The 57,671-nt window shown below is 75.2% G+C and carries 35 protein-coding genes (1 of these 35 running past the window's edge); 18 read left to right on the forward strand and 17 right to left on the reverse strand.

The annotated features are described in order from the left end of the window. Positions 1-554 precede the first annotated feature (554 nt). Entirely contained in the window at positions 555-860 is a 306-nt protein-coding gene (locus tag ACFY00_RS03045) for a hypothetical protein (RefSeq protein ID WP_388026599.1), read from the forward strand. Between the two features lie 537 nt (positions 861-1,397). Here the strand turns inward: ACFY00_RS03045 and ACFY00_RS03050 are convergent. From ACFY00_RS03050 to ACFY00_RS03060, 3 genes are all read right to left on the reverse strand, one after another. After that, a complete protein-coding gene (locus ACFY00_RS03050; RefSeq protein ID WP_388026601.1) occupies positions 1,398-2,009 on the reverse strand; it encodes an SMI1/KNR4 family protein in 612 nt (203 codons plus the stop codon). A gap of 72 nt (positions 2,010-2,081) precedes the next feature. Next, positions 2,082-2,465: a VOC family protein gene (locus ACFY00_RS03055; RefSeq protein WP_388026602.1), complete on the reverse strand. Its 384-nt coding sequence runs from the start codon at positions 2,463-2,465 to the stop codon at positions 2,082-2,084. 60 nt (positions 2,466-2,525) lie between these two features. After that, positions 2,526-3,368 (reverse strand): hypothetical protein, encoded by an 843-nt coding sequence (locus ACFY00_RS03060; protein ID WP_388026604.1) that lies wholly within the window; start codon positions 3,366-3,368, stop codon positions 2,526-2,528. 39 nt (positions 3,369-3,407) lie between these two features. Between ACFY00_RS03060 and ACFY00_RS03065 the strand changes: the two genes are divergently transcribed. After that, positions 3,408-4,091, forward strand: coding sequence for a hypothetical protein (locus ACFY00_RS03065; RefSeq protein WP_388026605.1), 684 nt, complete (start codon positions 3,408-3,410; stop codon positions 4,089-4,091). Positions 4,092-4,161: 70 nt separating this feature from the next. Here ACFY00_RS03065 and ACFY00_RS03070 read toward each other — a convergent pair whose 3' ends face one another. The 3 genes from ACFY00_RS03070 to ACFY00_RS03080 all read right to left on the reverse strand — a co-directional run bounded on the left by ACFY00_RS03070 (position 4,162) and on the right by ACFY00_RS03080 (position 8,937). Further along, complete coding sequence (locus tag ACFY00_RS03070) at positions 4,162-6,807, reverse strand: collagenase (protein ID WP_388026607.1); 2,646 nt, start codon at positions 6,805-6,807, stop codon at positions 4,162-4,164. A 186-nt stretch (positions 6,808-6,993) separates the two neighbouring features. After that, complete coding sequence (locus ACFY00_RS03075; protein ID WP_388026609.1) at positions 6,994-7,929, reverse strand: LysR family transcriptional regulator; 936 nt, start codon at positions 7,927-7,929, stop codon at positions 6,994-6,996. Positions 7,930-8,328: 399 nt separating this feature from the next. Further along, complete coding sequence (locus tag ACFY00_RS03080) at positions 8,329-8,937, reverse strand: TetR/AcrR family transcriptional regulator (RefSeq protein ID WP_388026610.1); 609 nt, start codon at positions 8,935-8,937, stop codon at positions 8,329-8,331. Positions 8,938-9,031: 94 nt separating this feature from the next. Here ACFY00_RS03080 and ACFY00_RS03085 point away from each other — a divergent pair, with 94 nt between their 5' ends. Beyond that, on the forward strand, positions 9,032-10,018 hold the full coding sequence (locus ACFY00_RS03085; RefSeq protein ID WP_388026612.1) for a hypothetical protein: 987 nt from the start codon (positions 9,032-9,034) through the stop codon (positions 10,016-10,018). A gap of 94 nt (positions 10,019-10,112) precedes the next feature. Then, entirely contained in the window at positions 10,113-10,922 is an 810-nt protein-coding gene (locus ACFY00_RS03090) for a DUF6159 family protein (protein WP_388026613.1), read from the forward strand. Here ACFY00_RS03090 and ACFY00_RS03095 read toward each other — a convergent pair. The 4 genes from ACFY00_RS03095 to ACFY00_RS03110 form a co-directional block, all read right to left on the reverse strand. Then, positions 10,860-11,819 carry an SAM-dependent methyltransferase gene (locus ACFY00_RS03095; RefSeq protein ID WP_388026614.1) on the reverse strand — a complete coding sequence of 320 codons (960 nt, stop codon included), beginning with the start codon at positions 11,817-11,819 and terminating at the stop codon, positions 10,860-10,862. The two genes, ACFY00_RS03090 and ACFY00_RS03095, sit on opposite strands and share 63 nt — an antisense overlap. Continuing rightward, complete coding sequence (locus ACFY00_RS03100; protein WP_388026616.1) at positions 11,816-12,454, reverse strand: cysteine hydrolase family protein; 639 nt, start codon at positions 12,452-12,454, stop codon at positions 11,816-11,818. The genes ACFY00_RS03095 and ACFY00_RS03100 overlap by 4 nt, the downstream gene beginning before the upstream one ends. A 50-nt stretch (positions 12,455-12,504) precedes the next feature. Continuing rightward, positions 12,505-13,614, reverse strand: coding sequence for an isocitrate/isopropylmalate family dehydrogenase (locus tag ACFY00_RS03105; RefSeq protein ID WP_388026617.1), 1,110 nt, complete (start codon positions 13,612-13,614; stop codon positions 12,505-12,507). Positions 13,615-13,705: 91 nt separating this feature from the next. Then, entirely contained in the window at positions 13,706-14,236 is a 531-nt protein-coding gene (locus ACFY00_RS03110; RefSeq protein ID WP_388026618.1) for an EF-hand domain-containing protein, read from the reverse strand. 423 nt (positions 14,237-14,659) lie between these two features. Here ACFY00_RS03110 and ACFY00_RS03115 point away from each other — a divergent pair, with 423 nt between their 5' ends. Then, positions 14,660-16,099, forward strand: coding sequence for a glyceraldehyde-3-phosphate dehydrogenase (locus ACFY00_RS03115; protein ID WP_388026619.1), 1,440 nt, complete (start codon positions 14,660-14,662; stop codon positions 16,097-16,099). Positions 16,100-16,185: 86 nt separating this feature from the next. Here the strand turns inward: ACFY00_RS03115 and ACFY00_RS03120 are convergent, their stop codons facing one another. After that, positions 16,186-16,800: a CGNR zinc finger domain-containing protein gene (locus ACFY00_RS03120; protein WP_388026621.1), complete on the reverse strand. Its 615-nt coding sequence runs from the start codon at positions 16,798-16,800 to the stop codon at positions 16,186-16,188. Positions 16,801-17,041: 241 nt separating this feature from the next. Between ACFY00_RS03120 and ACFY00_RS03125 the strand changes: the two genes are divergently transcribed. After that, entirely contained in the window at positions 17,042-17,779 is a 738-nt protein-coding gene (locus ACFY00_RS03125) for an MBL fold metallo-hydrolase (protein WP_388026623.1), read from the forward strand. 129 nt (positions 17,780-17,908) lie between these two features. Next, positions 17,909-20,086 (forward strand): DEAD/DEAH box helicase, encoded by a 2,178-nt coding sequence (locus ACFY00_RS03130; protein WP_388026625.1) that lies wholly within the window; start codon positions 17,909-17,911, stop codon positions 20,084-20,086. 34 nt (positions 20,087-20,120) lie between these two features. Here the strand turns inward: ACFY00_RS03130 and ACFY00_RS03135 are convergent, their stop codons facing one another. Continuing rightward, a complete protein-coding gene (locus ACFY00_RS03135) occupies positions 20,121-20,489 on the reverse strand; it encodes a winged helix-turn-helix transcriptional regulator (RefSeq protein ID WP_388026627.1) in 369 nt (122 codons plus the stop codon). Positions 20,490-20,573: 84 nt separating this feature from the next. On the opposite strand from ACFY00_RS03135, the gene ACFY00_RS03140 reads away from it, so the two are divergent. The 11 genes from ACFY00_RS03140 (at position 20,574) to ACFY00_RS03190 (ending at position 53,452) form a co-directional block, all read left to right on the forward strand. Continuing rightward, the gene (locus ACFY00_RS03140) at positions 20,574-21,485 is read left to right on the forward strand and encodes an NAD(P)-dependent oxidoreductase (RefSeq protein WP_388026629.1); all 912 of its coding nucleotides are present in this window, start codon (positions 20,574-20,576) and stop codon (positions 21,483-21,485) included. A 290-nt stretch (positions 21,486-21,775) separates the two neighbouring features. After that, positions 21,776-22,345, forward strand: coding sequence for a GNAT family N-acetyltransferase (locus ACFY00_RS03145; protein ID WP_388026630.1), 570 nt, complete (start codon positions 21,776-21,778; stop codon positions 22,343-22,345). Between the two features lie 44 nt (positions 22,346-22,389). Then, positions 22,390-24,525 (forward strand): WD40 repeat domain-containing protein, encoded by a 2,136-nt coding sequence (locus ACFY00_RS03150; RefSeq protein ID WP_388026632.1) that lies wholly within the window; start codon positions 22,390-22,392, stop codon positions 24,523-24,525. Between the two features lie 345 nt (positions 24,526-24,870). Continuing rightward, positions 24,871-25,674, forward strand: coding sequence for a hypothetical protein (locus ACFY00_RS03155; protein WP_388026634.1), 804 nt, complete (start codon positions 24,871-24,873; stop codon positions 25,672-25,674). A gap of 146 nt (positions 25,675-25,820) precedes the next feature. Next, on the forward strand, positions 25,821-28,193 hold the full coding sequence (locus tag ACFY00_RS03160; RefSeq protein ID WP_388026635.1) for a hypothetical protein: 2,373 nt from the start codon (positions 25,821-25,823) through the stop codon (positions 28,191-28,193). A gap of 41 nt (positions 28,194-28,234) precedes the next feature. Further along, complete coding sequence (locus ACFY00_RS03165; RefSeq protein WP_388026636.1) at positions 28,235-29,170, forward strand: hypothetical protein; 936 nt, start codon at positions 28,235-28,237, stop codon at positions 29,168-29,170. A gap of 3 nt (positions 29,171-29,173) precedes the next feature. Further along, a complete protein-coding gene (locus tag ACFY00_RS03170; protein WP_388026638.1) occupies positions 29,174-44,839 on the forward strand; it encodes a toxin glutamine deamidase domain-containing protein in 15,666 nt (5,221 codons plus the stop codon). A gap of 139 nt (positions 44,840-44,978) precedes the next feature. Beyond that, positions 44,979-47,753 (forward strand): BTAD domain-containing putative transcriptional regulator, encoded by a 2,775-nt coding sequence (locus tag ACFY00_RS03175; RefSeq protein WP_388026639.1) that lies wholly within the window; start codon positions 44,979-44,981, stop codon positions 47,751-47,753. A 154-nt stretch (positions 47,754-47,907) separates the two neighbouring features. Next, on the forward strand, positions 47,908-48,294 hold the full coding sequence (gene paaI, locus ACFY00_RS03180; RefSeq protein ID WP_388026641.1) for a hydroxyphenylacetyl-CoA thioesterase PaaI: 387 nt from the start codon (positions 47,908-47,910) through the stop codon (positions 48,292-48,294). Between the two features lie 196 nt (positions 48,295-48,490). Then, complete coding sequence (locus tag ACFY00_RS03185) at positions 48,491-52,543, forward strand: molybdopterin-dependent oxidoreductase (protein ID WP_388026643.1); 4,053 nt, start codon at positions 48,491-48,493, stop codon at positions 52,541-52,543. A gap of 171 nt (positions 52,544-52,714) precedes the next feature. After that, entirely contained in the window at positions 52,715-53,452 is a 738-nt protein-coding gene (locus ACFY00_RS03190; protein WP_388026645.1) for a ferritin-like domain-containing protein, read from the forward strand. Between the two features lie 3 nt (positions 53,453-53,455). On the opposite strand, the gene ACFY00_RS03195 is transcribed toward ACFY00_RS03190, so the two are convergent. The 5 genes in view from ACFY00_RS03195 to ACFY00_RS03215 are tightly spaced (at most 46 nt apart) and all read right to left on the reverse strand, a layout consistent with a single transcriptional unit that may run on beyond the window. Beyond that, on the reverse strand, positions 53,456-53,947 hold the full coding sequence (locus ACFY00_RS03195; RefSeq protein WP_388026646.1) for a DinB family protein: 492 nt from the start codon (positions 53,945-53,947) through the stop codon (positions 53,456-53,458). 46 nt (positions 53,948-53,993) lie between these two features. After that, positions 53,994-55,256, reverse strand: coding sequence for a phenylacetate--CoA ligase family protein (locus tag ACFY00_RS03200; RefSeq protein ID WP_388026648.1), 1,263 nt, complete (start codon positions 55,254-55,256; stop codon positions 53,994-53,996). 16 nt (positions 55,257-55,272) lie between these two features. Further along, a complete protein-coding gene (locus ACFY00_RS03205; protein WP_388026649.1) occupies positions 55,273-56,118 on the reverse strand; it encodes an SDR family NAD(P)-dependent oxidoreductase in 846 nt (281 codons plus the stop codon). Further along, positions 56,115-57,452, reverse strand: a complete 1,338-nt coding sequence (locus tag ACFY00_RS03210; protein ID WP_388026651.1) for an MFS transporter — start codon at positions 57,450-57,452, stop codon at positions 56,115-56,117. Before ACFY00_RS03210 ends, ACFY00_RS03205 begins: the two co-directional genes overlap by 4 nt. Next, on the reverse strand, positions 57,449-57,671 hold the final stretch of the coding sequence (locus ACFY00_RS03215) for a phenylacetate--CoA ligase family protein (RefSeq protein WP_388026652.1). 989 nt of this gene lie beyond the right edge of the window; only the last 223 of its 1,212 coding nucleotides appear in the window; its start codon lies off the right edge, out of view; its stop codon occupies positions 57,449-57,451. The genes ACFY00_RS03210 and ACFY00_RS03215 overlap by 4 nt, the downstream gene beginning before the upstream one ends.

Genomic DNA, 57,671 nt, shown 5'->3' on the forward strand with positions numbered 1-57,671 from the left:
GGGGGGGGGGGGGGGGGGGGGGGGGGGGGGGGGGGGGGGGGGGGGGGGGGGGGGGGGGGGGGGGGGGGGGGGGGGGGGCGGCCCCCCCCCCCCCACGGGTGGGCGCCGCACCACGGCCCGATCAGCCGGAACTGTTCCAACGCCAGCGCGGGTTGCCGGGACAGCAGTGCGAAGTGCGCCGGCAGGTGTCGCAGCAACGGCACCTGCTCGTCGGCGGCGGGGGCCCCGTCCGCCGCCGCCGCGACCCGGGGCAGCAGTTCCCGGTACCGGCGGCCGCCGGGCAGCCCGTCCGGGCCGTGCCGCAGTTCCAGTTCGGTGAGCGCCCGCAGGTACAGCCCGGGCAGCGGCGACCCGGCCGGGGCGCCGTGCACCGCGCGCACCGCGAAGCGCAGCATCAGGGCGTCCCCTCGGACCCTGCGGGGCCGGTAGCCGTGCAAGCTGGCCGGGATTGGACTTATGCCCCCTGGGTGGAGCCCCGAGGATGGCCGGAAGTCTTCGAGCGGGGGGAACTGATGAGGCGTCCGACAGCTGCTGTGGCCGTGGTCGGTCTACTGATGGCTCTGGCGGCCTGCCAGTCGGGGGCGGCGTCCGGCAAGCTCCGGGGCACCGACGCCGAGTTGGCCTGTGCGGCCGTGAACCGGCTGCCGGAACGGATGCCCGACACCGACGGCGGGCAGGCGTTCGACGTCGCGGTGGCCCGCCTCGCCGGCGCCGAGGAACTGGCCAGGGCGGCCGCCCTGGAGGACGCCACGTTCCAGCCGCTCGCCGACGCCCTGAGGGAGGCGCAGCAGCTGATCAACGTGACCTTCGACGCCCAGCGGGCCGAACCCGCCGTCAAGAAGGCCCGGACGTACTGCTGAGTGCCGGTTTCCGGGTCCTCGGACCCCGCGGGCCGGTGGTCGGGCCCGGACCGTCGCGGCGGCGCACAGGTCCGTCCCCGCCTCCTCCCAGGCGGTCAGCCACGCGTCGCGCTCGGCCGCGACCCGGGTCAGGAAGTCCAGCCGCGACCAGCGCTCGTCCCAGTCCGTGCCCGCCGCCGCCACGTGCGCCTCGGCGGCCCGCCAGCCGCCCGCCAGGCAGGAGTCCGCCAGCGCCTCCCACTCCTTGCGCCGCAGCAGCCGCATCGGCGGCCCGCCCCGCCGCGGGTCCAACTCCGCCGAGGGCACCAGCCCGTACGCCACCGGGTCGAACCCGGCCACCTCCACCTCCGCCGCCCCGGACCCCGGCCGGCGGCCCGGGGGCCGCCGCCGGGTCAGCAGCGCGATCGACGCGGCCAGGCCGAACACCAGAACGGGGGTCATGCCGAGAATGATCTCCCACTCCCGCCCCGGCCCCGAGGGGCGAGGGGCAGCCTCGAGCGGGACGATCGCCCCGTCGCCCCGGCCCGGCGGGAGGCGTCAACTCCCTTCCGTCTCGACCCACTCGGGACCGCCGTCCGCGTCGAAGCCGGCGACGGTGGCGGGCGGGGTGGAGCCGCCGAGGGCGCGGTGCCCGAGCAGGACGGGGGCGCCGGTCTCCAGCGCCCGGGCGACGTCGAGCAGCATCGCCGTGACGGACGGCCACCACGGCACGTCCAGCTGCCAGGTCTCGTGGTCCCAGAGCCGCACCGAGCCGTGGTCCTCGCCGGGGCGCAGGTCCACGAACAGGGTGTCCCCGCCCGGGCCGTGGGCGATCGGCAGGAACTCCGGCAGGTAGCGGGGCTCGGGCCGCCCCTCCGCGTCGAAGCTCTCGCCCTCGGCCACCTGGAGTTGGAACTCCAGGTACGCCAGCGCCTCCGGCCACGCGAGCGGGGAGAAGTCCCCGGGCAGCCAGTAGCCCACGGGCACGTCGGGCAGCAGCCACCAGGCCCGCAGGTCGGCCGGCAGCGGCCGCCTCGGCGGCGCCCCGTGGGCGTCCAGCGCGGCGGGGTCGGCGGCGGGCCGCAGTGCCCCGCCGGGGCGGGCGCCGTCTGCCAGCCGGGCCCGGACCCGGGACCAGACGGGCGGGAGTTCGCGTACGGAGTCGTTCACGGCGGGCCAGTCTGCCCCACCCTGCCGGGGCCCGTCCCGCCGGGGCCGGGACCAGGGGCGAGGGCGGGTCGGTCAGGACGGGTCGTGGCAGAGGCAGAACGGGTGCCCGGCCGGGTCGAACAGGACGCGGACGTGCTCCTGGGGCTGGTGCTCGGCGAGCACCGCGCCCAGGGCCACCGCCTCGGCCACCGCGGCGTCCAGGTCGGCGACCTGGAAGTCGAGGTGCATCATCGGGCGCTGCCGGCCCTCCTGCGGCGGCCACACCGGCGGCCGGTAGCCGTCGGCCTGCTGGAACACCAGGAACGGCCCCTGCGGGGAGGCCGCGACCACTGCGGTGCCGGGCTCCTCGTGGCCGAGGTGCCAGTCGAGCAGCGCCACGTAGAAACGGGCCAGCGCGCCGGGGTCGGGCGCTTCGACGGTGGTGCCCCACCACATGCCGGGCTTGCGTGCGTCCATCCGGTCAGGATGCACCCCGGCACCGACGCGGCGCCCGGACGGACCGCGGATCCGGGCGGTTCAGACCCCGTGACTGTCACCGGAGCTGAGGACGGAGGTGGAGACGGTGCCGAAACCGAACGCGTCGCCCTCGGAGCGGGCCACGGTCTCCCGGGCCGTCCGGCGGCCCAACAGGCCGGACAGGGCGGCGAACTGCGGTGCCAGCAGGCGCAGCGCCCGGCGCCCGTGCAGGGCGGTCAGCAGACCGGCCTCCGCCGGGTCGGTCGCCTGTGCCGCCTCCGCCCCGGGCAGCGGGTGGCGGCGGCGCAGGGTGCGCAGCAGCCGGTGCCCGGCCAGGGTCCGGGCCGGGGTGCACGGGACGGCGAGGGCGAGTGCCGCCAGCGGCAGACCGGTGGCGAGGTCGCCCCGCACCGCGAGGACCACCGCCGTCCCGCCGGAGGCCAGGGCGAGCAGCGTCGACGCGGCCAGCCGGGCCCGCCCGCAGCGCAGGCCGCGCCCGGCCAGGTCGGCCAGCAGCTCCGCCCGGGCCCGCCGCACGGCCGGGGTGACGGCGGCGTCGGTCAGCGACAGTTCGCGGCCGAGCGCCGCCCACAGCGCCCGGTGCAGCGGGGTCGCGCCGCGCCCCGGCGTGCTGTGCACCAGCCGCCGTAGCCGCCCGGAGCGTCCGACCTCGACCGTCCCCGCCCGGTGCAGCTCCACGGCGACCACCGCCAGCGCCGCCCGCGCTCCGCCCCGCACCGCCGCGACCCCGGCCGCCGACAGGCCCTCCGCCCGCCCCCGGACGGGCAGCCGGCGCAGCAGCCCCGCCCCCAGCAGCCCGACCACCGCGCACACCACGCCGACCGTTCCCATGACGCCCCCCGTCAGCGGGCCCGCCCCGGCGGCGCGGCCCGCACTGTTCACGGTAGGGGGTGTACCCACGGGAGGCGTCCGCCGCCCCTCGTGCCGTGGCTGGACTCGCGGCTGCTCGCGGTGCTGGCCGATCCGGGCGCCGCGTACGGCGAGCGTGGCGAGGCCCTGCGCGCCCTGGCCGAGCGCCCCGCTGTTCCGGTGGAACTCCTCTCGCTGGTACCGGACTTGACGGCTGACGGGCGCGACGGATTCGGCGTGCGGGCGCTGCCCGGCGTGCATCGGGCGGTGCGGCGGCTCGGCCCGCTCGCGGTCGGACCGGCCCGGGAGTGGGCCGCCGACGACCGCCACTGGTTGCAGTGGCTGGGCGTGCAGGTGCTCGCCGAACACGGCGCCGAGGACGTTCCGCGACTGGTGGCCGAGTTGGCGAGCCAGTGGGAGGAGCGCGCCTGGTGCGGGCCGAAGACCGTCTCCGACGGGCTGGCCCGGCTCGGCCCGGCCGCCGCGGAGGGCGGACCGTTGCTGGCCCGCTTCTGGCGGTGCACCCCGCACAGCTACGAACGCCCTTCCTACCTGCGGACGTTGCACGCGATCGACCCGGAGCGGACGGCCCCGATGCTGCGCGAGTCGCTCTGGGACTGCGAGTCGGACGCCCGCCTGTACGCGGTGCGGCACGTCCCGCTGGACGCTCAACTGTCGGCGAGGATAGCCGAGTTGCGCGACAGCCTGGTGGAGCGGGACGAGCTGCGGGAGGCTGCGGCCGAGCGGCTGCGCTGAGGAACACCGGGGAACGCCGAGGGCAGCCGCGGCTGGTGGCCGCGGCTGCTCCGGGTGGGGGGTCGGTGGGTCAGAACTGGGTGCTGACGGTGACGTCGGAGAAGTCGGTGACCGCGTACAGGCTCAGGTAGCGGTACCCGGCGGTGGGGGTGGTGACGGTGATGCTCTGGGTGGTGCCCGGGTTGGTGGAGGAGGCGGTGAAGGCGCCGGGGGAGGCCCAGGTGGTGTCGTTGTAGTACAGGTACGCGGTGCCGGTGCCGCCGCTCGTGGTGACCTTCAGGGTCGTCGTCCCGGCGGGCAGGTAGACGTACAGGTAGTCGGTGTTGCCCGCGGTGCGGGCGCGGCCGGTGCGTCGGCAGTTCTGGCCCATCGCGTCGGTGCGCTGGTCGGTGCAGATCGGCAGGGCGGGGCTATTGCCGTCGACGGTGGTGGTGACCGAGGCCGGGGTGGCGGTGGTGCGGCCGGTGGCGTCGGTGACGGTCAGCGCGACGGTGTAGGTGCCCGCCTTGGCGTAGGTGTGCGAGGGGTTGCGCTCGTCGGAGGAGGAGCCGTCGCCGAAGGTCCAGTGCCAACCGGTGATCTGCGCCGGGGAGTTGGTGACCACGGAGCGGTCGGTGAGGGTGACGGTGGCGCCGTTCACGGACTGGTCGAACAGCGCGGTCGGGCCGGTGGCGAAGCAGGCGCCGTTCGCGCACCGGGTCAGCCAGGCGTCGAAGTCGGCGTCGTAGGAGGTGCCGAGGCCGTTGTAGACCGCGTACCCGCCCTGGTAGTCGCCGGTGCGGAAGTGGCCGAGCACGGCGGACACGTCCGCCGGGTGCTTCTCGACCATGTAGCGGACGGCCAGGTAGCCCCACGGGTAGACCCGGGTGGAGTCCGAGTTGCCGTAGGTGTTCTGGAAGATCGTCGACAGCTTGTAGGTGTGCTTGGCCGCCTCGGCCATCGCCTGGGTGTCGGTGACGCCGCGGTAGGCGTACGACTGGTACTCGGCGACGCCCTCGATCCACCAGATGTCCGGGACGGAGGTCTCGGCGGCGAAGTTGCCCTTCATGTCGTAGACGTTGTCGAGGTAGTGGGTGTACTCGTGGTTGAGGTTCCACACGTTGCCCGGGAAGTCGTCGTTCCACGACTTCTGGTACATCACGCACACCGGCTGGTTGTTCGGGTCGGTGACGTCCATGACGGTCTGGCCGCCGTTGTCGGTGGAGTTGCCGTAGATCGCCCACGAGTAGGTCTGGTAGTCGGCGGCACTGGCGAACACCGGCATGACGACCGTCTTCCCGTACTGGTTCGGCACCGGGCCGTTGTCCTTGACCAGTGCGTGGAAGAAGGCGTCCTCGCCGCGCAGGCTGTCGCACACCGGCTGCAGCTGGGCCACCGTCAGGGCCTGCGCGCGCAGCGTCCGGTTGTCGCAGACCAGGACGTTGGGCAGCACGGCGTCGGCGAGTTTGGTCGGCAGGTCGCAGGTGCCGTAGTACGAGCACTGGCCGTGGTCGTAGCTGTTGGCGTTGTACGCCACGTGCACGTACAGCGGGCCGGTCGGGCCGAGGATCCGGGTGGTGTCCAGGATCTGCTTGACCAGCGGCTTGGCGGCGTTCTCCGCGGCGGTGGACGTCCCGGCCGTCCGGGCGAGGTCGTTGCCCGCGTTGACGTCCAGGAAGGCGTTCGAAGTGCCCAGCAGGTCGCGGTGGTCGAGGGCGAAGGTGCCGAGCGAGGTGACCAGCGAGGTGTCGGCGCCGATCGCGTTGACGAAGTCGGGGTTCCAGTTGCCGCGCCACAGCGGGGCGAACAGCACCGCGTTGACGGCGTTGACCATCTTCGGCGTCGCGTTGTAGCCGTTGTCGTAGCCGTCCAGCACCTGCCGGTAGACGTTCAGGTACTCGGCCTGGACGTTGGCGCTGTCGGTCAGGATCAGCACGTCGTACAGCACGGTGCCGTTGGCGTCGGTGACGTCCTTCCAGCGGGGGCCCGCGAAGAAGGCGTCCAGTCCGGCCCGGGTGGCGCCGGTCAGGGTGGCGCCGTAGCCGCCGACCTGGGACGGGTAGTAGGACTGCACGTAGTAGCCGGCCCGCAGGAACTGCACCAGTTGCAGGATGCCGGAGTTGTCGGTGCCGTCGTAGGTGGCCGACAGGTCCTTGAAGGCGCCCGCGACGGTGAGCATGTTGGCCTGCTTGAAGATCGCGCCCGCGTCGGTGCCGGTCACGTTGTACAGCGTGCCCACGCAGGCGGTCGTCGAGGACCTGACGAAGCTCACCAGGTCGGCGCCGGAGCGGCTGCCGAAGTCGGCGTAGGTGCAGCTCTGCGCGGCAGCGGCAGCGGCGGTGGTGGTGGCGGCAGCAGCGGTGGCGGGGGCGGTGGCGCCCGGGGCCCCGCCCGCCTTCCGCTGCGCCGGACGTGGGGCGGTCTGGACGGCGGTGCCCTTCGGCTGCCCCATCTGGAGCTGGCCGAGCAGGGCGGGCGGCAGCGGCGCGGCCACCGGGGTCGGGCTCTCGGGGGCGGCGTCGACGATCGGGCCGAGCGGCTTGGGGACGGCCCCGCCGGGGGCGTGGGCGTCCACGGCGGAGGCCGGGGCCGGGGCGGGGGCCGCCGCCGCGGCGGCCTTCGCGGACGGTCCGCCGGGGGCGGCCGCGGCCGGGGTCACCGGCAGCAGGGTGGCCGCGACGGTGCAGCCGGCCAGCAGGCCGGCCGCCAGGGTGGGGAGGGGTATGCGCAGACGCACTGCTTCTCCTGGGGGAGGGAGCTCACCGAGCACATCGGAGGGGGAGGGTGACGCGCTGAGCATCCTGGCACCGGAGGCAGCGTCAGAACAATGTCACAGGTCATATGACATTTCATGAACGCGGCATAACACGGCCGGGAAGGCCTTGGTGCAGCCCCCCAGGGGGCGGGCCCCGGGGCGGAGCGCTCAGGTGCGCGGCGGGCGGAAGGTGCGACCGGCCCAGCTGTGCAGGTGGGGGGCCTCGGCGGCGAGCTCCCGGTACGCGGCCGCGGCCGCTCCGAACAGGGTGTCGGCCAGACCCGGGCCGATCCTGGCGCGCCGCCACAGCAGCACGTACCGCAGCCACAGCGGCGCCCCCAGCAGCGGCTTGACCGCGACGCCCGGCACCGGCGCGGTGCTGCCCGGCACCAGGGCCGCGCCCAGGCCCGCGGCCACCAGGTCGAGCACCTCCCGCCGCCCGCCCGGCAGTTCGCGCACCCCGGCGGGGGCGAAGGAGGCCGCCTCGCAGGCCGCCCGCAGCAGCGCGGGCCAGGCCGCGCCGTCGGCGGCGGGCAGCAGCCAGTGCTCGCCCGCCAGGTCGGCCAGCGCCGGTTCGGCGTGGTGGCGCAGCGGGTGGCCGGTGGGCAGGGCGACGAACACCGGCTCGGTGGCGACGGCCCGCGCCGCCAGGGCGGGCGTGGCGCGCAGGCCCGAGCCGGGGCGGTCCAGCAGCAGGGCGAGGTCGAAGGAGGGCTCGGCCTCCCGGTCGCGGGCCAGGGCGAAGCGCAGCTCCGGCCTGAGCTGCCTGGTCCGGGCCAGGGTGCCGGGCAGCAGGGCGGGGCAGTCGGTGCTCAGGTGCAGTTCGCGGTGCGGGCGCCCGTCGTCCGGGGCGGCCGCCCGGCCCAGCCGGTCGACCCGGGAGAGCACCTCGCGGGCGGCGGCCAGCACCTCCGCGCCGAAGGTGGTGGGCACCACCCCGGCCGCCGTGCGGTCGAACACCGCCGCGCCCAAGTAGTGTTCGATGCGCCGCAGTTGGGTACTGGTGGCGGGCTGGGAGGCGCCGATCGCCGCCGCCGCCCGGCCCACGCTGCCGCTGTCGGCGATCGCGCAGAGCACCCGCAGATGCCGCAGTTCCAGATCCACGGGCGGGCCTCCTCGGGTGCGGGCGGCCCCGCCTCGGCGGTGGCATCGAAGAATATGCAATGTCACACGCAACATGTCAGATGGTTTCGCTACCTTCGCCCCCCGGCAGTGCCGCGTCAAGCCCCCCGGCAGGGAGGACTCCCCGGACCGCCGGGCGACCGGGTGTCGCACCGCCTCCTCCGCCGGAGCGTCCGGCGGTCGCGGCGCACCGACCCCCGATCCTGCGAGCACCGAGGCCGGCCCCGGCGCCCGGTGGGCCCCTTCGGCCCGGGCCGCGGCCACCGCGGCGGCCCGCATCCCGGCGCGCGGTGGCCGGGGGTGCGAACACGCCCGGCACGTCCGAGGGTTCTCTCTCGTCGCCACCTCTCCCGCGCCGGGCGCCGGGCGCCGTGCGGGGGCTCAGGCGGTGCCGGGCGGCGGGCAGGTGCAGAGCGGGGCGAAGGCGCGGGTGGCGGCGGCGGTGAGGTCGGCGGCGATGGTGGGGGGCGGGTCGCCGGCCAGGACGCGGCGGCGCAGTTCGCGCAGGGTGGCGCGGTGCAGGCCGGTGAGGGCGCCGGCCAGCAGGGAGGCGTCGGGGGTGCGGGGGGCGAGGGCGGCGGCGAGGGCGGCTTCGGCGCGTTCGCCGATCTCGCGTTCGCGGGCGCGCAGGGCGGGGCTGGCCTCGACGATGCGGAAGAAGGCGTCGGCGCCGGGGGCGAGGCCGAGCGCCGGGTCGGCGCGGCGCAGCGCGGCGCACAGGTCGTCGCGGACGGCGGCGGCGGGGCAGCAGGCGCCGGGCGGGAGCGGGTCGACCAGGGCGGCGAGGTGGCGTTCGACCTCGTCCTGCCGGTCGAAGAACAGGTCCTCCTTGGTCGGGAAGTAGTTGAACACCGTGTTGGTGGAGACGCCCGCGTGCCGGGCGACCTCGGCGACGGTGACCCGGTCGAAGCCGTGCGCCAGGAAGAGCGGCAGTGCGGTGTCCGCGATGGCGGTGCGGGTCCGCTGCTTCTTGGTCTCGCGAAGGCCCATGCGCCCATTGTACGGAATGGTAGGGTCACTTAAAAATTGGTGTCACGCCAAGTCTTGCCCGGCGAGTGATCCGATGAGTGGCGAGGAGAGCGAAATGGCCCGACAGCGGCAGGGGTTCACGTTCGGGATCTACCCGGGCGGGCTGCTCGGCGACGAGCACGGCCTGCTCCACCCCGTCCGGCCCGACGACCCGGTCCGGATCGCCGAGGCGCTCGACCTGCTGCAGGGCGACGAGCCCGGCTTCCGGGTGCGGATCTACCGTTCCTTCGCCGCCACCGCCCCCGCGCTGCCCCAGACCCCCGAGGGCTGGGAGGCGTACCTGGGGCGGGCCGGGCGGAAGGTCGACCTCGTCCTGCAGTTCCGCGAGCCGACCGGCAGCCTGGCGGGCTGGGCGGCGTACGTGCGGACGCAGGTGCGCGAACTCGGCGGACGGCTCGGCTCGGTGCAGGTGTGCGAGGAGCCGAACGCCGACCTGCCGGTGCTGGACGGCAGCGTCCCGGGCGTGCTGGAGGCGCTGGTGGAAGGGGTGGTCGCGGCCGCGGACGAGGTGCGCGCGCTCGGACTGGACGCCACGGTCGGCTTCAACGCCGTGCCCTCCTTCGACCCCGACGCGCCCTTCTGGCCCGCGCTGGGGAAGCTCGCCGACCGGCCCTTCCTGGACGCGCTCGACTACGTCGGCCTGGACTTCTTCCCGGACGTCTTCCACCCCGTTCCCGCCGAGCGCCTCGCCGAGGCCGCCGCCTGGGTGCTGCACGCCTTCCGGCACACCGACCTGCCGAAGGCGGGCATCCCGGCCGACGTCCCGATCCGGATCTGCGAGAACGGCTGGCCGACCGGCCCCGACCGACCCGAGGACGCCCAGGCGCGGGTGCTGGAGACAGTGCTCCGCACCGTCGCCGACCGGGCCGGGGAACTCGGCATCGACGGCTACACGCTGTTCGCGCTGCGCGACGCGGACAGCTCCGGCGGCAGCCTGTTCCACCGCTTCGGCCTGCTGCGCGACGACCACACACCCAAGCCCGCCTTCGACGCCTACCGCCGCCTGATCGCCGAACTCGGGCCGAAGCTCAGGGAGTCGTAGGGGCGGCGGGAGCGGGGCGGGGAGGCGGCGGTGGGTGTCGGCCGGTTCGTGTACCGTGCCGCCCACCCGTTCGCCCGTCGCCCGAGAGGCCCGCATGACCCCCGGAATCATCCGCACGGCCGCCCGTGTGCTGCGGCGCCGCCCCGCCCTGCTCGGTTTCCCCGCCCTCGGGCTGCTGGCCGTCGCCGTGGTGCCCGCGGTCGCCTGGCTCCCGCTGCTCCGGGGGGTCTGGCACCGGGTCGAGGACGGCGGCGCCCCGAGCCCGGCCCAGTGGGGAGCGGTCGCGCTGGTGCTGTGGACCGCCTCCGCGCTCAGCGGGCTCTGCACCGCCGCCCTGCTGCACTCCGTCCACGAACTCCTCGACGGTCGGCGCCCGCCGCTGCGCGCCTCGCTGGCGGCGACCGGGCGGCGCCTGCCGACGCTGCTGTCCTGGGGCCTGCTCTCGCTGCTCCTCGGCTCGGTGCTGCGGACCGGGGAATCGCTCGCCGGGCTCGCCACCCTCTTCGACCTGCTGGGCTTCTCCTGGTCGTTGCTGACCTTCTTCGTCCTGCCCGTCATCGTGGTCGAGGGGGCGGGCCTGCCGGCCAGCCTGCGCCGGTCGCTCGCGCTCGGCCGCCACGTGCTGGGCCGCTGGGTCGTCGGCGGCCTGAGGCTCTTCCTCGTCACCGCGCTGGTCGCGCTCGGGACGCTCGCCGCGCTGATCCTCGCGGTGGAGTCGGACAGCACCTCCGTCCTCTTCGCGAGCCTCGCCGCGGTCGCGGCCGTCCTGCTGCTGGTGGCCGTGGTCAGGTCCGCCGCGTCCGGCATCTACCGGATGTCGCTCTACCGCGAGGCCGTCGCCTCAGCGACTCTCGCGGAGGCCGCCCGCGTGGCCGCCCCCGCCGCCGGGCGGAGCGGCCGGTGAGCGGTCGCCGGGGCGCCGCTTGACGCAGGTCACCCAGCGGTTGGCGGCCAGGGCGTCGTGGGGTTCGGGGCGGAGCGTGCCGGGGGAGTGCTCGAAGGGGGTGCGGACGGTGGCGGTCCAGCCGAGGGCGGTCAGGGCGGCGGCGGTGTCGGGGCGGGGGCCGGGGGCGAACAGGGCGAGCAGGTCGATGCCGAGCCGACGGCGGGCCGCCGCGTAGACGGGGGCGGCCCGGACGGCCGGGGACTCGGGGGCGGCCTTGACCTCGTACGCGAGGGTGGAGCCGGGGGCGCCGAGCCCGTCCAGGGCGGTGGCGACGGCGAGTTCGGCGGCGGCCGGCAGGTACAGGAACAGGCCCTCGGCCAGCCAGGCCACCGGCCGGGACGGGTCCAGTCCGGCGGCGGTCAGCGCGGTCGTCCAGTCCTCGCGCAGGTCGGCCGGGACGGTGCGGCGGCGGGCGAGCGGGGCGGCGTCCAGCCCGTCCAAGACGCGCTGCTTGAAGTCGAGCACCTCGGGACGGTCCAGCTCCCACACGGTGGTGCCGGGCGGCCAGGGCAGCCGGTGCGCCCGGCTGTCCAGGCCCGCGCCCAGCAGCACCACCTGCCGGGTGCCGGAGCCGGTCGCGGCGAGCAGGTGTTCGTCCAGCACCTTCGTCCGCAGCGCGAAGTACCGGGCCAGCCGCCCCCACAGCGGGTCGTCGGGGTCGACCCGGGCGGGGTCGTCCGGCCAGTCGGCGCAGCCCGGCGAGGCGCGGACGAAGTGCTCGGCGAACGGGTCGACGGCCAGGGCCCCGCTCCGCCGGGCCTCCAGGGCCCGGGCGTTGGCGACCAGCAGGGCGGTCCGGCCGACGCCGCCCGCCACCCCGGCGTCGGGGTGGGGAGCGGCCTCCGGCGCGGTCACCGCCGTCCCGCCGGGGTCGCGGCGGCGTCGAACCCGGGGGAGGCGAAGGGGAGTTGCTCCAGGTCGGTGATCCGGGCGCCGTACACCCGGGCCATGAAGCGCAGGATGTCGGCGTCCGCCAGGTGCAGCGCGGTGGTGCAGTCGCGCAGCACGGTCAGGTGGAAGCCGCGCTGGAAGGCGGTGCGGGCGGTGGAGTCCACGCAGACGTCGGTGAACAGGCCCGCCAGGACGAGGTGCCCGATGCCGCGACGGCGCAGGTGGGGCTCGAAGTCCGGGTCCTGGAAGGCGTCGAAGCAGGCGCGCTTGGTGAACACCGCCTCGTCCGGCCGCGGCCGGACGCCGTGGAACTCGGCGCCCCAGCTGCCCTCCAGGCACTTGGGGCGCTTGCCGAGCAGGGCGTCCCGCCGCCGCCAGGCCGGGCCCTGGTGGGCCCGGTCGCCCAGGAAGCGGACGAACAGCACCTCCGTCCCCGCCGCCCGGGCCGACTCCACCGCGCGGACGCTGTGGGCGGCGGCCCGGGCGAGCAGGGCCGGGTCGCCGGGGAAGCGCGCGGTGGCGACCTCGCCCGCGCAGAAGTCGTTCTGCAGGTCGACCACGACCAGCGCGCTCCGTCCTTCGGTCGAGTCCGGGCCCACCGGGCCCACCGGGCCCACCGGGCCCACCGGGCCCACCGGGCCCACCGGGCTCATCGGGCCCCCGCCCGGGCGGTCGGGTCCTGGGCGGGGACGGGGACGGGGCCGGGGACGGGCCCGCCGGTGAGGGCGTCGAGCACGGCGTCCGTCACCTCGGTGGTGCCGGCCGTCCCGCCGAGGTCGGGGGTGCGGGCCCCGCGGGCCAGGGCGGCGGCGATCGCGGCCTCCACGGCGGCCTCCGCACCGGGGCAGTCGGCGTGCCGCTCGGCGATCCGGGCGGCGGCCCGGATGGTGGCGACCGGGTTGACCAGGTCGCGTCCGGCCAGGTCGTCGGCCGAGCCGTGCACGGTCTGGTACTCGGTGAGCCCGGCCAGCGCCGGGTGCAGGTGGACGTTCTCGGTGCAGCGGTTCTCCTGCCGCTCGGAGCCGTAGCGGTCGAGCAGGACGACGTGCATGATGTCGGCCCACTCGTTCCCGGCGACCAGCAGCGTGCGGTCCTCGGGGCCGTGCGCGATCAGGTTGCGGTTCACCGTGTCGGGCTGGAACAGGGCGACGTCCAGGCCGAGTTCGGCGGACAGCTGCTCCGTCCAGTCGTCCAGCGCGCCGTCCAGCAGGTGGTACTTGTAGGCCAGCAGCACCCGGGCCGGGCCCTCGGGCCAGGACTGCCGGGCGCGCTCCACCGCGTAGCGCACCACCTGCTCGGTGACGGCGCGGCTGAACTCCATGGTGCGCACCACCCTGCCGGGGGAGTGCCGGTTCTCGCCGGTGTAGAAGCCCTGCGCCTGGTCGCGGACCAGCAGCAGCCGCGCCGTCCCGGCGGTGAGCGGTTCGACCTTGACGGCGGCCAGCCGCTGCCGGACCAGGTACAGCGACTGGGCGTTGATCGCGGTGCGGAACACCGCCCGCACCCCCGCGGCCGCCTGCTCGCGGCAGAACCACTCGTAGTGCGCGGCGTCCTGCTCGGTGATCGCGGCGATCTCCGCGGTGCCCGCGGCCTCGGCGCGCAGCGACACGTACGAGTGGTAGACCCGCGGCGAGCGCTCCACCCGGACCCGGGTGCCGTGCAGCCGGGCGATCCGGTCGAGCACCCGCTCGAAGACGGGGGCGAGGTCCGGGCCGGTGCCCCGGCCGACGGCGAGGGCGATGGGCGGTGCGGTGGTCACTGCGGGACTCCTCGGGAGCGGCGGGGCGCGACGGGCCGTGCCGTGGCGCGGGGGCGCGGGGCGGGGGAGGGGCGGGCGGCGGGCGGGCCGATCAGGCGGACTGCGGAACCAGCCGGTCGCCGGGGATGCCGGACTTCTCCGGCGCGTAGTAGTCGCGGATGCCCTCGGCCCACACCTCGACGGCGATCCGGTCCTCGGCGTCCGGGCCGAAGGCGTCGAACAGCGCCTCGGTGTTCTCCTTCTCGAAGCCGATCGCGAGCATCAGGGCGACGAACCGGTCCCGCTCGATCAGGCCGTCGTGCTCGGGGTCGCCGAGCGCGGCGAGCGCGTCGGCGAAGCGGGCCGCGGTGGCGCCGAACAGCTCGGGGTCCAGGACGAAGCCGCGGAACTCCTCCGGGCTGATCACCCCGTCGCCGTTGGCGTCCAGCGTGGTGGACAGCACCCGCCAGTAGTGCTCCAGGCTGTCGGCGAGCGCCTGCCGGTCGGCGGCGGGCGAGTCCGCGGCGACGGCCAGCACCCGTTCGGTCATCAGGGCGAAGTCGTCGGCGTCGAGCACCCCGTTGCCGTTGGCGTCGAACAGGGTGAACACCAGCGCGGCCCGTCGGTGGGCGTCGTGTCCCATGAACAGCCGTCCTCTCGCTCGCGGCGGTCCGGCCGGAGGCGGCCGGACCCGTCCGTCCCCCACACTCTGGCGGCGGTCGGACCGCGGTGGCCGGGGAACTGACGGAGCGTCACCCCGGAGGGTGACGAACGCGACGCGGGTGATGTTGGTCACGCCGTGCGGGCGGCGGGGCGTCGACCGACGGCCCGTCACATCCGGGCCGGAGCAGCGCGGAAGCCGCCGCCGGGTGCCGCGGGTGTGGCCGCCGTCACGTCCGTCGACCCCTTCCGGGGCGAAGCGCCGCTGGTCAGCGGGGGGACCGGCCCCGGAGCGGGCGGAGGGCCGTGGCTAGCATGGGGGGCGCCTCGGCGCGGCCAACCCTCGGCACGGCCCCGCCGCCAGCTCGGCCCACCCTCAGCTCGGCCTACCCTCGAAAGTTGAATTGTGACTGTCAACGACGACGTGTTCACGGACTGGAAGACCCGCGAGGAGCTCGCGGAGACGATGATCCCGATCATCGGACGGCTCCACCGCGAGCGGGACGTCACCATCCTGCTGCACAGCCGTTCCCTGGTGAACAAGTCGGTGATCAGCATCCTGAAGACGCACCGCTTCGTCCGCCAGATCGCCGGCCAGGAGCTCTCGATCACCGAGACCTTCCCCTTCCTCCAGGCCCTCGCCACGCTCGACCTCGGCCCGTCCCAGATCGACCTCGGCCTGCTCGCCGAGGCCCACCGCGCCGACGACCGCGGCCTGTCCGTCGCCGAGTTCACCGCCGAGGCGGTGGCGGGCGCGACCGGCGCCAACAAGCTGGAGCGCCAGGCCCCGCGCGACGTGGTGCTGTACGGCTTCGGCCGGATCGGCCGCCTGCTCGCCCGCCTGCTGGTCGAGAAGGCCGGCGGCCTGCGGCTGCGCGCCATCGTGGTCCGCAACGGCGGCGGCGACGACCTGGTCAAGCGCGCCTCGCTGCTGCGCCGCGACTCCATCCACGGCCAGTTCCAGGGCACCATCACCGTGGACGAGGCGACCGACACCATCGTGGCCAACGGCAACGCGATCAAGGTCATCTACTCCAACGACCCCAGCGAGGTGGACTACACCGCCTACGGGATCGACAACGCCATCCTGATCGACAACACCGGCCGCTGGCGCGACCGCGAGGGCCTGTCCCAGCACCTGCGCCCCGGCATCGCCAAGGTCGTGCTGACCGCCCCCGGCAAGGGCGACGTCCCGAACGTCGTGCACGGCGTCAACCACGACACCGTCAAGCCGGACGAGCGGATCATCTCCTGCGCGTCCTGCACCACCAACGCGATCGTGCCGCCGCTGAAGGCGATGGACGACGAGTACGGCGTGCTGCGCGGCCACGTGGAGACCGTCCACTCGTTCACCAACGACCAGAACCTGCTGGACAACTACCACAAGGCCGACCGCCGCGGCCGCTCCGCGCCGCTCAACATGGTCATCACCGAGACCGGCGCCGCCTCGGCCGTCGCCAAGGCGCTGCCCGAGCTGAAGGCCAAGATCACCGGCAGCTCGATCCGCGTCCCCGTGCCGGACGTCTCGATCGCCATCCTCAACCTGCAGCTGGCCCGCGAGACCACCCGCGAGGACGTCCTGGAGCACCTGCGGGAGGTCTCGCTCACTTCCCCGCTGAAGCGGCAGATCGACTTCATCGACTCGCCCGACGCGGTCTCCAGCGACTTCATCGGCTCTCGCCACGCCTCGATCGTGGACGCGGGCGCGACCAAGGTCGAGGGCGACAACGCGATCCTCTACCTGTGGTACGACAACGAGTTCGGCTACTCCTGCCAGGTCGTCCGGGTCGTCCAGCACGTCTCCGGCGTCGAGTACCCGACCTTCCCGGCGGCCGAGACGCACTGACCGGCCCGCCCCTGCGCGGAGGACCCCGGACGGCCCGCCGTCCGGGGTCCTCCGCTTTCCGGCAACGGCCAGGCCCGCCGGACCGGTCAGGCCCGCTGCTCCGCGCGCCGCTTGGCGTAGGCGCGGGCCGCCCGGACGCGGTCGCCGCAGCGGGTCGAGCACCAGTGCCGGGCGGCGTGGGTGCGGACGTAGAACCGGCTGCACGGGGCGCCCCCGCAGCGGGCCAGCCGCTCGGCGTCCGGGCCGGTCAGCAGGTCGGCGGCGTCGGCGGCCAGCCGGGCCATCGCCCGGTCGGCGATCCGGTCGGCCGGGTGCGGCAGGCTGCGGTGCAGGCCCCGCTCGGCGTCCCAGCGCAGCAGCGCCACCGCCGGGGCCGCGGTCAGCGCCTCGTTCACCGCCGCCAGCGCCCCCGGCGGCGCGGGCCGCCCCGCCACCCGGGCGTCCAGCAACTCCCGCACCGCCCCCCGGAAGACCCGCAGCCGTACCGTGCACGGCCCCAGCACCCGCCCCGCCTCCGGCGCCAGCCCGTGCCCCACCAGCCACTCGGACGCCGCCTCCGGCGCCCCGATCAGGTCCAGCGGCCCGCTCGGCAGCGTCAGCAGCGAGTTGGCGAAGTCCAGTGCCGGGTACTGCTCGGCCCCCGGCGCGGGCGGCGGCACGACGGGCTCTGCGGCGGCGGGGGCGGTGGTGCGCTGACTCATGCCCCTCATGGTAAACGCTCGCGTTGCCCGTGAGGAGAGGCGTGCGGTCGCCCGTCGGACGGGGGTGGCGGGCTCCCGGGTCCTGGTGGATATGTCGACTGATCGATCCAGGTGGGGAGTTGAGGGGGCGTCGGGTGACTTCACGGAAAAGCTTGCGATTCGCCGTGAGGGGTCGCTAGATTCTTCTCACGGAGAAAGTTGATGTTCCCCGTGAGGGGATCGCCGATTCGCGAGGTGCGCCATGACCGCTGTCCCCACCGTCCAGGTCTTCGGAGGCCCCACCGCCCTGATCGAGTACGGCGGCCTGCGCCTGCTCACCGACCCGACCTTCGACGCCCCCGGCGACTACCCGCGCGGCGGCGGCCGGTTCCTCACCAAGACCCTCCCCGGCACCGTCGACCCCGCCGACCTCGGCCCGCTCGACGCCGTCCTGCTCTCGCACGACGAGCACCCCGACAACCTCGACCACAGCGGCCGCAAGCTGCTCGCCGACGTCCCGCTCACCCTCACCACCCGCGGCGGCGCCGAGCGCCTCGGCGGCACCGCACAGGGCCTCGCCCCGTGGCAGGAGGTCGAGTTGGGCGAGGTCACGATCACCGCCGTGCCCGCCCAGCACGGGCCCGACGGCTGCGAGCCGGTCACCGGCGAGGTGATCGGCTTCGTCCTCACCGGCCCCGGCCTGCCCGTCGTCTACGTCAGCGGCGACAACGCCTCGCTGGAGGTCGTCGAGCGGATCGCCGAGCGCTTCGGCCCCGTCGACACCGCCGTCCTGTTCGCGGGCGGCGCCCGCACCGGCATCTTCGACAACGCCCTGCTCACCCTCGACAGCGCCCGCGCCGCCGAAGCCGCCCGCATCCTCGGCGCCCGCCGCGTCGTCCCCGTCCACTTCGACAGCTGGGCCCACTTCACCGAGGGCCGCGAACCCCTGCTCGCCGCCTTCGCCGCGGCCGGACTCGCGGACGTCCTCGAACTGGCCTGAGCGCAGCACCGGAACGCCGTCCGCCGCCGTCCGCCGACGGCGCTCCGGCGCTCCCGGACCGCGGACCGCGCCCGTCGGGGGCGGGTGCCAGGATGGGCGCTCCGGACGGTGGCGGCGGGAGGAGGCGCGGTGGCGGGACGGAGCGTGCGGTGGGCCCGGGGCGTGATCGCGGCGGCCGGGCGGCGGCAGGGGGCGGCGCGGGCGCTGGTGGCGGACCACGCGACGGCCGTGGCGGAGGTCGCCGCCGCGCACCGGGAGGTGTTCGAGCGGCTGGTGCGGGCCGAGCTGGAGGCGATCCCGGTCGAGCGGCTGAAGGACGTCACCGAGGGCCGCCTGCAGATCGGCACGCTGCGCTCCGTCGGCTACACCACGGTCGCGGCCGTGCACGCCGCGACCCGGCAGGACCTGCTGCGGATCCCCGGCATCGGCGGCCCCACCGCCGCGCACCTGCTCGGTGCCGCCGGGCAGATCGCCGTCGCCGTGCGGGAGGGCGTCGCCGTCCGCCTCGACCCCGCGCACCCCGACGCCGGGACCACCGCGCTGGTCGCCGCCCTGCACCGGCTGGTGCTGGCCGGACCCGCCGCCCGCCGGGCCGCCGCCGAGGCCGCCGAACTCGACGCCCGGTACGGGACCCCGATGGCCGAGGCGAAGTACGCCCGGGGCAGGCTGCGCGGCCTGCTGGCCGGGGCGCAGAAGCGCGAACGGGCCTGGCGGGCCGTCGAGTTGCTGGCCGCGGAGGGGGAGCGGGCGGCGGCCGACGGGGTCGAGCTGCGGTTCGCCCAGACCACCGCGGACCTGCTGCGCCCGACCGCCGGGGAGGTGGAGGCCTGGGTCGAGTTCGAGCACCGGGCCGCCGAGTTCTACGCCGAGCTCACCCTGCTCGCCGAGGAGGGCCGACTCGCCGGACCGACCGCCACCGACGGCCGGGCCGCCACCGAGGGCCACCTGCCGGACGACCTCGCCGAGCAGGTCCGCGCCCAGCGCTTCGACGACCGCGGCTGCACCGTCTCGCTGCGCGGCTACCAGGCGTTCGGCGCCCGGTTCGCGCTGGCCCGGAAGAAGGTGGTGATCGGCGACGAGATGGGCCTCGGCAAGACCGTCCAGGCCCTCGCCGTGCTCGCCCACCTGGCGGCCGCGGCGGAGGGGACGGCGCGCTTCCTGGTGGTGTGCCCGGCCTCGGTGCTGGTCAACTGGCAGCGCGAGACCGCCGAACGCACCACCCTCGCCGCGCACCGCTACCACGGCCCCGACCGGGAGGCCGCCCGGGAGCGCTGGCTCGCCACCGGCGGCGTCCTGGTCGCCACCTACGAGTCGCTGCGCACCCTGGCCGACGACCCGGTGGCCGCCCTGGTCGTCGACGAGGCGCACTTCGTGAAGAACCCGGCCGCCCGGCGCACCCGGCTGGTCGCCGAACGGGCCGCCCGCACCGAGCACGTGCTGTTCCTCACCGGCACCCCGATGGAGAACCGGGTCGAGGAGTTCCGCACCCTGATCGGCCACCTCCAGCCCGAACTGCTCGCCGACCTCCCGGCCGGGCTCGGCGCCCTCGGCCCGCTCGCCTTCCGCCGCGCCGTCGCCCCCGCCTACCTGCGCCGCAACCAGCAGGACGTGCTCACCGAACTCCCGGACGTGGTGCGGGTCGACGAGTGGGACGAGTTCTCCGCGGCGGACCGCGCCGCGTACGCCGCAGCCGTCGCCGAGGGCAACTTCATGGCGATGCGCCGCGCCGCCTACGCCGATCCCGCGCACTCCGCGAAACTCCGCCGCCTGCGCGAACTCGTCGCCGAGGCCGCCGAGTCCGGGCACAAGGTGGTGGTCTTCTCGTACTTCCGGGAGGTGCTGGCCGCCGTGCACGGCGCCCTCGGCGCGGCCGTCACCGGCACCGTCGCCGGATCGCTGCCTGCCGAGCAACGACAGGAACTGGTCGACGCGTTCACCGCCGCCGAGGGCCACGCCGTGCTGCTCTGCCAGATCCAGGCCGGCGGGACCGGCCTCAACCTGCAGACCGCCAGTGTGGTCATCCTGTGCGAGCCGCAGGTCAAGCCGACCCTGGAGGACCAGGCGGTGGCCCGCGCCCAGCGGATGGGCCAGATCCGCCGGGTCCGGGTGCACCGGCTGCTCGCCACCGACAGCCTGGACCGCCGACTGGTCGAACTTCTGCGCGGCAAGGCCGAGTTGTTCGACCGCTACGCCCGCCGCAGCGACCTCGCCGAGGCCGCCCCCGAGGCCGTCGACATCTCCGACCGGGCGCTCGCGGTGCGGATCGTCGAGGACGAGCAGCTCCGCCTCGCCGCCCCCGTGAGCTGACGGCCCGCCGGATCCGCGCGGACCCGGCCACCGGTCAGGGCGCGGCCTCCAGGAGGGGCGCCGTGGCGAGGCCCTCGCGGCGGACCCGTTCGGCGCCCCAGAGGCCCAGGGGGGCGAGGGCCCGGTTCAGGGTGCGCCCGTGCTCGGTCAGGGAGTACTCGACCCGGGGCGGGACCTCGGCGTGCACCTCGCGGTGGACGAGGCCGTCCTGCTCCATCTCGCGCAGGTGCTGGGTCAGCATCTTCTCGCTCACCCCGGGCAGGGCGCGCCGCAGCTCGGCGAAGCGGCGGACGCGGTGGGCCTCCAGCTCCCAGAGGATCAGGCCCTTCCACTTGCCGCTCACCACGTCGAGCGCGGCGTCGATGCCGCAGATGTACGGACCGTTCCGCGGTGCCCTGGCCATCGTCAACTCCCCTGACAGAAAGGTAAGTACCCCAGAAAATAGTGCGTACTTCCGACGCGGGCGGCACCCGCCGAGGATGGCGGGGTGAACGAACCACAGCATCCCACCAGTACCCCCGCCGCCGTCACCGTCATCGGGCTCGGCCCGATGGGACAGGCGATGACCCGCACCCTGCTCGCCGCCGGACACGCCGTCACCGTCTGGAACCGCACCCCGGCCCGGGCCGAGGGCGTCGTCGCCGCCGGGGCGGTGCTCGCCGCCACGCCCGCCGAGGCGCTCGGGGCGGGCGGACTCGTCCTCCTCAGCCTCACCGACCACCGCGCCATGTACGACGTCCTGGGCGGCGCCACCGGATCGCTGGCCGGCCGCACCCTGGCCAACCTCGGCTCCGACACCCCCGACCGCTCGCGCGAGGCCGCCCGCTGGGCGGCCCGGCACGGCGCGGACTTCCTCACCGGCGGCGTCATGGTGCCCGCGCCGATGGTCGGCACCCCGGGCGCCCACGTCTACTACAGCGGCGACCCGGAGGTGATGGACCGGCACCGGGCCGTCCTGGCGGAGATCGGCGAACCCAGGTACCTGGGCGCCGACCCGGGCCTGGCCCAACTGATGTACCAGGCCCAGCTGGCGGTCTTCCTCAGCACCCTGTCCGCGCTGATGCACGCCACCGCGATGCTCGGCACCGCCGGGGTGAAGGCCACCGAGGCGCTGCCCGACCTGCTCGCCTCCGCCGACCAGGTCGGCGCGATCCTGCGGGCCGGCGAGAGCCGCCCCGGTGCCGGGATCGACGCCGGTGAGCACCCCGGCCACCTCAGCACGGTCACCATGATGGGCGCCACCGCCGACCACATCGTCGAGACCAGCACCGCCCTCGGCCTCGACCTCGCCCTCCCGCTCGCCGTGCAGGCCCACTACCGGCACGCGATCGACCACGGGCACGGCGGCGACAACTGGACCCGGATCATCGACGCCGTACGGAGCCTGCGGGCACACTGACGCCCGCCGCCGGAACGGCCCGGGAGAGGGGGAGGGCGTCCCGCCGCCCTAGCGGGGGCGCCCGGCCCGGGAGAGGACGCGTGGGCCGGGGGGCGGCGGGACGTGGAGTGACGAACCCCGCGACCGAGCCTGCCCGGCCCCGCTCACGTTCCGCTAACGCCCCGCTGACGTGCCCGAACGCCCGGGGTCCGGACTCGACTTGACGGCCGGTCGAACGGCGGGGGAGGGTACGCCGGGCGGCCCGCGAGGGCGGCCCGGCACAGCCGGCAGGGGAGCGGACGGGGGGAGCGATGCGCACGCTCGCCGAAGTGCGGGACGAACCGATGGCGGCCGACGGCCTGGTGCTGCGCCGCCCGCGCCCCGACGACGCCGCCCTCGTGCACCGCGGCACCCACGACCCGCTGGTGCGCGAGTTCCTGCAGGCCGTCGTCCCGCACCGGGACACCGCCGCCGCCGAGAAGTGGCTCACCGACATCCCCCCGATGCTGTGGGAGACCGGCCGCGCCGCCTACTTCACCGTCGAGGCGGCGGCCGCCGCCGAACCCGTCGGCTGGGCCGAACTCGTCAACCTCGACCCGGAGCAGCAGAGCGCCGAGGTCGCCGTCTGGCTGCTGCCCGAGCACCGCCGCCTGCGCACCGCCAAGGCCGCGCTGCGCCTGGTGTGCCGCTTCGGCTTCGAACGGATCGGCCTGCGCCGGATCGACGCCTACGCCGCCGCCGACAACATGCCCAGCCAACTCACCGGAGCCGCGATCGGCTTCCGCCGGGCCGGCTACCGCCCGGCGCTGTTCCGCAGCTCCCGCACCCACCGGCTGCACGACGCCGTGCACGCCACCCTCGTACCGGAAGACCTCTGCTGACCCACGGGGCTCCCGACCTCCCGCACCGAACCAGGAGTGACACCATGTCAGGAAGCGTACGGCTGGAAGACGGCGGCCGCGGCGAACTGCTGATCACCGCCGACGGCACCTTCCGGGCCCGCCGCGCCGACCGCGAGCGGACCGGCCGGATCGACCCCGCGCTGCTCCGCCGCGTCCTCGCCGGAGCCGCCCGGCTCCCCGCCCCCGCACCCGTCGACGCCCCCGCCACCGGGCGGCGGCTCACCGTCCAGGGGCAGCCCGGGCAGCCCGACCGGCAGTGGGCCGACGGCACCGCCGCGCCCGTCCCCGCCGAGGCGGCCGTGCTCGACGCGCTGCTGGCCCAGGCCCTCGGCGAGGCCGCCGCCCCCGCCGCGCTGCCCGCCGCCCTGGCCCGCACCGAACCCGCCGCCGGCACCGCCCGCAGCGCCGCCGCGGTCGGCACCGTGGCCGGGCGGGCCGCGTACGCCCTGGTCGAGGCGGACGGCGCGTTCGGCCTCACCGCGCTGGACGACGCCGCCCCGCTCGGCGGCTCCGACGCCGACGCCGGGCTCGCCCCGACCGCCGTCGCGCTCGGCGAGGCGGGCGGCCGCTCGCTGTTCGCGGTCGGCAGCACCGACGGCTCGGTCCAGGTCTGGGACGCCGCCACCGGCGCCGTCGCGCACGGCACCACCGGCGGCGAGGGCGCCCAGTCCGTCGCCGCCCTGGTCTGCCGGGACATCCCGGTGGCGTTCTCGGCCGGGCAGGCCGGCGACCTGCGGGCCGTCCGGGCCGACGACGGCCGGGTGCTGGGCACCCTGCCCACCGGCGGCCACGGCGCCACCGCGCTGCGCGCCGTGCACTGCGCCGGGGTCGACCTGCTGGCCGCCGCCGCCCCCGACGGCACCGTCCGGGTCTGGGACGCCGGGAGCGGCGACCTGCTGCACCTGCTGGTCGGCCACCGCGGCGAGGTGGCCGCGCTGGCCGTGCTCACCGTCGACAACCAGGCGGTGCTGGCCTCCGCCGGACAGGACCGCCGGATCCGGCTCTGGGACCTCGCCACCGGCCAGTCGGTCGCCGAACTCGACGGCCACACCGGCACCGTGACCGGCCTCGCCTTCACCACCCTCGCCGACCGCCCCGTCCTCGCCTCCTGCGCGCTGGACGGCACCGTCCGCACCTGGGACGTGTACGACGGCCGCCCGCTGCACGGCTGGCCCGCCGGGGAGTGGCTGACCGCCCTCGCCGCCGTCGGGGACGCCCTCTACACCGGCGACGAGACCGGCCGGATCACCGTCTGGGACGCCGCCACCGGCGCCCCCGCACCCAGGGCGGTGCCCGCCGGACGCCCCGGCAGCCCGCTCGCCGCACTGACCGCCGGGACCCTGCACGGCCGCCCGGTGCTCGCCGCAGGGTTCGGCGACGGCGCGGTCCAGGTCTGGGACGCCGCCACCGGAGGCCAGCTCCTCGACCTGCCGGGCGAGGGCGGCCCCGTCCACAGCCTCGACCTCACCGCCGACCTGCTGCTCTGCGGCACCGCGGCCGGTGCCGTCCGCAGCCACCGCCTCACCGACGGCACCGCGCACCCGCTGCCCGTCCCGCACGCCGGGCCGGTCGCCGGGATCGCCTTCACCCCCGGCGAGCAGCCGCTGCTGGCCTCCGCCGGACGCGACGGCGTGATCGCCGTCCGGGACGCCGCCACCGGCGCCGACAACCGCCGCTTCGCCACCGGGTGCGGCCCGTTCACCGCGCTGGCCGCGACCGCGGCGGGCGGCCAGCCGATCCTGGCCACTGCGGGCGAGGACCTGGTGGTGCGCCTGTGGCACGCCACCAGCGGCGCGGCCGGGCCGGTCTGCACCGGGCTGCCGCAGGCCGCCGAGGTGCTGTCCTTCGCGGTGCTCGGCGGCCGCCCCGCGGTGATCGCGGGCGCGGGCGACGGCACCGTCCTGGTCTGGGACGTCCAGGACGGCAGCCGCACCGCCGAGTTGACCGGCGGCGGCACGGCCGTCCGGGCCGTGGCGGGCCGGGAGTTCGACGGCGAGGCGCTGCTGGCGGCGGGCGACGCCGCAGGCACCCTGCGGCTGTGGCACCTGGCCAGTGCGTCCCTGCTCAACGAGGCCGCGCTGGACGGCACTCCGCTGGCGATCGACCTCGACGAGACGGGCCTGCGGATCGTCACCCCGGGCGGAGCGGTCAAAATCTGACACGGAACATGCCCGGAACATTCACGACCTACCCGGAGTGGGCACATCCGGTCTTTACTTCCCCTTACGGGTTCATGCCGTGAATTTACCTGATGCATGCTTTCCGGACTCCGCCGCGACGTGAGACGCTGCGAAGCTGGACGCCGGGGTGACGTCCCGTCACCCCGGCACGCCCGCCCGGCGGGAGCGCTCCCAACTGCGGGTTAGGGTGGGCCCGGAATGGGCCGGTGCAGCACGCGCTGGCACCTCCCGGCTGCCCTGTCCCGGTGCCCCGGCACGCCCGGCGCGGACCGTCGGTGCAGGTGCGTGCCGACCGGGGGCGGTGGAGCACGGAGGGTGGGGCAAGTGGCGGACGCAACGGTCTGGATCGACCTCGACGAGGTCGAGGCGGCGGCCAAGAAGATCCTCGGGCTGCTGGACGAACTCAGCGGTCCCGCGAACCAGTTGGCGGCCAAGGTCAAGCAGGTCAAGGAGACCGTCTACGGAACCGACCTGATCGGCAAGGCGATCCAGGGCGGCAGCTCCTCGGTCGGCGGCCTCGCCGAGCACCAGGAGCAGGTCCTCCAAGGCATCCAGGTGCTGATCCAGAACGCCACCGCGGTCGGCGAGAACCTGCAGTCCATGGTCGCCAGGCACCGCGCCAACGACGACCAGCAGGCCGCCGCGCTCGGCACCCTCATGGGCGACGGCACCATGCCGGCCGGCCCGGGCCTGGCCGGCCTGGGCCCCGTCCTGACCGGGACGGCCGCCGGCGTCCCGACGCTCAGCGGCACCGGGACGGTGCAGGGCACGCCCGAGTTCCTGGCGCGGGACACGGAGATGGTGCAGGGCACGCCCCTCCTCCACGCGCAGGACGCGCAGATGGTGCAGGGCACGCCCCTCCTCCACGCGCAGGACACGGAGATGGTGCAGGGCACGCCCGTCCACCTGGCGCGGGACACGGAGGCGATGCAGGGCACGCCCCTCCTCCACGCGCGGGACACGGAGACGGTGGCCGAGCCGGCGCACCCCGCCCCGCCGCCGCCCAACGAGGGGCTGGGCACCATCGACCCGGGCGTCGACTACCACTCCGCGGAGGTGCCCGACCTCCACTACAACACCCCGCCGCCCTTCATCGGGCCGGGCCTCTGGATCCCGCCCGCCGTCTGACGCCGCCGGGCGGGCGCCCCGCCCGCCCGTGCCGGGCCGTCCGCACGGCAGCCCGCCGAAGTCACCCGCCCGGCACTCCGCCGGGCCGTCCGCCCCGCCGCGGCCCCTCGCCCCTCTCGACCGCACCCCTCCGGAGACCCGCTGCCATGATCGAGCTGCCCGCCGACCTCGCCGAGGTGCTCAAGACCCTCCAGAGCAACGAGCAAGGCGCCGACATCCTCTTCCCCGACGGCAACGAGGACCTGCTCGCCGAACTCGCCGCCGCCTGGGACAAGTGGAACGAGGTGGCCGACAGCCACGTCGTGGCGATCGTCGAGGCCGCCAACCGGGCCATGGCGAGCATGTCGGGGCCCGCCGCCGACAGCTTCGCCCAGTACCTCAAGAAGTTCTCCGGGGGAGAGGGCTCGCACGTCACCACCACCCTCCAGTCCGGACACGTCATGGCGGCCTCGATGCAGGGCGCCGCGCAGGCGGTGGGCGACGCCAAGACCGAGATGATCCGCGAACTCCAGTACGCCAAGGACTACATCGCCGCCCACCCGGCCGGTAAGCACGACGACATCGCCAAGTCCGAGGGCGTCAAGCAGGCCGTCAGCCTGTACCACCAGTACGTCAACCACGTCAGCGGCAACGTGGACACCACGCTCCGGGCGAACGCCGACCACATCGCCGACATGACCGGCATGGGCCAGACCTGCTCCCTCAACGGCACGACCGCGAGCGGCAGTTCGGGTGCCGGAGGGGTCGGCGGCGCGGGCACGGCGGGCGGCCCGGGCGGGCCCGGCGCGATGAGCGGCCGGGTCGGCGCCAACCTGCCCGGCGGACTGTTCGGCACGGGCGCGGACAGCGGCCTGCCCGGCGGCGTCACCGGTGCCGCCGGTGACCCGTCCGGCTTCTCGCTGCCGGGGCTGGACGGCGGCGGTGCGGGCGGTGCGGGCGCCCCCGGCGGACCCGGTGGGACCGCGGGGGCCGGTTTCTCGCTGCCGGGCCTGGACGGCTCCGGGACGGCCGGGGCGGGTGGGGCCGGGGGGGCCGGTTTCTCGCTGCCGGGCCTGGACGGCTCCGGGACGGCCGGGGCCTACGGCGGCTCGGGGGCCTACGGCGGCTCCGGCTCGTTCGGCGGTGCCGGGTCGTTCGGCGGCGCCGGGGACTTCTCCGGGGCGGGAAGCACCGCCGGATCGACCGGCGGCTCCGGCCTGGCACCCTTCAGCCTGCCCGCCCCGGACCTGCCCGCCTTCGGCTCCGACACCGGCACGGGCACCGGCGCCCCGGTGTTCAAGCCGCTCTCCTCCGGCAGCGGTTCGCTCGGCCTGGCCGGGCTCGGCGACCTCGGCGACATCAACACCGGCGGACCCGGGAGCAGCTACACCCCGAGCCAGGTCTTCAGCACCGGCTCCGGCAGCGGCGGCCCCGGCAACTTCGGCGGCAACCCGCTCGGGAACCTCGGCAGCGCCCTCAGCAGCACCCTGGGCAGCACCCCGGGCTCGGGCGGCACCCGCTCCGGACTCACCCCGTTCGGCGGGGGCGGCAGCCCGTTCGGGCTCGGCGGCGGTGCGGGCGGCGCGGCCGGTTCGGCCCTGCGCGGCGCGGGCGGTGGCGGTGGCATCGGCGGCACCGGCAGCACCCTGATGGGGCGCAGCGGCGGCGCGGGCGGCGCGGGCGGCGTGTCCGGGGCCGGTTCCGCGGTCGGCCGGGCCGGAGCCGGGGCCGGGGCCGGTGCCCTGGGGGCCGGCGGCACGACCGGTCGCGGCGGTGCCACCGGTGCGGCCGGCGCCGGCCACATGCCCGGCATGGGCGGTGGCGCCCGGGGCGGCGGCAAGGAAGGCAAGCACGGCAACCGCTTCGTCAGCCCCACCCGCTTCGGCGGCGAGGGCGAGGAGGGCGAGGAGCTGCACGGCGACGCGGGCATCCTGGGCCAGGCCGGCGAGGTCGGCCCGCGCGACCGCCACTGGCACCGGGCCCGCCGCCGCTGGCTCGACGACGCCCGCGCCGACGGCACCTTCACCACGCCCGAACCCGAAGCCGTCCCCGCCACGGCCGGGCCCGCCAGCGAGAGCGAGGTCCTCAACCAGCTCGCAGGCGTCCTGCTCGGCGGCGGCGCGACCACGGCCGACGGCGCCACCACGGTCGACGGCGCGGGCGGCGACGGTACGGGCGGCGGCAGCAGCACGGGCAGTGGCGGTGCGGGGACCGACGGTACGGCGGGCGGCCGGACCCCCGACGACACCACCGCCGCCACCGCGACCACCACCGACCCGACGACGACGCGTCAGGGCACCCCCGGCACGACGGAGACCTCCGGCAGCACGGACGACGCCTACCTGGAACGCGCCCGCAGCGCCGCCGCCCGCCGCGGCCACCCCGACGCGCCCGCGGCCACCCCCGCCGCGACCGCGCCCGCCGGGGAGACGGCGGCCACCCCGCAGCGGGCCCCGCTCCGCGAGGAGGGCGGCTACCAGGTGCCCAGCCCGTTCCTGCGCGCCGCCCTCTCCCGGCTGGCCGCGCCCGCCGCCGACTGACCGCGCGCCCGCCGCCTCCCGCACTGACGAAGGAACCCCCGATGAGCAACGACGAGCAGGCCTGGTACGTCGAGGCCGAGGCGCCCGCCGAACCCGACCGCGTCCTGCACCGGATGGTCGAGACCCCCGCCGAGCCCGACCGGTTCCGGGTCGGCACGGTCGCCCCGGCCACCGTCGCCCTCGATCCGGTGCAACCGAGGGAGCGGATGGGCGGTCTGCTGCAGCCGACGGAGCAGGGCGTCCCGACGTTGCAGCACCCGGTGGAGCCGTTGCAGCCCCTGCTGGCGGACCTTCCGGCGCAGCCGCTGTTGCCCAGGCAGCAGGACCTTCCGGCCGAGCCGTTGCAGCCCCTGCTGGCGGACCTTCCGGCCGAGCCGTTGCAGCCGCAGCGGGTGGGCCTCTCGGCGCCGACCCCCGACCGGCCGGTGGAACCGGCGTACGCACCGCTGCGGCCCATGGAGCGGGGCGAACCGCTCTCCCGGCCGACGGCCGCCCGCGCGGACAAGCGGACGGCGGCCCCCCGCAACGCGGCGTCCGGGAGCGGGAGTTCGGGCGGCGCCGGGACGGGCTTCCAGGTGGACCCCGAGCAGTACCGGGCGGCGGTGTCGCCGATGCTCGCCGCCTCGGAGCAACTCGCCGACCTCCACCGGTCGCTGAGCGCCTTCCTGACCTCGATGGAGTCCCAGAACCCCTGGGGCAACGACGAGTCGGGCAAGAAGTTCGCCGAGGGCGAGAAGGGCTACCTGAAGTACAGCCACGACACCATGGCGGTGGTGAAGGGCCTGCCCGGTGCGCTGAAGAACATCGCCGACGGCCTGAAGGCGATGGCGGACAGCTACCAGAACGCGGACGAGAACATCGTCGCCGACCTCGGCGGTATCGAGAGCACCGCGCAGATGCCCACCGCGCCCTCGCTCCCGTCGGCCCCCGTCAACCCCATCATCAGCACGCGGCCCATCCAGAGCGGAAGGCACTGACCCATGGCTGTCGAACTTCCGGAGCCGCTCCAGTGGGTCCTGCTGCTGCTCGCCGGAACCCGCTGGCCCGAAGCGGACGAGGACCAGCTCCGCGACATGGCCGACCGCTGCCGCAAGGCGGCCGAGGAACTCAAGGACGCCTCGCAGAGCGCCGATTCGACCATCAAGCGCGCCCTGGACGGTCAGAAGGGCAAGGCCGCCGAGGCCCTGGGCAAGTACTGGGAGGGGTACTCGGTCGGCAAGGGCACCGAGCAGGACCCCGGTTACCTGCCCGGCGCGGTCAACTCGCTCAACGGCATGGGCGACATGCTGGAGCAGATGGCCAACTCCGCGGAGACCGCGAAGATCCAGATCATCGCCCAACTCGGCATCCTCGCCTTCGAGTTGGCCACCGCCGAAGCCGAGGCCCCGTTCACCGCGGGCGCCTCGCTGCTCGAAGTGCCCGTGATGATCGCGGCCAGCCGGGTGGTCGTCTCGCAGCTGCTGAAGAAGCTGCTCAAGGAGATGGTCGAGATGGCGGCCAAACAGGCCGCCCAGATGGCCGCGATCAACCTGCTCGCCCAGGGCATCGAGGTGGCCGAGGGCCACCGCAAGAGCATCGACGTCAAGGAAGTCGGCCAGAACGCCCTCGGCGGCGCGGTCGGCGGCGCCTCCGCCCACCTGATCGGCAAGGGCATCGGCGCGGCGGGCAAGAAGATCGGCGCGGAGAACGCGCTCAACTCGACCGTCGGGAAGATGGGCACGGGCGCGGTGGTCGGCGTCGGCGCGGACGTCTCGACCCAGCTGATCACCACCGGCCAGGTCGACGGCGGCTCCCTGCTCGGCTCCGGCCTCTCCGGCGGCGCGGGCGCGGGCCTGCACGCCGGAGCCTCCGCGCTCAAGGGCCACGCCAACCCGCCGACCCCGGCCGCACCCCCGAAGCTCGACCTCCCCGACGGCAGCGGCGGCGCCGGACACGACGGCCCGCCCACCTTCGCCAAGTCCACCTCCTCCTCCGGCGACAGCGCCTACCACGGTCCGACCGGGACGCCCTCCTCCACCGGAGGCAGCAGCAGCCGCGGCAGCGGGACCACGGAGACCACCGGTACCGGCGCCGACTCGGGCTCGGGCTCGGGCTCGGGTACGGGCAGCAGGGGCGAGAGCGGTACGGGCTCCGGGCTCGGACTCGGGGCGGCCGCGGGCGCCTCCACCGGCCACTCCTCCGGGACGGGCGGCACGGGCGGCACGGGCGAGTCGAAGGTCAACGGCCTGGCACCGTTCGGCTCCGGCCACAGCAGCCCGGCCGCGTCCGCCCCCGCCCCCGCCCCGCACGAGCAGGCTTCCGTCACCACGCACGGGACGGACGCACCCGCGCCCGCCCCGCACGAGCAGGCTGCCACGCACGTCCAGGACCGGACGGCACCGCAGGTCGAGCCGCAGGCGACCGCGCCGAAGGCCGAACCGGTGACGCCGCGCCCCGAGACCCCGGCGCCGCAGGCGCACGAGTCGGCTGCGCCGCGTGCCGAGCACGTCGCTGCGCAGCCCCACGAGTCGCCCGCGCCTCGGGTGGAGCCCGTTGCGGTTCAGCCGCACGAGACGGCTGCGCCGCGTGCCGAGCACGTTGCCGCGCAGCCCCACGAGACCCTGGCGCCGCACCACGAGCAGGTTCTGCAGCCGCACGAGAGCGTGACGTCGCGTCCGGAGACGGTGGCGGTCCAGCCGCACGAGACCCCGGCGCCGCAGGCGCACGAGTCGGCTGCGCCGCGTGCCGAGCACGTCGCTGCGCAGCCTCACGAGTCGCCCGCGCCTCGGGTGGAGCCCGTTGCGGTTCAGCCGCACGAGACCCCGGCCCCGCAGCCGCACGAGACCCCGGCGTCGCAGCCGCATGAGACCCCGGCGCCGCAGCCGCACGAGACCCCGGCGCCGCAGCCGCACGAGACCCCGGCCCCGCACCACGAGCAGGTTCTGCAGCCGCACGAGACCCCGGCCCCGCATCACGAGACCCCGGCCCCGCAGGCGCACGAGTCGGCTGCGCCGCCTGCCGAGCACGTCGCTGCGCAGCCCCACGAGTCGCCCGCGCCTCGGGTGGAGCCCGTTGCGGTTCAGCCGCACGAGACGTCGACGGTTCAGCCGCATGAGACCCCGGCGCCGCGCCAAGAGTCGAACGCCGCGCAGCCGCACGAGACTTCGGCAGCTCAGCCGCACGAGACCCCGGCGCCGCAGCCGCACACGACGGCGGTGCCGCACCAGGAGAGTCCTGCGTCCACGAACGAGACCGTCGCGCCGAGGGTGACGGAGCAGCCTGCCGGTTCCACGGCGGCGCAGCCGTCCGCGGTGCCGAACCTGTCGGGCGTGCTCGGCGGCGCCGCGAACCTGGCCGGTGGCGGTGGTACCCACCTGGACGGTGGCAGCCGGGGGGCGACCGCTCCCGCGCCGGTGCGTCCGGCCGGGCCGGAGCAGGTGCCCGGGCAGGTGGTTCCGGACGCGGTTCCGGACGTCACGTCGTCGTCGACCGTCGCGCCGCCCCCGATGGCGGGCGGCGGGTACCTGCCCGGTGCGACGGCCGGTGGCGCGGGCGGTGCCGCTCGCGGCGGTGCCGGTGCGTCCGGCCGCCCGACGGGCTTCGGGGCCGTCCCGCGGCAGGACGGTCACCGGACGGGTCCGGTGACCGGTCCGGTCCGCACCGAGCCCGGTGGCAGCAGCATCCGCTCCGGCGAGGGCCGCGGGGGCGGCGTCGACCGGCCGTCGAGCCACGAGGAGGCGGGCGGCACCGAGCGGCCGTCGAGCCACGAGGAGGTCGTGCCGCACGTCGAGCCGGAGCCGTTGCCGCCGGTGGGCACGCCGGAGCACGGGATCATGCACGACCCGGCGGGGTTCCTGGCGGACAACCTGCTGTCGGTGGACTTCGCCGAAGGCGTGAAGCAGCGGATGCCCGGGTTGAAGCCCGGGCAGGACATCGCCTTCCTCAACGCGATCAAGAGCAGCGACAAGCACTGGTTCGTGATGGAGCCGGACCCGGCCGCCGTCCGCGGCGGCAAGCCCTCCTACCACCTGGTGCCCGCGTGGGAGAAGTACGCGGCGCACTTCACCGAGCACCCCGAGAGCTTCCCCGGCATCGACAGCTTCCCCGAGCCGCTCGGATCCCGACTGCCGCCGCTGAAGGACGACAGCCACTACGTGAAGGGCGCCTACGTGCCCTACGAGGCCAAGGAACGCCCCGGTCCCGACAGCACCATCGGCCACACCGAGATCCCGCTGCGTCCGCACCCGGACGTCCCGCGCGAGGGGCTGGTGTTCACCGACGCGATGAACGGCTGCGCCTTCGTGGCCACCGTCGAACCCGGCAAGGACACGTTCACGGCGTGGCACTACCAGTCGTACTCCGCCGCGGAGAACCTGCAGGCGGGCGCGAACTTCCGGCTGGAGAAGACGGTCACCCAGTGGGCGGGGCTGCACGACTACGCGGCGCCCCTGCCGCCGGGTTACACGCCGGCGGCGACCAACATGCTGCGCTACAACGGGCGCGGCTGGGAGCTGATCAGCCAGGAGACCCAGGCGAACATCCTGGATCCGAACAGTCCGCCGAGGGTCTCCAAGCAGTCGACCATCCCGTTCGAGGTCACGACGCAGACCCCGGAGAACCTCGTCAAGATGACGGTCGACCCGTACCACGCCAGGGCGAAGCAGCAGCTCGGCCAGTTCCAGGACGCGGCGTACAGCCTCACCAGGGGACTGGACCCGAGGAACCCCCACGTCGACGAGCTGACGGGGTTCATCAAGAGCATGAACAAGAGGCTCGAAACCCAGCAGCGCCTCGTCGCCGAGCTCCAGAAGCCCGGCAGGACCCTGGAGGACGTCAGGGCCACCGCAGCCGAGCTGCAGAAGGGGGAGAGGGCGAACCGGGAGTTCCTGGACTCCAACGAGGAACACCTCCGGGAGCTGGCGGAGCACGCACTGGCGGCCTACCCGAACCGGAACCCCGAGACCGTGATCTCGGAGTTCCGGAAGTCGGGCTGGATCGACGTGATGCTGCACGAGAGCACCGCCCGGCAGTCCCAGGAGGCCCAGCAGTCCGGCTCCGGCGACGACCGGCGCGCCGACACCACGTCCGCGCCGCACCCCGCCGAGGGCAGCCGGTCGGGCACCGGTGCCCGGGACTTCGGCTCGCTCCCGTCGCGCCCGGCGCCCGCGTCGCACCCGGCACCCCCGGCGGACACCGCGCACGGCACCGGTGCGCCCGAGCACCAGCAACCCCGTCCGACGGACGCCACCGCGCCCGTCCAGGACACCCGGGCCGTCCCGCACCGGCCGAACGCGGACGGCGACACCGCGCCCCAGCAGTCCGCCCCGTCGAACAGCCGCAAGCGCGGACGGGACGAGGACGAGGACGACCAGCCCGTCTCCGAGCGCGACCCGAAGCGGCGCCGGACGCCCTCGTACGAGAACAGCGACGCGGTCATGCAGGACCGCGGCTTCCGGGCCGTCGGCGCCCACGACCCGCTGACGCAGGACCTGGTGAGCCACCTCGGCGGCGAGGCGAAGGCACATCCGCCGGTGAGCCCCGAGCTGCTCGGGAGGGTGAACCCGCACGCCGCGCCCGTGCACCCGGGCGAGGGCTTCCGGATCGGCGACGACCTGAACGCCTGCATGGAGAACGTGGAGGCGTACCGGGACACCCACTTCGGCCGTCCCCGGGTCGCCGGTCAGACGCTGCACGGGGACGTGGAACAGAGCCCGGGCAACACGCTGTGGAAGCGGCACGACGGTCCGGCGCTGTTCGGCGAGGGCGCCGCCGCGATCCCGAAGCTGATGGAGACGGTACGGGCGGGCGGGCCGGGCAGCTTCGCGACCGTGCTCGGCGCGGGCAAGGAGGGCACCGGCCACGTGGTCGCGCTGGTCCACGACCAGGACGGCCAACTGCGCTGGGCCGACCTGTCGGACCGCACGGTGACCCCCGCGACCGGCGGGCTGCCGGAGAACTTCCGCTCCGACTGGACGGTCTGGGCCTCGGTCGCCGACCCGCACGAGAACACCATCTCCGGGCCGCACGACCAGGACTTCATGGACACCTACTCCAGCTTCGGCCGTCCCGAGGAGCAGCCCCGTCCCGAGGAGCAGCCCCGTTCGGACGACGGCTTCGGCACGGTGACCAATCCCGGCGAGCACGAGGGCGGCGGCAGCAGCAACCCGCATCGGGACGACGCGGAGCTCCTCCAGCAGTACGACAGCGAGGCCGCGTCCTCCGCCGACGGCTCGGTCAAGCTGAAGTGGGACGAGACCCGGAGGAACTGGGTCAGGTCCGAGGAGGGTCCGGCCGATCCGGCCGGGTTCCTGACGTGGATGGGCGAGGGCTTCGCCCTCGGCGAGAAGCCCGCGGGCGACGTCGTGATCGACGTCGACCACCTGTCGCAGTCCGAACTCCACCGGTTCGCCGACACGTTGATCCGCAGGGACTACCCGCAGACCGCCACCAAGGTGCTGGAGCGGGCGGATTGGCTGGACGAGCAGGCCCGGGCGGGCAACGGCCAGGGCGACCCGGTCAAGCACCTGCGGTCCACCGGCGACGAGATCGTCGCCAAGGGCGACGACCTGCGCGAGCGGCTCCGGCTGATGACCGACTCCGCGCGCTTCGAGCAGGCCCACCCGACCCCCGAGGCGCGGCGCGCCTACGAGGAGGAGACGGTGCGGCGCGGCGAGGAGCTGGAACGCCTGCTCAAGGGCCGGGTCACGGGCGCCGCCGACCACGGCGGCCTCTACCAGCTGCGCAACGAGTACGGTCCACTGACCGGCCTCTCGAGGACCCTGTTCGAGCCGCACCCGAACGGCGCGGGCACTCGCGTCCCGCTGGCGCTCGATCCGCACCTGATGGACCTGGTCCGCAACAAGGTCCGCGGGTTCCGCCGCGACCAGGCGTACGCCGACGTGCCCACCGGCACGCAGTGGGGGACCGTCCGCAACGAGATCAGGAACGCCGCCGGGGCCCCCAGGACCGACGACCCGCAGGCCCCCGGCTCCGAGGACCCGAACGCCCCGAAGCCCGAGGACCCGAAGCCCGAGGACGCGACGAGGCTCACCCCCGAGGACCTGGCGAACCTCCCCGAGGACCTGTCGACCCTCTCCCCCGAGAAGCGGACCGACTTCGTCCGCGCCCTGTCGGAGCGCAACCTCGGCGACCTGCACGCCCAGGTCGATCCGCACCTGAGGGCCGACCCCGAGCTGAGGGAGCTCTACGACTCCCTCCAGGGCCTGCCCTACCGGCTCAAGCACTCCACCCCGGCCTACCACGCCATCGCGAACTCCGGCCTGCTCTCCTCCCAGGGCGACCTGAAGCGGCGCGACGCCAAGTTCATGGCCTCCGGGAAGAGCAGCGACAAGAACACCGGCAACCTCGGCAACGACGACTTCGCCTTCTTCCGGATGGAGGTCGGCGACGCCAAGATGGTCACCCGCTACGGCCCCACCACGATGGTGTTCGGCCCCGAGATCCTGCAGCACTACGACGGCTGGGTCTCCCTGCACGACCAGCTCGAACCGCTGGACCGCCAGGCCATGCGGGAGTTCAGGCCGGGCGGGCAGGTCGCCCGCACCACCGACTACGTCCAGGGCTCCACCACCACCGGCAGCAAGAGCAAGTGGGAACACACCTACCCGGCCACTGGTGAGCGGCAGCGCGTCACCTTCGACCAGGAGGTCTTCCACGGCAAGGACGTCATCGAGGGCCTGGCCCTGTCGGTCGTCCAGGAGGTGCACCGGTCCGGTCCGGAGGTCAGGGAGCACGCGGTCGGGCTCAACCGGGAGCTGACGGAGGCCAGGAACGCGCTCGACGCCGCCCGGGGCACCGCCGACGAGGAGGGCGCGAGGGAGAGGGTCGAAGCCGCCGAGAGGGAACTCGGCGGCCTGGTCTCCCAGCTCTACCGCCCCGAGGCCAAGTTCGGCTCCGGGCTCCCGATCGACGGGCGTCCCGGCCCGGCGGCCGTGCCCGGTGGCGAGAGCCGCCCGCCGTTCCGCCCGATCACGGTCCACAACCCGGACGGCGACGGCCGCTACCACGGCGACGGCACCCTCGACCCGCTCGCGTTCGCCGCCGCCCGGCACTCCGACAAGGTCGACGACGGGGTGCGCGAGGGCAACAAGGACCAGGACAAGCCCGAGACCAGGGCGAGGCTCGACAACAGGCTGCGCTACTACGGCCGTGCCGTCAGTGCCGCCCAGAAGTCCGTCCACCACACCGAGGAGTTCGTCCGCCGGACCGAGGCCGAGGTCCAGCGCCTCCAGCAGGACCCCGACCCCGGCCCCGACCACCGGAACCGGGTGGCCGCCGCCGAGCAGCGCGCCGAGCAGGCCCGCACGATGCTGGAGGAGCGCCGCGCCAAGGAGCGCGAGGTCACGGAGCGCAACGAGCAACTCCGGCAGCGCAAGGCGGAGTTGGACGCGGAGTACCGACGGGAGCAGGATGCGCAGGCGCAGCGGCTGCAGGACGAGCAGGAGGAGCGGCAGCTCAAGGCCCGGGAGAAGCGGCAGCGCCAGCAGGAGAGCAAGGCCCGCCGACAGGGAAGGGTGCAGGCCCGCGACGACGAGAACACCGGCGCGCCGGGCACCGGTACCGGGGCCAACCCGCCGACGGTGTCCAAGGGCCAGCAGGCCGAGGAGTACATGAGCCACTTCCGGGGCAACGAGGCGCCGACCCTCTCCGCCCCGCTGGCCGGACACGACGAGGCGAGCATCCGTCGGAGCGTGCTGGAACTGCACGGCCGCCGCGCGCCCGAGGACGCCGACGACTTCGGCAAGCACTTCATCACCTGGATCGGCGCCAACCGGCAGGGTCCGCTCGCCGGTCTGGACAAGCAGGACCTCAACCAGGTGATCAAGAACCTGGTGAAGCCGGGCAGTACGGGCCTGGACACGCCCGGCCCGCTCCGCGACGCCTACCTCACGGCGCTGGCGAAGAACCTCGACCGCGACGTGGTGATCACCCACGGCGGGAACGAGGTGAAGCGCTACCCCGGCACCGGGGAGGGCGGCCCGGGACGCGAACTCCGGCTGGAGGAGCCGAACCAGGAGCCCCGCCCGGAGGATGACGGCACCGCGCGCGGCTTCGGATCGGCGCCCCGGACCACGGCGCCCACCGACCGGCAGCAGCACGACCGGGATCCCGTGGCGGACCACGAGCCGCCGCTGCCTCCCGTCGGCACCGCCGAGCACGCACCGGTGCACGCCCCGACGCAGCCGGACAGCCCGACCGGGCCGACCCCGCCGGTCGAGCACCGGACACCGGCGCACGAGAACACCGACGGGGTGACGAGCGATCGCGGTGACCGCTCGTTCGGCCCGGAGCACCCGCTGAGCCGGGACCTGGTCGACTACCTCGGTGGTGAGCCGAAGATCCACCCGGCGATGAGCAACTCGCTGCTCCAGAAGGTCAACCCGCACCCGGCGGCCGAGCACGGCGGTGACCTGGCCGCCCGGGTCGAGCACGTCGAGGCGTACCGGGACACCCACTTCGGGCAGCCCCGGGTCTCCGCACCGCCCGCGCCCGGCGCCGCCCCGTGGCAGCGCGCCGAAGCACCCGCCCTGTTCGGCCAGGGGCCGGACGCGGTGCAGAAGCTGAAGGACCAGGTGCAGGCCGCCGGTCCCGGCAGCTTCGCCACCGTGCTCGGCACCGGGGCCCACGGTGACGCCCACGCCGTCGCCCTGGTCCACGACCGGGACGGCACGCTGCGCTGGGCCGACCCGACCAACCGCCAGGTCACCCCCGCCACCGGCGGACTGCCTGCGGACTTCCGCCCCGACTGGACGCTCTGGGCCTCCGTCGCCGACCCGCACGGCACCACCGTGTCCGGGCCGCACGACCCCGGATTCGCGGAACGCTTCGGCCGCCCCGCGGAGACCGGCACGGGCACCGAACGCACCGATCTCGACACGACCTCCGGCGGCAGCCGCAGCACGCCCGAGCCCGCCGCGGTTCCGGAACCGGTCGCGACCACCCCGCACGACGAGCGCCCGGCCCGCCCGGAGGACACCGCGAACGGCACGGCACCCGTCCGCCCCGACGCCGCACCGGTCGACGCCACCCCCGCGGCGGGCGCCACGACCCGCGCCCGCTCCGCGTCCGCCCCGCCGGAACTGGGCCGCCCCGCGCCCACCCACGGCACCGACCGGACGCCCCCGCCCGCTCCGCCGCACGGGAGCCGACCGGAGAGCCCGGCCCCGAGGCAGGAGCCGGCCGTCACGCAGCCGAAGCAGGAGTCCGCTCCGGCCGTTCCGAAGGAGGAGTCGAACTCCTCGGTGCCCAAGGAGGAGTCGAGTTCTTCGGCGCCGAAGCAGGAGCCGAGCTCTTCAGCGCCGAAGCAGGAGTCGAGCTCCTCGGCGCCGAAGCAGGAGCCGGCCGTCACGCCGCCGAAGGAGGAACCGACCTCCCCGGCCCCGAAGGACGAGCGCGGCGGTGCCGAGCGGGAGTTCCCGCCGGTCGGTCCGCGGGTGCAGGTGCCGATGGACGGCCTCTGCCTGCTCCACTCGATCGCCGTCAGCACGCCCGGGGACGCGGGCAGCGGCAGCCCGGCCCGGGACCTCCGGGCCGCCGTCGAGCAGCACTTCAGCACGCTGCCCCCGGAGCAGTGGCCGCACGAGGTCGTCGCCAACCACCGCAACGACCTGATCGCCCGGGGCGCGCTGAGCACCGAGGACCTGCTCGGCTACCTCCCCGCCGACGCCCGCCCGAACTTCGCCGGGATGGACCCCGTCGAGCTGCGGCAGACCGTCAGCACCCACCTCACCGAGAACACCCCGCCCCCCACCGCCCGCGAACGCGAAGCGCTGTTGCGCACCGTCCAGGGCTGGGAGGCCCGCTGGCGGACTGACGCGGGCGAGATGCTCCCGGCTGCCGCCGCCCACGCCCTGGGCCTGCGCCTGCGCGTGGTCGGTCACGACGGCGTCCCCCGGGCCGTCTTCGGACCGGCGGACGGCCGGCCGGTGACGGTCTACCGTCAGGACGACCACTACGACGGCAGCCGTCCGGCGGACCCCGCCACGCACACCGCCCCGGAGCCGGAGCAGAGGAGCACCGCCCCGGAACCGGAGCAGAGGACGGGCGACACCGAGGCGCCGAAGTCCGCGCCGGAGTCCGCGCCGGAGGTCCAGACCCCCGCACCGGCGCCGGTGGACCCGGTGAACCCGGTGAACCCGGTGAACCCGAAGAACATCGGTCCGCGTCCGATCACGGGCAACGACCTGGTGCTCGGGCTGACCGAGCACGAGACGGCCGTCCGGGCGAAGGTCGTCGAGGTGCTGGCGGCGGCCGTGCCGGGTGACCGGGCGGAGGCCCGGGCGTTCGCGGACGCGTACTTCGGTCCGGCGACGCTGCGCCCGATGCTCGGCGCGCTGTCGAGGGGCGAGGTGTGGACGGCCCCGTTCGAGAAGAACGGCTGGAGCGGCAGCGTCAGGCTGAGCGGCGAGGTCACCCGGTCGACCCACCGGGGGGAGCAGAAGATCGAGTTCGAGAACGGCGCCGACCGGACGGTCGCGACGGGCACCGCGCACGACGCGCAGTGGCAGTCCAACATCGGCCTCCAGGCACGGCACTCGGCCGGGGTCGCCGAACCGTCCGAGCTGGTCGGCTACTTCCACGACCGGGGCGAGGGCGAGGTCGACCTCGCGCTGGGCGGCATGGTCGCGCGGTCCAAGACCTCCGAGACGGCCGACGTGTTCGAGTCGCGGATGCGGCTGGAGCTGGACTTCGGCGACCTGCGGCACGACGGCTCCCCGGTGCGGACCGGTTCCGCCCGCACCGAGACGGTGGACCTCGGCCTGACGGTCGCCGTCCCGCCGCGTCCCGGGGCCGGGGCGGTCGGCGAACTGCGGACGCCCCCGCAGCGCCTGCTGGACGGCCGGGTCGGCGGGCAGGAGGTCGTGCTGGACCTGGCGCCGCGCGGCCCGGAGGACCAGCGGCCGGTGGAGGCGCTGCTCGACCACGTCGAGGCGGCCGGGAAGCAGGAGTTCGGCGAGAAGTGGCCCGAGCTGCGGGAGAAGGTCCTCGCCGAGGTCGACTTCAGCCGACTCCAGCAGAACCTGAAGAGCATGACGGCGGGCGAGCCGGTCACCGTCGCGCTGACCGACCGGCACGGCCGGACCGTCGCCAGCGTCGACATCACCGCACGGGTCGGGGAGTTGAAGCAGACCGGCACCACCAAGGAGACCGAGTTCAACATCGGCACCACCGTGCAGCAGGTGCACAGCACGGTGACCAACCGCGGGCACGCGGGCCAGCTCGGGGTCGGCAACGTGTTCAAGCCGGGCGGCGGCGCGCTGCTCGGCGGCAACACGGCCGGGCGGCTCGGCCGGGACCGGATCGCGATCGAGGGCGACAGCCGGACGTCCCAGCTGACCAGCAAGTCGAAGGTGCCGGGCGTCCGTTACGAGGGCCCGGTCCACTTCGACCTGGCGTTCAACGGCAAGGGCGTCGCGCACCCGGCGGGTTCGGCGGACGTCCGGCTGCTGGTGGACCGCGCCGACACCACGGCCGTCGCGGACACCAAGGCTCCTGCGGACACCGAGAACCCCGCCGACACCGGGTCCTCCGTGCCGACCGGGCCGAAGGCACCGGAGGCACCGGAGGCACCGAAGGAGCAGAAGGCGCCGGAGCCGCAGGAGACCCCCGCGCCGCCGGAGTCGGTGTGGCGCAGCGGCGACGACTCGGTCGGCCTCGGCGAGACCGTCGTGGTCCGGGACGTGGACGGAACGGCCGCGCTGCGGGCCGCCGTTGACGCCAAGGGGCGGCAGCGGTTCGGCGACGAGTGGGACGGCGTCCGCGACCACGTGTTGCGCGGGCTGAGCCAGCCGAACATGGCCGCCCGCCTGACCGGGATGACCCGGGGCGAGCCGCTGCAGGTGAAGGTCCCGGGCAAGGAGGACCTGGTCGTCACGGCGACCGCCCGGGTGGAGTCGATGACGTACCGCCGGGAGGACGGCAAGGCCGAGTTGAACGCGGTCAGCGAGACCGGCGCGTTCAGCGTGGACCGCAGCCTGCTCTCCCGCACGGTCATGGGCAACGGCCAGGTCGGCGGCCCGGTCGCCAAGGGCACGCCCGGCGCGGACGTGGTGGCCACCGGGTCCAGCCAGCAGCGCAGGCGGGCGGGCGCCCAGGGACGACAGGCCGACCGGGTGTACGCCAGCGGCAAGTACGGTGCGCCGCAGGTGATCTACGGGACCCGGCTGGCGGTGGACATCCACTTCGGCCGTCCCGGTGAGGCGGCGACCGCCCGTCCGGACGTGTCGGCGCCGCTGCGCGTCGAGGTGGGCATGGACGCCCGGGACACCGTCAAGGTGCAGGCGCAGCGGGGCGAGGACGGCACGGTGGCCTTCAAGCCGCCGGTCAAGGACGCCGAGTCCCCTGCGGGGGAAGGTGTTCCGGCTCCCAAGTCGGAGGCCGAGCCCAAGCCCGAGACCAAGCCCGCGGCCACCCACACCGCGCCGCGCCGGATGCTGGAGCAGCACGAGCTGAACGCGTCCTACGTGGTGCACACCCTGAGCGGTGCGGACAAGGTCCGCACGACGGTGGAGGAGCTGATCCGCACCAAGCACGGCGAACCCGCGGACGAGGTGCACCGGAAGATCGACTCCACCTTCGAGCGGGGCGCGCTCAAGGCGAAGCTGTCCCAGCTGACCCGCGGCGGCAAGCTCACCGAGACGGTCTCCGGGAAGACCTGGACGGCCGAGATCACCGTCACCGCCCGGGTGGAGGACGCGACGTACCACTCGGCGACGGACAAGTACGAGTTCGAGTCCGGCACCCGCACCTCGAGCGGCCAGGGCAGCGTGCAGGACCTGCGCAACCGGCACGACGGCGGCGGCCAGTTCCGGTTCAGGACGCCCGTGGTGAACGGATCGGGCGGCTACACGCACCGGTTCGACCGCAGCTACGGCCGGGGCGCGGAGACGGTCGGCTCGGCCTCGAACCGCGGCAAGCACGTGGAGCCCGCGGTGTTCTTCGACGTGAAGACGGCGTACGACGTCAAGGTCGAGTTCAAGCGGCTGGGCGTGGCGGACGGGTCGGTCACCCGGCCGGTCGACGCGGTGGCCCGGGTGGCGGTGCCGACCCGGGACGCCGAACCGGTCGGCGGCGCGGCGGCGCGGAGCACCGAGAAGCAGCCGAAGGGCTTCGTCGAGGGGCGGCGGCTGGACTCCTCGGCGATCGTCACCGACGTCCACGCCCTGCCGGGGACCCGCACCGACGGCCCGGCGCGGACGCTGGGCGAGTCGCTGCTCTCCCAGGTGGAGTCCGGCTGGAAGCCGAGCCGGTTCCGTGGCGGCGGCGGCAGCGGGCGCGGCGAGCACGGCGCACGTCCGGGCGGTGCGCCGAAGCCGGTGCGCAACCCGTTCGCCGACGACTGGTCGGGCATCCGCCGCGAGCTGGACGCGGAGCTCACCCCGGACCGCCTGCAGGCGAGGCTGAAGGGCATGACGGCCGGGGACGAGATCGTGGTCCGGCACGGACGGACCGAGGTGCGGGTCTCCGCGGTGCTCCGCGACCGGCTGGAACACCTGGGCGACTCGGGCACCACCGAGTTCAACACCGGTACCGACGTGCAGCGCTCGTTCGCGGACGGCGGCGGCACCGGCAACAGCCACCAGGGCCTGTTCGGGCTGACGGGGGCGGTGCCCGTCGGGGCCGCGCCGGTCTCGGTGACGCTCGGCGCCACCGGCACCGGCGGCAGCGGGCACGAACACGCGGACGTCCGCACCAGCAGCACCACGGCCGGGTCGGCGACCAAGGCCAAGCTGCCCGGCAGCGCCTACCGGGGCGAGGCGGAGCTGCAGTTCACCATCGTCCGGCGGCCCTGGTTCGGTCCGTCGGTGCACCAGCGGCGCACCGCGGTGGTCGGCTTCGAGACCCTCGTGGAGACGGGCGAGACCGTCCCGGTGGCCGCGAGGTCCGGCGACGCCGCCGCACCGCCGCGCACCGTCCCGGCCCAGGCGCCCGCGCCGGTCACCGTCCGGGTCCCGCCGGAGCGGGTCTGGGAGACCGGCCTGCGCGACACCGACGTGCTGCGGTTCCTCGACGACGCGGGCGGCATCCAGGACCTGCTGCGGCTGCGCGGACCGGAGTACTTCGGCCGGTCGGCCTGGCAGGAGATGGCGCCCGTGGTCGGGACCGTCGCCGCGCACAGCCACGTGTCGGCGCTGTTCGGCACCGCCAGCCAGGGCGCCGAGATCGCGGGGGCCGTCCCGACCGGGCGGCTGTCGCTCGGCGGCGGCAAGGGCGTGGAGCTCGGCCTGAAGGTCGTCTCGCTGGAGCACCGGACGGACGACCCGGCCGTGGAGTCCAGCCCGTCCAACAGCACCTCGTCCGGCGTCAACCACGCCGACCTGTCGGCGGGGAACGCGGGCCTGCAGGGGCAGGTGGGCGCGTCGGTCACCGGCGACGTCACCAACAACGCCGGGATCACCGGTGGCGCCCAGCGGCTGTGGCGGGAGGGCGGCAGCCACGCCGACGCCGGCCAGACCGTCTCCAACGGCAAGTACCCCGTCCCGATGGCCCGCTACCGGGGCGCGGCCGAGGTCGAGGTGACCTTCTTCGACAACGACCGCGAGCCGGTCACCGAGAAGGGCGTCGTCCCGTTCACGGTGGACATCCCGCTGTCCGAGACCACCCCCTCCGAGGTGCCGGGCGACCACTACCTCGCCTTCACCGGCGACCGGCGGGACGGCGAACTGCGGTTCGGCGAGAACGCCCGGGTGCTGGAGGACGTCCACCGGACGCTGACCGCGGGCGACCACCCCGCACCCCACGACCACGCCGCCCGCACGCCCGCCGAACGCGAGCACCTGGCCGGCACCGTGCGGCTCGGACGGGCCGTCTACGGCGAGGGGTTCACCGCCGGCACGGCGACCGGGGAGGCCCGGATCCGGGCCGTCCACCGGCTCGTCGAACTCGGCGGCGGCACCTCGGCCGGGGCGTCCGCCCTGCTCGGCGACCTGCTCCGCACCCCGGAGGGCACCGCCGTCGACGCCCGGCAGGCCCGCCAGGTCATCGACCACCTCGCCCGGCGCACCGCCGACGCGCCGGTCACCCTGGACGACCTGTACGAGGGCGCCCGCGACGGCTGGTCCGCGCAGCAGCCGTACGAGGTCCACCGCGAGACCTGGACCGACCGCGGCCCGGCCAGCGAACTGGTCACCGCCGCGATGGCCACCGCCGTCGACGCCCTCGCACCGCTGCTCCAGGAGGGGGCGCCCACCCCCGGGCAGCTCCACCTCACCGTCAGCGGCACCGGCCCCGGACTGCCGCTGCACCGGGAGGTCCCCCTCGACGGCGACCCGGCGGACCGGATCAGGGAGATCGAACAGCAGACCTACCTGAAGCCCGGCACCCGCCCGAGCGAGGTCACCGTCCGGGTGGCCGGGAAGCCCGGGTCCGACCAGGACTGGGACTACCGGGTCACCGCCCGCTCGGACCGCAGCCGCGAACTGACCCTCCGCCACCGCACGCCCGCAGGGGCCCCCGCGGCGGGGGAGGGCCCCACGTTGTCGGAGGGCCCCGCGGTGTCGGAGGTCACGGCGGTGTCGGAGGTCACGGCGCCGTCAGGGGACCCGCAGCAGGCGGAAGCCGCCCGCCGGGCCGCCGCCGCGGCCCGGGTCGACGCGCTGCGTGCGTTCGTCGCGGGCCTGGCCGGGGCCCCGGAGGCGTCCGCCTGACCGACCGGGGGGAACAACAGGCCCGCCGGGCCCCGATCGGGGCCCGGCGGGCTCACCGGTTCAGGGCCCCGGTGGCATGCACCGGATAGCGACCGGATAGCCTCCCTCACCGAACAAGGCACCACGTGGGGGGTACACGGTGGAATTCCGGCTGCTGGGCGCAGTCGCGGCGGACGGCGCGGACGGCGCGCTCCAGCTCGGGCCGGAGAAGCGGCGCAGCCTGCTCGCCGTGCTGCTGCTGCGCCGCAACCGCGCGGTGCCCGTCGCCCAGCTCACCGAGGCGCTCTGGGTGGACGGACCGCCCGCCAACGCCCGCACCGTCGTGCAGGGCCACGTCTCCCGGCTGCGCGCCCTGCTCGCCGGGGCCGGGGCCGACCGGCACGGCGTCCGGCTCGCCACCGCGGGCGACGCCTACGCCCTCCACCTGCCCGAAGGACTGCTCGACGTCGAACGGTTCGACGCCCTGGTGGCCGCCGCCCGCAGCGAACGGCGCTCCACCGAGGCGGTCGCCACCCTCGAACGCGCCCTCGGCCTGTGGCGCGGACCCGCCCTCACCGGCACCGTCACCAGCGCCCCGCTGGAGGCGTGGCGGCAGACCCTGGAGGAGAACCGGCTCGCCGCCGTCGAAGCCCTCGCCGACCACCTCCAGCGGCTCGGCGAACCCGCCCGCGCCGCCGAGCTGCTGCGCGCCGAGACGGTCGCCCACCCGCTGCGCGAGTCGCTGGTGGCCGCGCTGATGCTCGCCCTGTTCGGGGCCGGACGGCAGTCCGACGCCATCGACTGGTACCACCGCACCCGGGAGTCCCTCGCCGACCGCCTCGGTGTCGACCCGGGCCGGGCCCTGAACGCCGCGTACGCGCGCATCCTGCGCGGCGAGGGCGCCGAGGGCGCCGAGGGCGGCGAGGCCGCTGCCGACCCCATCCCTGCCTCCGCCCTCGCCTCCGCGCCCGCCCGCGCCCCCGCGCCCCTCCCCGTCGAATCGCTGCCCGCCGTCGACCTGCTGCCCCGCGCCCCGCGCGGCTTCTACGGCCGGGACGCCGAACTCGCCGCCCTGGGCGAGGCGTTGCGCCCCGGGCCGGACGGGGCGATCGCGTTGGTCACCGGGCCCGCGGGGGTCGGCAAGACCGCGCTCGCGCTGGACTGGGCGCACCGGCACGGCGGGCGCTTCCCCGACGGCGTGCTGTTCGCCGACCTCGGCGGGTTCAGTGACCGTCCCGACCGCGAACTCGCCGACGTGCTGGCCGAGTTCCTGGTCGCGCTGGGCGTCGACCCGGCGGACCTGCCGCCGACCCCGGCCGCCCGGGCCGCGCTCTACCGGCGGGCGACCACCGGCCGTCGGCTCCTCGTGGTGGTCGACAACGCCCGCGAGTCCGAGCAGGTCCGCCCGTTGCTGCCGGCCGGGGCCGGTTCGGCCGCGCTGGTCACCAGCAGGCACCGGCTGCTCGGCCTGGTCGCCGCCGAACTCGCCCGTCCCGTCCCGCTGGCGGTGCTGCGGCCGGAGGAGTCGGCGGCGCTGCTGTCCCGGGTCCTAGGCCCGGACCGGGTCGCCGCCGAGCCCGGGGCCGTCCGCGAACTCGCCGACCTGTGCGACGGGTTGCCGCTGGCGCTGCGGATCGCCGCCGCCAAGGCCGCCGCCGACCCGCGCCGCGGCCTGGCCGCCGTCGCCGAGCAACTGCGGCACGAGCAGCGCCGGTTGGTCCAACTGGCGGCCGAGGAGATCAGCGTGGCCAGCGCCCTGCGGATCTCCCACGAGCACCTCCCGCCCACCGCGGCCCGGTTGCTGTGCGCCCTCGGCCTGCACCCCGGCCCGATGGTCGACCCGTACACCGCCGCGGCCCTCGCCGACCTCGAACACCGGGACGCCGCGCGGGCGTTGGAGCAGCTCGCGGCCACCCACCTGGTCACCGAGACCGGCGCCGAGCAGTACGTCCTGCACGACCTGGTCCGGCTGTACGCCCGCCAACTCGCCGCCGGGACGGGCCGGGTCGAGCAGCGCGCGGCCCGGGCCCGGCTCGCCGACCAGTACCTGTACGCGGGCCTGGCCGCCGCGCAGTGCGCCGAACCCGGCAGCAAGCCCTGCTGCGAGCCGCCCGCGACCAGCCCCCGCCCGCGCGCCGTCCCCGGCTTCGGGGCCGCCGAGGAGGCCCTGCAGTGGCTCGGCGCGCACCGCGAGACGCTCGCCGAGGTGATCGCCACCACCGACCCCGAGCGCGCCTGGCGGCTGGTGCTCACCCAGTGGCCGCTGATCCTGCGCCGGGTCCGCGACGGCTGGGTGCCGCAGCTCCGGCTCGCCCTGGAGGCGGCGGTGGAGAGCGGCCACCTGGACGGCGAGAGCCAGGTGCGGGCGCTGCTCGGCTGGGTCCTGGTCGCCAACCGCCGCCTGCACGAGGCCGCGGCCTGCCTCGGCCCCGCGGCCGAGCTCGCCGCCCGGGCGGGCAACCAGGTCGGCCGGGCCGTCGCCCTGATCAACCTGGCGGCCGTCCACACCGAGCTGGCCGAGCACGCCGCCGCCGGGGCGGGCCTCGACCGGGCGCTGGAGATCGCGGTGGCCGCCGACCACCCGCACACCGTCGCGCTCGCCCGCCAGCACCTGGCCCGCCACCACCTGGACACCGGACGCCCCCGGCAGGCCCTCGACCACGCCCTGCACGGCCTCGCGCTGAGCACCGGCGCGGGCCCCGTCCCGCGCCGCGTCCTGCTGCACACCGTCGCGGGGGAGGCCCTCTCCGGGCTCGGCCGCCACCCCGAGGCCCGGGACCGGTTCGACGCCGCCCTCGCCGAGGCCGAGCGGATCGGCCACGACGAGGCCACCGCGGACGTCCTGCGCGCCCTGGCCCGCGCCGAGGACGCCGCCGGACGGCCCCGCTCCGCCGCCGCCCACCGCCGCCGCGCCGACCTGCTGTCGCCGCCCTGAGGCTCCCGCCCGGTGCGCCGCGCTCCGGGCGGGCCGAGTTGACGGTGCCGGGTAGGGCCGCATTGACATGCTGTCAGCGGCTGGATCTAATGCTGTCTCCGTTGAACGCGCAGCTCACCGGGGGGCCGTTGTGGGACGTTCCAGGATCGACGCCATGTTCGAACGCGACCGGGCCGCCGCCGGGGCGGGCATCGTGCTCGACGAGGTGTCCGGAGGCCGCGCGGTGGCGCGGATGAAGGTCACCGAGGAGATGGCCAACGCGCACGGCATCGGCCACGGCGGGTACGTGTTCCTGCTCGCCGACGTCGCGTTCTCGTACGCCTGCAACAGCTACGGTCCGGTCGCGCTGGCCCAGGGCGCGCAGATCGCCTTCCTGGCCCCGGCGCAGCTCGGCGACGAGCTGGTGGCGGAGGCCGTGGAGCGGACCCTGGCGGGGCGGCAGGGCGTCTACGACGTGACGGTGCGGACGGCCGCGGGCGCGGTGGTCGCCGAGTTCCGGGGGCAGAGCGTGCTGGTCGCCGGGGTGCCGCACAGCAGCTGAGCCCGCTCGCGCCGGGCGCCGGGCGGCGGGGCCGGGGTGCGGCGGGCCCGCCGGTGCCCCTCACCGGACGGGCCGCCCCGCTGTGCGGTCGGCGTAACCGCCGACCGTCCGCCACGGAGACAGCCGCGAAATGCGCTCTTCCTACAGTCGCCACAGGCAGGACAGGTCGATCGGAAGGGTTCCCGTGGCCGGACAGGTGGCACAGGACGCAGCGAAGCCGCAGCGACCGGGGACCGAACAGGTCAGGTCGGTCTGCTCCTACTGCGGGGTGGGCTGCGGCCTGCTCCTGGAGATCGGCACCGGCCCGGACGGCCGCCGCACCGTGCGGCGGGCCTCCGGCGACCCGGAGCACCCGGCCAACCGCGGCCGGCTCTGCACCAAGGGCGCCACCACCGCCGACATGCTGGCCGCACCCGGCCGGCTGTCCACCGCGCTGGTGCGCACCGTCCGCGGCGAGGACCCGGTGCCGACGCCGGTCGCCGAGGCGATCGCCGCCACCGGGCGGCGGCTGCGGGCGATCGTGGACGAGCACGGCCCGGACGCGCTCGCGCTGTACGTGTCGGGGCAGCTGAGCCTGGAGGCCCAGTACCTGGCCAACAAGCTCGCCAAGGGGTACGTCCGGACCAACCAGATCGAGTCCAACTCCCGCCTGTGCATGGCCAGCGCCGGGACGGGCTACAAGCTGTCGCTGGGCGCGGACGGCCCGCCCGGCTCCTACCGGGACCTCGACCTGGCGGACGTGTTCCTGGTGATCGGCTCCAACGCCGCCGACTGTCACCCGATCCTGTTCCTGCGGATGATGGACCGGGTCAAGGCGGGCGCCAAGCTGATCGTGGTCGACCCGCGGCGCACCGCCACCGCCGCCAAGGCCGACCTGTTCCTGCAACTGCGCCCCGGCACCGACCTGGCCCTGCTGAACGGCCTGCTGCACCTGCTGCACGCGAACGGCCACCTCGACGAGGCGTTCATCGAGCGGCACACCGAGGGCTGGGCGGCGATGCCGGACCTCCTCGCCGACTACCCGCCGCACAAGGTCGCCGAGATCACCGGCCTGGCCGAGGCCGACATCCGCCGGGCCGCCGAACTCATCGGCGAGGCGGGGGAGTTCACCAGCCTGTGGACGATGGGGCTGAACCAGTCCACCCACGGCACCTGGAACACCAACGCCCTGGTCAACCTGCACCTGGCCACCGGCACCATCTGCCGCCCCGGCAGCGGCCCGTTCTCGCTGACCGGCCAGCCCAACGCGATGGGCGGCCGCGAGATGGGCTACATGGGGCCCGGCCTGCCCGGCCAGCGCTCCGTACTCGCCCCCGCCGACCGGGAGTTCACCGAGCGGCTGTGGAACCTGCCGCCCGGCACGCTGCGCGCCGACGGCGTCGGCAAGGGCACCGTCGAGATGTTCCGCAAGATGGCCGACGGCGAGATCAAGGCCTGTTGGATCATCTGCACCAACCCGGTCGCCTCGGTCGGCAACCGGCGCACCGTCATCGAGGGCCTGGAGCGGGCCGAACTCGTCGTCACCCAGGACGTGTTCGCCGACACCGAGACCAACGCCTACGCCGACGTCGTGCTGCCCGCCGCGATGTGGACCGAGACCGAGGGCGTGCTGATCAACAGCGAGCGCAACCTCACCCTGGCCCGCCCCGCCGCCGACGCCCCCGGCGAGGCCCTCCCCGACTGGCGGATCATCGCCGAGGTCGCCCGTGCCATGGGGTACGCGGAGGGCTTCGACCACACCGACGCCGAGCAGGTCTTCGAGGAGCTCAAGCGGGCGTACAACCCCGTCACCGGCTGGGACCTGCGCGGCGCCTCCTACCCGCGGCTGCGCGAGACCCCCGTGCAGTGGCCCGCCGCCGACCCGGACGGGCCGGACCGCAACCCGATCCGCTACCTGCTCCCCGACGGCACCCCGCACTTCCCCACCCCCAGCGGCCGGGCCGCCTTCCACCCCCGCCCGCACCTCGACCCGGCCGAACTCCCGGACGACGACTACCCGTTCGTGCTGAACACCGGCCGCCTCCCGCACCAGTGGCACACCCTCACCAAGACCGCCAAGGTCGCCAAACTGGCCAGGCTGGACCCGTCGCCGTTCGTCGAGATCCACCCCGAGGACGCCGCCGCGCTCGGCATCGGCGAGGGCGAGAGCGTCGAGGTCGCCTCCCGGCGCGGCCGGGCCGTGCTGCCCGCCAAGGTCACCGACCGCGTGCAGCGCGGGAGTTGCTTCGCACCGTTCCACTGGAACGACCTGTTCGGCGAGTACCTGTCGGTCAACGCCGTCACCTCCGACGCCGTCGACCCGCTCTCCTTCCAGCCCGAACTCAAGTACTGCGCCGTCTCGTTGGCGAAGGTGCCGACGCCCTCGCCGGTCCCGTCGCCCTCGCCGGTCCCCGCCGTGGCCGCCGCCCCCACCACCGCCTCGGTGTTCGGGCTGGACACCGCGCCCCCGCCGGTCCTCTCCGAGGCCGAACGCCGGTACCTGGCCGGGTTCCTGGCCGCCATTCCGACCGGCCTGCCCGGCGTCCCGGTGCTCCCCGCCGACGCCCCGTTCGACCCCGCGCACGCCCAGTGGGTCAACGGCGCCCTGGCGGGCCTGTACTCGCGCGCCACCGAACCCGCCCCGGCCACCGTCGGCACCACCCGCCAGATCCTGGTCCTGTGGGCCTCGCAGACCGGCACCGCCGAGGAGTTCGCCGCCGCCGCCGTCGCCCGGCTCACCGCGGGCGGCCACCCCGCCGCCCTGCGCGCGATGGCCGACACCGACCCGGCCGCCCTCCCCGGCGACGCCGACCTGCTGCTGATCACCTCCACCTACGGCGACGGCGACGCCCCCGACAACGGCGCCGACTTCTGGGACGCCCTCACCGCCGCCGACCCGGCCCGCCTCGACGGCCGCCGCTACGCCGTCCTCGCCTTCGGCGACTCCCACTACCAGGACTTCTGCGGCCACGGCCGCCGCCTCGACACCCGCCTCGCCGAACTGGGCGCCCACCGCCTCGCCCCGCGCGCCGACTGCGAACCCGACTACGAGAGCACCGCCGACAGCTGGCTCGACAGCGTCCTGGCCGCCCTCGGCCAAGGCGCCGCCCCCGCCACCCCGGCCGTCGCCCCGGCCCCCGCCGCCGCGCGCCGCACCACCACCCCCGCCCGGCTGGTCGGCAACCGGCTGCTCTCCGGCGCCGGTTCGGGCAAGGAGGTCCGCCGCTTCACCTTCGACACCGGCGAACTCGGCCTCCCGCTCGACTACGCCGTCGGCGACGCGCTCGCCGTCCACCCCGTCAACTCGCCCGCGCTGGTGGACGAATGGCTCTCCGTCACCGGCCTGTCCGGCGACAGCGCCGTCACCCTCCCCGGCCACGGCGACCTGCCGCTGCGCGAGGCGCTCACCCGGCACCTCGACATCACCAGGGTCAGCCCCAAACTGCTCCGCTTCACCGCCGAACGCACCCGCGACGACCGCGAGTTGCGCGCCCTGCTGCGCGCCGACAACACCGACGCGCTGGCCCGCTGGACGTGGGGCCGCCAAGCCGTCGACGTGGCCGCCGAGTTCGCCGTCCGGGCCACCGCCCAGGAGTGGGTCGAGGTGTTCGGCAAGCTCCAGCCCCGCCAGTACTCGATCTGCTCCAGCCCGCTTACCGACCCGCGGCTGATCTCGCTCACCGTCTCCGTGGTCCGCTGGGACAACCTCAAGGGCCACCCGCGCGGCGGCGTCTGCTCCACCCACCTCGCCGACGCCGAACCCGGCGCCACCGTCCCCGTCCACCTCCAGCGCTCCCCGCACTTCCGCCCGCCCGCCGACCCCGCCACCCCCATGATCATGGTCGGCCCCGGCACCGGCGTCGCCCCCTTCCTCGGCTTCCTGGAGGACCGCCGCGCCCGCGGCCACCGCGCCCCCAACTGGCTCTTCTTCGGCGAACAGCACCAGGCCACCGACTTCTACTACCGCGAGGAACTCACCGCCCACCTCGCCGAAGGCACCCTCACCCGCCTCGACACCGCCTTCTCCCGCGACCAGCGCGCCAAGGTCTACGTCCAGGACCGGATGCGCGAACACGGCCACCACCTCTGGTCCTGGCTCCAGGACGGCGCCCACTTCTACGTCTGCGGCGACGCCTCCCGGATGGCCAAGGACGTCGACCGCGCCCTGCGCGACATCGCCACCACCCACGGCAACCTCACCCCCGCCGACGCCGCCGCCTACGTCAAGTCCCTGGCCGCCGAGAAGCGCTACGTCCGCGACGTGTACTGACCGGGGTCGGCCGCAGTCGTTTGAACGTGTTCAGCCCCAGCTATTTGAACGCGTTCAGGTGTGCGGTAGCGTACGGGACGGGCGCCACCGGACCGTGGCGTTCCTCCTGGCACGCCCGCACGCCGTCGGTGCGGCGGGCGCAGCACCATGTACGAGAGCGGGGGCGGAGCCATGCCCGGAAGCGGATTCGACGAGTGGGTGGCGGAGTTCGAGGCGGAGAAGGGGCGCCGGGAGTGGATCGCGGACCCGGAGTGGGCGCGCGGGGTCGAGCTGCCCGCGGTGGTGGCGCGGAGCCTGCAGAAGTTCCAGGTCGGGGAGGACGGGGACGGGGCCAACCTGCGGGCCAAGGCCGACCGGGCGGGGGACGCGGCGTACTCGGCGGCGGTGCGGCTGTTCGTCGACGAGGAGCGCAACCACGCGCGGCTGCTGGCCGAACTGCTGGGTGCGGCCGGCGTCCCGCTGCTGGACGGGCACTGGAGCGACGGGGTGTTCGTCCGGGTGCGCCGACTGCTGGGCCTGCGCACCGAGTTGATGGTGCTGATGGTCGCCGAGCTGGTCGCCGTCGAGTACTACCGCAGCCTGCGGGACGGCCTCGCGGACCCGCTGGCCCGCGAGGTCACCGACCGGATCCTGCGCGACGAGCAGCGCCACATCCCGTTCCACGTCCAGCGCCTGCGCCAGTCCTTCGGCGAACTCACGCCCGCCGCGCGCCCGTTCGCCCACCTGGCCTGGCTGCTGCTGGCCCTCGCGGGCGCCCTGTTCGTCGCCGTCGACCACGGCCCCGCCCTGCACGCCGTCCGCACCTCCCGGGGCCGCTTCCTGCTGGCCGTCACCCGCCACGCCTGGACGGTCGGCACGCAGATGGCGGCCCGCGCCGGGCGGACGGCGGCGGAGGCGTTCGCCGAGTAGGGCCTACTCCCCGGTGGCGCCGTCGAGGCGCTCGCGCAGCAGGTCGGCGTGGCCGTTGTGGCGGGCGTACTCCTCGATCAGGTGGGTGACGACGTAGCGCAGGGTGAAGACCTCCTCGCGCCAGTGGATCGGGGTGTCGAAGGAGGCGGCGTCGTTGACGGTGGCGCGGGAGCGGGCGCACTCCTCGTGCCAGGTGCGGAAGGCCTCGTCGGGGTCGGCGGCGTCCACCTCGAACGCGGCGTCGCCCGGCCAGTGCGCGGGGGCGTCGTCGCCGTTGACGACGTTGCGGAACCAGCTGCGCTCGACCTCGGCCAGGTGCCGGACCAGGCCGAGCAGGGAGAGTGCGGACGGCGGCACGGCCCGCAGCCGGAGCTGTTCGACGGTCAGCCCGGCGCACTTCATCGCCAGCGTCTCGCGCTGGTACTGGAGGAACTCGGTCAGGGAGGCCCGGTCGTCGGCCACCCGGGAGGGCTCGGTGCGCTGAAGGTCGCTCATCGGACCATCATGCCAACCCGGGTGGCCGGACGGCTCGGTGCGGGGGTCAGTGCGCCGGACGCTCGTCGACGACCTGCCGGAGCTTGCCGGTGCGCGGGTTGGTGAGCAGCTCCGAGCGCGGCACCCACTCCACCTGCAGCGGGTGGATCGCCCCGATCGCGGCCTCCGAGACGTACGCGGGCCGGGCGTCCAGGACGGCGCGGAGCAGGGTCTCGGTGAGTTCGGCGGGCGGCGGGGCCGGGGTGGTGTGGCCGAGGCGGATGATCAGGCCGTCGCGGCCCTCCCAGCGGCGCTGGACGAGTTGCATGCCGGTGATGTGGTGCCCGGGGTCGTGGGCGAGCAGCACGTCGCGGACGTCCTCGGTGGGCATGTTGACGATCCCGACCCGGGCCCCCTCGGTGGAGCGGCCGAGCAGCCGGAAGGTGGTGCAGGTCCCGTCGGTCCACTCGGCCCGGTCGCCCGCCGGGTAGCGCAGGATCGGCACCAGGGTGCGGAACAGGTTGGTGACCACCACCCGGCCGGGGACGCCGGGTTCGGTGATCGGCTCGCCGGTGGCGTCGTCGACCAGCTCGACCACCGTCCGGTTCGGGAAGGCCCGGTGGACGCGCAGGTCGTCCCCGGCGGCCACCGGACCGGCGACCAGCCCGGCGTCCACCGAGGCGTAGCCGATCGAGGACAGCGCCGCGTTCGGGAAGGCCGAACGCAGCAGCGGCCGCAGGTCGTTGAAGAGGATGTCGCCGCCGAACAGGATCAACTCGACCCGCGGGGCGGGCCGGTCCTGCTTCAGCAGCGTCTCGGCGACGGCCGACAGCTTCATCGGCTCGCCCGCCAGCACGTCCACGCCGAAGGAGTGCACCAGGTCGGCCACGTACTCGTCGGGCGCGGTGGCCACCGGCAGCCGGACGTTGTCGATCGGCGCGTGGTGCAGCGCGCCCTCGATGAACAGGAAGCCGCTGTAGAACTCGCCCGCCCGGAACAGGTTGGCGACCTTCTGCCCCGGCCTCAGCCCGGCGTCCACCAACCCGGCGCCGAACGCGCTGACCGAGTCGAGGTGTTCGGAGCGCGTCCACGGCGAGAACTTGGGGGCGCCGGTGGTGCCACCGGACTTGTAGACGGCGGCGTCGGTCAGCGGACCGGTCAGCAGCCGGTTGTCGGGCCAGCGGTTGGCGGACCAGAACGCGACGTGGTCGATGACGGGCAGTTGGGTGAGCGAGGTGACCACGGCGGGCACCTCGCGGTACAGCTCGCCGTAGAACGGCGAGTTGCGCCGGGCGTGGTCGACCAGGGCTTGAAGCGGCAGAGCGGGCACGGCAGTTGCTCCTCGGTCAAAGGGTCTCTACGGGGGTGTGGCCGATCCAGTCGCGGGCGAGCCGCTGCACGGTGCTGCCGTCGCGGTCGGCGAGCTTGGCGTCCAGGTACGCCGCGGCCCACGGGCCGGTCGGGATCCGGAACGGCGGCCGCTCCTCGGCCAGCGCCCGCAGCACCGCCTCGGCGACCTCCGCCGCGGGCTGCCCGGCCCCCGCCCAGTGCGCGCCGATCCGCTCCCCGTACGCGGCGAAGGTCTCCGCGTACGGGCCCGAAGCGGCCTGCACGGTACGGCGGTTGACGTCCGGGAAGATCCCGAAACGGGTGTCCGGGACGTAGCCGGGCACCACCACCGACACCCGCACGCCGTGCGCGGCGGCGACCGGCGCGAGCGACTCCATGAAGCCCTCGACCGCGAACTTGGCCGCGCAGTACGCCTCGTTGAAGGGCTGCCCGACCACGCCGTGCACGCTGCCGATGGTCAGCAGCCGCCCGCCCGAGGCCCGCAGCAGCGGCATCGCGGCGCGCGAGACGGCGACGGTGCCGAAGAAGTTGACCTCCAGGTTGGCCCGCAGCGCCTTCGCGGTGGACATCTCCAGCGTCGGGTCGAAGTTGGAGATCCCGGCGTTGTTCACCAGCGCGTCCAGCCGCTCGATCCCGGCGAAGCACTCCGCGACCGACTCCTCGTCCGTGACGTCCAGCCGCCGCACCTCCGCCCCGGGCGCCGCCGCCCGCAACGCCCCGGCCCGCCCCGGATCGCGCACCGTCGCCACCACCTCCCACCCGGCCCGGCACGCCGCCGCGGCGGTGGCCAGCCCGATGCCGGAGGAACAGCCGGTGATCAGCACAACTTGACGCTCCGTCACTTGGCCACCTCCGCGGGTTCGGTGGCCCCGTCCGCGGCCTGCGCGCTCTCCGCGGCCCCGGTGACGCGGTCCACGGCCTTCGGCAGGTCGGCGTCCATGCGGGGCTGGATGCCGAGGGCGGGGAGGAAGGAGCAGGCGGCCAGCAGGGTGCCGCCGACCATGGTCCAGCGGGCGGCGTCCAGGATGCCGAGCGGGCCGGTCAGCAGGGAGACGGCCAGGCCGCCGACCAGGGCGGCGAGCGGGATGACCCCCCAGGTGGCGGTGCGGAAGGCGGCGTGCATGACGCCCTGGTGCTGCGCGGACATCCGGGACTGCCGGGCGGGGGCGGAGCAGACGTTGATGCAGGACATGAAGAAGCCGTAGCAGCCCATGGTGACGGCGATGACCGGCCCGGCGGGCAGCGCGGGCGCGGCCAGCACGCCCAGGCCGACCAGGCAGTGCAGCAGCAGCGCCCAGGCCAACGTCCGTCCGATGCCCAGGCGTTCGCCGATCCTCGGGGCGACCAGCGCGCCCAGCAGCGCGCCGACCGCGCCCGCGGACATCGCGGCGCCGTACACGCCGACGGTGACGCCCAGGCCCCGGTAGGCCAGCACCGGCAGGACGGTGACGAACACCGGGCCGCCGGAGTTGAGGGTGACGGCGGCCAGCACGACCCGGCGCAGCACCGGGTCCTGCCAGTTCAGCCGGAAGCCGAGGGTGAGGCGCTGCCACACCGTGCCCTGGACGACGGTGGGCTGCCCCCAGGGCCGCATCCAGCGGAAGCAGACCGCCGAGACCAGGTAGCTGGCGGCGTCGACCAGCAGCGAGGCCGCGCCGAGCGCCCCGTACAGGGCGGCGGCGATCGACGGGCCGGAGACCTCGGCGACCGAGCCGCTGCCCTCCAGCCGGGAGTAGGCCCGCACCAGGTGCGGCTGCTCGACGACGGCCGGGACGGCGACCAGGTAGCCGACGTTGAAGAAGATGGTGGCTCCGGAGACCGCCGCGACGCAGCAGAACAGCAGCGGCGTGGAGAGCAGGTCCAGCCAGTACGCGAGCGGGATCGCCGCGACCGCCGCCAGCCGGATCAGGTCGCAGGCGATCAGGGTGCGCCGCTTGTCCCAGCGGTCGACCAGGACGCCCGCCACCGGGCCCAGCAGCGGGATGCCCAGGTACTGGGCCATCGCGACGACGCCGACCTGGAACGCCGAGGCGTGCAGCACGAAGATCATCAGGGTCGGGACGACGAACACCGTCACCCGGTCGCCGACGTTGGAGACCGACTTGCCGAACCAGAACAGGTTGAAGGCCCGGCCCAGCTGCTCGGGCCTGCGCAGTTCCACGAGCCCTCGTTTCACGATTCCTCCCGGACCACGAAACCCGCGGTCTTCCCGGTCCGCTCGTTGCTGATCAGCGCGTCCACCACCCGCACCCGCACGTTCTCCGGGTCGTGGACGAAGGCGGTGCTCAGGGTGAAGGTCGCGGACAGCAGTTCGCGCCGCAGCGCCTGCGGGTCCGGCAGCGAGCCGAGCACCAGGACGTCCACCCCCTGCGCCCGGCCGCCCCGTTCGGTGACC

Origin of the sequence: Kitasatospora sp. NPDC001540 (assembly GCF_042894345.1) — a bacterium.
Classification (GTDB): Bacteria; Actinomycetota; Actinomycetes; order Streptomycetales; family Streptomycetaceae; genus Kitasatospora; species Kitasatospora phosalacinea_C.

Bases quoted from the DNA above. Each gene is read 5' to 3' on its own strand.
- ACFY00_RS03195 (WP_388026646.1), bottom strand. From the start codon at position 53,947: ATGAGCGACCTTCAGCGCACCGAGCCCTCCCGGGTGGCCGACGACCGG.
- ACFY00_RS03165 (WP_388026636.1), top strand. From the start codon at position 28,235: ATGAGCAACGACGAGCAGGCCTGGTACGTCGAGGCCGAGGCGCCCGCC.
- ACFY00_RS03045 (WP_388026599.1), top strand. From the start codon at position 555: ATGGCTCTGGCGGCCTGCCAGTCGGGGGCGGCGTCCGGCAAGCTCCGG.
- ACFY00_RS03055 (WP_388026602.1), bottom strand. From the start codon at position 2,465: ATGGACGCACGCAAGCCCGGCATGTGGTGGGGCACCACCGTCGAAGCG.
- ACFY00_RS03090 (WP_388026613.1), top strand. From the start codon at position 10,113: ATGACCCCCGGAATCATCCGCACGGCCGCCCGTGTGCTGCGGCGCCGC.
- ACFY00_RS03170 (WP_388026638.1), top strand. From the start codon at position 29,174: ATGGCTGTCGAACTTCCGGAGCCGCTCCAGTGGGTCCTGCTGCTGCTC.
- ACFY00_RS03125 (WP_388026623.1), top strand. From the start codon at position 17,042: ATGACCGCTGTCCCCACCGTCCAGGTCTTCGGAGGCCCCACCGCCCTG.
- ACFY00_RS03110 (WP_388026618.1), bottom strand. From the start codon at position 14,236: ATGGGACACGACGCCCACCGACGGGCCGCGCTGGTGTTCACCCTGTTC.
- ACFY00_RS03150 (WP_388026632.1), top strand. From the start codon at position 22,390: ATGTCAGGAAGCGTACGGCTGGAAGACGGCGGCCGCGGCGAACTGCTG.
- ACFY00_RS03085 (WP_388026612.1), top strand. From the start codon at position 9,032: ATGGCCCGACAGCGGCAGGGGTTCACGTTCGGGATCTACCCGGGCGGG.
- ACFY00_RS03160 (WP_388026635.1), top strand. From the start codon at position 25,821: ATGATCGAGCTGCCCGCCGACCTCGCCGAGGTGCTCAAGACCCTCCAG.
- paaI (WP_388026641.1), top strand. From the start codon at position 47,908: ATGTTCGAACGCGACCGGGCCGCCGCCGGGGCGGGCATCGTGCTCGAC.
- ACFY00_RS03120 (WP_388026621.1), bottom strand. From the start codon at position 16,800: ATGAGTCAGCGCACCACCGCCCCCGCCGCCGCAGAGCCCGTCGTGCCG.
- ACFY00_RS03190 (WP_388026645.1), top strand. From the start codon at position 52,715: ATGCCCGGAAGCGGATTCGACGAGTGGGTGGCGGAGTTCGAGGCGGAG.
- ACFY00_RS03135 (WP_388026627.1), bottom strand. From the start codon at position 20,489: ATGGCCAGGGCACCGCGGAACGGTCCGTACATCTGCGGCATCGACGCC.
- ACFY00_RS03080 (WP_388026610.1), bottom strand. From the start codon at position 8,937: ATGGGCCTTCGCGAGACCAAGAAGCAGCGGACCCGCACCGCCATCGCG.
- ACFY00_RS03145 (WP_388026630.1), top strand. From the start codon at position 21,776: ATGCGCACGCTCGCCGAAGTGCGGGACGAACCGATGGCGGCCGACGGC.